Annotated in this window: 53 protein-coding genes (1 of these 53 running past the window's edge); 14 read left to right on the forward strand and 39 right to left on the reverse strand. The window is 64.6% G+C overall.

From position 1 onward, the window contains the following. Together B2527_RS03510 and B2527_RS03515 are read right to left on the reverse strand one after the other, a co-directional pair. Positions 1-543 (reverse strand): PdaC/SigV domain-containing protein (locus tag B2527_RS03510; protein WP_293706159.1); only part of this gene is annotated, 543 nt, incomplete at its 3' end. 58 nt (positions 544-601) lie between these two features. After that, complete coding sequence (locus B2527_RS03515; protein WP_293706160.1) at positions 602-895, reverse strand: GNAT family N-acetyltransferase; 294 nt, start codon at positions 893-895, stop codon at positions 602-604. Between the two features lie 194 nt (positions 896-1,089). On the opposite strand from B2527_RS03515, the gene B2527_RS03520 reads away from it, so the two are divergent. Next, positions 1,090-1,248: a hypothetical protein gene (locus B2527_RS03520; protein WP_293706161.1), complete on the forward strand. Its 159-nt coding sequence runs from the start codon at positions 1,090-1,092 to the stop codon at positions 1,246-1,248. Between the two features lie 90 nt (positions 1,249-1,338). Here the strand turns inward: B2527_RS03520 and B2527_RS03525 are convergent, their stop codons facing one another. Together B2527_RS03525 and B2527_RS03530 are read right to left on the reverse strand one after the other, a co-directional pair. Further along, positions 1,339-1,950 carry a rhomboid family intramembrane serine protease gene (locus B2527_RS03525; protein WP_293706162.1) on the reverse strand — a complete coding sequence of 204 codons (612 nt, stop codon included), beginning with the start codon at positions 1,948-1,950 and terminating at the stop codon, positions 1,339-1,341. An 11-nt stretch (positions 1,951-1,961) separates the two neighbouring features. Next, entirely contained in the window at positions 1,962-3,536 is a 1,575-nt protein-coding gene (locus B2527_RS03530; protein WP_293706163.1) for an oligopeptide:H+ symporter, read from the reverse strand. 245 nt (positions 3,537-3,781) lie between these two features. Here B2527_RS03530 and B2527_RS03535 point away from each other — a divergent pair, with 245 nt between their 5' ends. After that, positions 3,782-4,537 carry an endonuclease/exonuclease/phosphatase family protein gene (locus B2527_RS03535; protein WP_293706164.1) on the forward strand — a complete coding sequence of 252 codons (756 nt, stop codon included), beginning with the start codon at positions 3,782-3,784 and terminating at the stop codon, positions 4,535-4,537. Between the two features lie 557 nt (positions 4,538-5,094). Here the strand turns inward: B2527_RS03535 and B2527_RS03540 are convergent. Then, positions 5,095-5,706 (reverse strand): superoxide dismutase, encoded by a 612-nt coding sequence (locus B2527_RS03540; protein WP_293706165.1) that lies wholly within the window; start codon positions 5,704-5,706, stop codon positions 5,095-5,097. A 261-nt stretch (positions 5,707-5,967) separates the two neighbouring features. Between B2527_RS03540 and B2527_RS03545 the strand changes: the two genes are divergently transcribed. Both B2527_RS03545 and B2527_RS03550 read left to right on the forward strand, forming a co-directional pair. Then, positions 5,968-6,438: a ribonuclease domain-containing protein gene (locus B2527_RS03545; RefSeq protein WP_293706166.1), complete on the forward strand. Its 471-nt coding sequence runs from the start codon at positions 5,968-5,970 to the stop codon at positions 6,436-6,438. Then, the gene (locus B2527_RS03550) at positions 6,431-6,877 is read left to right on the forward strand and encodes a barstar family protein (RefSeq protein ID WP_293706167.1); all 447 of its coding nucleotides are present in this window, start codon (positions 6,431-6,433) and stop codon (positions 6,875-6,877) included. The genes B2527_RS03545 and B2527_RS03550 overlap by 8 nt, the downstream gene beginning before the upstream one ends. A gap of 1 nt (position 6,878) precedes the next feature. Here the strand turns inward: B2527_RS03550 and B2527_RS03555 are convergent, their stop codons facing one another. The 4 genes from B2527_RS03555 to B2527_RS03570 form a co-directional block, all read right to left on the reverse strand. Next, a complete protein-coding gene (locus tag B2527_RS03555) occupies positions 6,879-7,406 on the reverse strand; it encodes an SRPBCC family protein (protein ID WP_293706168.1) in 528 nt (175 codons plus the stop codon). 95 nt (positions 7,407-7,501) lie between these two features. After that, positions 7,502-7,954: a VOC family protein gene (locus tag B2527_RS03560; RefSeq protein WP_312915182.1), complete on the reverse strand. Its 453-nt coding sequence runs from the start codon at positions 7,952-7,954 to the stop codon at positions 7,502-7,504. Between the two features lie 86 nt (positions 7,955-8,040). Next, complete coding sequence (locus tag B2527_RS03565) at positions 8,041-9,927, reverse strand: ATP-binding cassette domain-containing protein (RefSeq protein WP_293706170.1); 1,887 nt, start codon at positions 9,925-9,927, stop codon at positions 8,041-8,043. A gap of 34 nt (positions 9,928-9,961) precedes the next feature. Next, a complete protein-coding gene (locus tag B2527_RS03570; protein ID WP_293706171.1) occupies positions 9,962-10,867 on the reverse strand; it encodes a LysR family transcriptional regulator in 906 nt (301 codons plus the stop codon). 97 nt (positions 10,868-10,964) lie between these two features. Between B2527_RS03570 and B2527_RS03575 the strand changes: the two genes are divergently transcribed. Continuing rightward, complete coding sequence (locus tag B2527_RS03575; protein WP_293706172.1) at positions 10,965-12,020, forward strand: YeiH family protein; 1,056 nt, start codon at positions 10,965-10,967, stop codon at positions 12,018-12,020. A gap of 152 nt (positions 12,021-12,172) precedes the next feature. After that, positions 12,173-13,549, forward strand: a complete 1,377-nt coding sequence (dbpA, locus tag B2527_RS03580; RefSeq protein WP_293706173.1) for an ATP-dependent RNA helicase DbpA — start codon at positions 12,173-12,175, stop codon at positions 13,547-13,549. A 187-nt stretch (positions 13,550-13,736) separates the two neighbouring features. On the opposite strand, the gene B2527_RS03585 is transcribed toward dbpA, so the two are convergent. The 6 genes from B2527_RS03585 to B2527_RS03610 form a co-directional block, all read right to left on the reverse strand. Beyond that, positions 13,737-14,054 carry a hypothetical protein gene (locus B2527_RS03585; RefSeq protein WP_293706174.1) on the reverse strand — a complete coding sequence of 106 codons (318 nt, stop codon included), beginning with the start codon at positions 14,052-14,054 and terminating at the stop codon, positions 13,737-13,739. A gap of 2 nt (positions 14,055-14,056) precedes the next feature. Beyond that, entirely contained in the window at positions 14,057-14,839 is a 783-nt protein-coding gene (locus B2527_RS03590; protein WP_293706175.1) for a thioesterase family protein, read from the reverse strand. Positions 14,840-14,862: 23 nt separating this feature from the next. After that, a complete protein-coding gene (locus B2527_RS03595) occupies positions 14,863-15,402 on the reverse strand; it encodes an adenine phosphoribosyltransferase (protein ID WP_293706176.1) in 540 nt (179 codons plus the stop codon). A 16-nt stretch (positions 15,403-15,418) separates the two neighbouring features. Then, complete coding sequence (locus tag B2527_RS03600; RefSeq protein WP_293706177.1) at positions 15,419-16,972, reverse strand: protein adenylyltransferase SelO; 1,554 nt, start codon at positions 16,970-16,972, stop codon at positions 15,419-15,421. A gap of 37 nt (positions 16,973-17,009) precedes the next feature. Continuing rightward, positions 17,010-17,702: a glutathione S-transferase family protein gene (locus tag B2527_RS03605; protein WP_293706178.1), complete on the reverse strand. Its 693-nt coding sequence runs from the start codon at positions 17,700-17,702 to the stop codon at positions 17,010-17,012. 154 nt (positions 17,703-17,856) lie between these two features. Then, complete coding sequence (locus B2527_RS03610) at positions 17,857-18,066, reverse strand: cold-shock protein (protein WP_054659637.1); 210 nt, start codon at positions 18,064-18,066, stop codon at positions 17,857-17,859. Between the two features lie 316 nt (positions 18,067-18,382). Here B2527_RS03610 and B2527_RS03615 point away from each other — a divergent pair, with 316 nt between their 5' ends. Further along, positions 18,383-18,856: a YaiI/YqxD family protein gene (locus B2527_RS03615; protein ID WP_293706179.1), complete on the forward strand. Its 474-nt coding sequence runs from the start codon at positions 18,383-18,385 to the stop codon at positions 18,854-18,856. Here the strand turns inward: B2527_RS03615 and B2527_RS03620 are convergent, their stop codons facing one another. Then, on the reverse strand, positions 18,857-19,750 hold the full coding sequence (locus tag B2527_RS03620; protein ID WP_293706180.1) for a pseudouridine synthase: 894 nt from the start codon (positions 19,748-19,750) through the stop codon (positions 18,857-18,859). It lies immediately after the preceding gene. Positions 19,751-19,792: 42 nt separating this feature from the next. Here B2527_RS03620 and B2527_RS03625 point away from each other — a divergent pair, with 42 nt between their 5' ends. The 3 genes from B2527_RS03625 (at position 19,793) to B2527_RS03635 (ending at position 23,711) form a co-directional block, all read left to right on the forward strand. Next, a complete protein-coding gene (locus tag B2527_RS03625) occupies positions 19,793-20,341 on the forward strand; it encodes a YaeQ family protein (protein ID WP_293706181.1) in 549 nt (182 codons plus the stop codon). A gap of 3 nt (positions 20,342-20,344) precedes the next feature. Continuing rightward, positions 20,345-21,535, forward strand: a complete 1,191-nt coding sequence (locus B2527_RS03630; RefSeq protein WP_293706182.1) for an NAD(P)/FAD-dependent oxidoreductase — start codon at positions 20,345-20,347, stop codon at positions 21,533-21,535. Between the two features lie 103 nt (positions 21,536-21,638). Then, positions 21,639-23,711, forward strand: coding sequence for a GGDEF/EAL domain-containing response regulator (locus tag B2527_RS03635; protein ID WP_293706183.1), 2,073 nt, complete (start codon positions 21,639-21,641; stop codon positions 23,709-23,711). Positions 23,712-23,990: 279 nt separating this feature from the next. On the opposite strand, the gene fabV is transcribed toward B2527_RS03635, so the two are convergent. The 7 genes from fabV to B2527_RS03670 form a co-directional block, all read right to left on the reverse strand. Next, on the reverse strand, positions 23,991-25,250 hold the full coding sequence (gene fabV, locus B2527_RS03640; protein WP_293706184.1) for an enoyl-ACP reductase FabV: 1,260 nt from the start codon (positions 25,248-25,250) through the stop codon (positions 23,991-23,993). Positions 25,251-25,427: 177 nt separating this feature from the next. Next, positions 25,428-26,396, reverse strand: coding sequence for a protein translocase subunit SecF (gene secF, locus B2527_RS03645; protein ID WP_293706185.1), 969 nt, complete (start codon positions 26,394-26,396; stop codon positions 25,428-25,430). A gap of 61 nt (positions 26,397-26,457) precedes the next feature. After that, positions 26,458-28,299 (reverse strand): protein translocase subunit SecD, encoded by a 1,842-nt coding sequence (gene secD / locus B2527_RS03650; protein ID WP_293706186.1) that lies wholly within the window; start codon positions 28,297-28,299, stop codon positions 26,458-26,460. A 57-nt stretch (positions 28,300-28,356) separates the two neighbouring features. After that, the gene (yajC, locus tag B2527_RS03655) at positions 28,357-28,686 is read right to left on the reverse strand and encodes a preprotein translocase subunit YajC (RefSeq protein ID WP_293706187.1); all 330 of its coding nucleotides are present in this window, start codon (positions 28,684-28,686) and stop codon (positions 28,357-28,359) included. A gap of 128 nt (positions 28,687-28,814) precedes the next feature. Continuing rightward, the gene (gene tgt / locus B2527_RS03660) at positions 28,815-29,954 is read right to left on the reverse strand and encodes a tRNA guanosine(34) transglycosylase Tgt (protein WP_293706188.1); all 1,140 of its coding nucleotides are present in this window, start codon (positions 29,952-29,954) and stop codon (positions 28,815-28,817) included. A gap of 139 nt (positions 29,955-30,093) precedes the next feature. Further along, positions 30,094-31,155 (reverse strand): tRNA preQ1(34) S-adenosylmethionine ribosyltransferase-isomerase QueA, encoded by a 1,062-nt coding sequence (gene queA / locus B2527_RS03665; RefSeq protein WP_293706189.1) that lies wholly within the window; start codon positions 31,153-31,155, stop codon positions 30,094-30,096. Between the two features lie 399 nt (positions 31,156-31,554). Next, entirely contained in the window at positions 31,555-31,986 is a 432-nt protein-coding gene (locus tag B2527_RS03670) for an Lrp/AsnC family transcriptional regulator (RefSeq protein ID WP_282271858.1), read from the reverse strand. Positions 31,987-32,104: 118 nt separating this feature from the next. On the opposite strand from B2527_RS03670, the gene B2527_RS03675 reads away from it, so the two are divergent. Further along, a complete protein-coding gene (locus tag B2527_RS03675; protein WP_293706190.1) occupies positions 32,105-33,601 on the forward strand; it encodes an aminotransferase class III-fold pyridoxal phosphate-dependent enzyme in 1,497 nt (498 codons plus the stop codon). Between the two features lie 115 nt (positions 33,602-33,716). On the opposite strand, the gene B2527_RS03680 is transcribed toward B2527_RS03675, so the two are convergent. The 4 genes from B2527_RS03680 to B2527_RS03695 form a co-directional block, all read right to left on the reverse strand. After that, positions 33,717-35,141 (reverse strand): efflux transporter outer membrane subunit, encoded by a 1,425-nt coding sequence (locus B2527_RS03680; protein ID WP_414716986.1) that lies wholly within the window; start codon positions 35,139-35,141, stop codon positions 33,717-33,719. Continuing rightward, positions 35,135-35,866: an SDR family oxidoreductase gene (locus B2527_RS03685; protein WP_293706206.1), complete on the reverse strand. Its 732-nt coding sequence runs from the start codon at positions 35,864-35,866 to the stop codon at positions 35,135-35,137. The genes B2527_RS03680 and B2527_RS03685 overlap by 7 nt, the downstream gene beginning before the upstream one ends. 136 nt (positions 35,867-36,002) lie before the next feature. Beyond that, the gene (locus B2527_RS03690; protein ID WP_293706192.1) at positions 36,003-39,173 is read right to left on the reverse strand and encodes an efflux RND transporter permease subunit; all 3,171 of its coding nucleotides are present in this window, start codon (positions 39,171-39,173) and stop codon (positions 36,003-36,005) included. Between the two features lie 106 nt (positions 39,174-39,279). Continuing rightward, the gene (locus tag B2527_RS03695) at positions 39,280-40,485 is read right to left on the reverse strand and encodes an efflux RND transporter periplasmic adaptor subunit (protein WP_414716987.1); all 1,206 of its coding nucleotides are present in this window, start codon (positions 40,483-40,485) and stop codon (positions 39,280-39,282) included. Positions 40,486-40,987: 502 nt separating this feature from the next. Here B2527_RS03695 and B2527_RS03700 point away from each other — a divergent pair. Continuing rightward, the gene (locus tag B2527_RS03700; RefSeq protein ID WP_293706193.1) at positions 40,988-42,010 is read left to right on the forward strand and encodes a LysR family transcriptional regulator; all 1,023 of its coding nucleotides are present in this window, start codon (positions 40,988-40,990) and stop codon (positions 42,008-42,010) included. 48 nt (positions 42,011-42,058) lie between these two features. On the opposite strand, the gene B2527_RS03705 is transcribed toward B2527_RS03700, so the two are convergent. From B2527_RS03705 to B2527_RS03725, 5 genes are all read right to left on the reverse strand, one after another. Further along, on the reverse strand, positions 42,059-42,547 hold the full coding sequence (locus B2527_RS03705) for a hypothetical protein (protein WP_414716988.1): 489 nt from the start codon (positions 42,545-42,547) through the stop codon (positions 42,059-42,061). Between the two features lie 201 nt (positions 42,548-42,748). Then, entirely contained in the window at positions 42,749-43,360 is a 612-nt protein-coding gene (locus B2527_RS03710; RefSeq protein WP_293706195.1) for an inorganic diphosphatase, read from the reverse strand. Between the two features lie 4 nt (positions 43,361-43,364). Next, positions 43,365-44,711 (reverse strand): FN3 domain-containing metallophosphoesterase family protein, encoded by a 1,347-nt coding sequence (locus B2527_RS03715; protein ID WP_293706208.1) that lies wholly within the window; start codon positions 44,709-44,711, stop codon positions 43,365-43,367. Positions 44,712-44,734: 23 nt separating this feature from the next. Next, entirely contained in the window at positions 44,735-45,844 is a 1,110-nt protein-coding gene (locus tag B2527_RS03720) for a phytase (protein WP_293706196.1), read from the reverse strand. Then, positions 45,841-48,357 carry a TonB-dependent receptor gene (locus B2527_RS03725; protein WP_293706209.1) on the reverse strand — a complete coding sequence of 839 codons (2,517 nt, stop codon included), beginning with the start codon at positions 48,355-48,357 and terminating at the stop codon, positions 45,841-45,843. The genes B2527_RS03720 and B2527_RS03725 overlap by 4 nt, the downstream gene beginning before the upstream one ends. 182 nt (positions 48,358-48,539) lie before the next feature. On the opposite strand from B2527_RS03725, the gene upp reads away from it, so the two are divergent. After that, entirely contained in the window at positions 48,540-49,172 is a 633-nt protein-coding gene (gene upp / locus B2527_RS03730) for a uracil phosphoribosyltransferase (RefSeq protein WP_293706197.1), read from the forward strand. A gap of 52 nt (positions 49,173-49,224) precedes the next feature. On the opposite strand, the gene B2527_RS03735 is transcribed toward upp, so the two are convergent. The 7 genes from B2527_RS03735 to rsmD all read right to left on the reverse strand — a co-directional run bounded on the left by B2527_RS03735 (position 49,225) and on the right by rsmD (position 55,669). After that, positions 49,225-50,058: an alpha/beta hydrolase family protein gene (locus B2527_RS03735; RefSeq protein ID WP_293706198.1), complete on the reverse strand. Its 834-nt coding sequence runs from the start codon at positions 50,056-50,058 to the stop codon at positions 49,225-49,227. 97 nt (positions 50,059-50,155) lie between these two features. After that, entirely contained in the window at positions 50,156-51,046 is an 891-nt protein-coding gene (locus tag B2527_RS03740; protein WP_293706199.1) for an MBL fold metallo-hydrolase, read from the reverse strand. A 371-nt stretch (positions 51,047-51,417) separates the two neighbouring features. Then, positions 51,418-53,160, reverse strand: a complete 1,743-nt coding sequence (gene ggt / locus B2527_RS03745; RefSeq protein WP_293706200.1) for a gamma-glutamyltransferase — start codon at positions 53,158-53,160, stop codon at positions 51,418-51,420. Positions 53,161-53,162: 2 nt separating this feature from the next. After that, positions 53,163-53,441, reverse strand: a complete 279-nt coding sequence (locus tag B2527_RS03750; protein WP_293706201.1) for a YfhL family 4Fe-4S dicluster ferredoxin — start codon at positions 53,439-53,441, stop codon at positions 53,163-53,165. 574 nt (positions 53,442-54,015) lie between these two features. Continuing rightward, on the reverse strand, positions 54,016-54,507 hold the full coding sequence (locus B2527_RS03755; protein ID WP_293706202.1) for a hypothetical protein: 492 nt from the start codon (positions 54,505-54,507) through the stop codon (positions 54,016-54,018). A gap of 41 nt (positions 54,508-54,548) precedes the next feature. Then, a complete protein-coding gene (coaD, locus tag B2527_RS03760) occupies positions 54,549-55,052 on the reverse strand; it encodes a pantetheine-phosphate adenylyltransferase (protein ID WP_293706203.1) in 504 nt (167 codons plus the stop codon). Further along, a complete protein-coding gene (gene rsmD / locus B2527_RS03765; RefSeq protein ID WP_293706204.1) occupies positions 55,049-55,669 on the reverse strand; it encodes a 16S rRNA (guanine(966)-N(2))-methyltransferase RsmD in 621 nt (206 codons plus the stop codon). Before rsmD ends, coaD begins: the two co-directional genes overlap by 4 nt. 192 nt (positions 55,670-55,861) lie before the next feature. On the opposite strand from rsmD, the gene htpG reads away from it, so the two are divergent. Further along, positions 55,862-57,671: the 5' portion of a molecular chaperone HtpG gene (gene htpG / locus B2527_RS03770; RefSeq protein WP_293706205.1), read on the forward strand. 95 nt of this gene lie beyond the right edge of the window; 1,810 of the gene's 1,905 nt are visible here — the first part of the coding sequence; it begins with the start codon at positions 55,862-55,864; its stop codon lies off the right edge, out of view.

Genomic DNA, 57,671 nt, shown 5'->3' on the forward strand with positions numbered 1-57,671 from the left:
CAGCAGCTTGTCCTCGGCATAGTCGCTCAGCGCCTGCCAACCCTTGGCCGAGCTCATCAGATCCTCGGCCTTGAGCAGGCGCTGCTGCTCCGGCAACCAGACAAAGCGGGCGACCAGCGGCTGACCGTGGGCGCCACCGGTATAGCTGCTGCCATCGGCCGATACCGCAACCACGGCCGGGGTGTCGGCCAGCATGTCGTAGGCCAGGGACAGTTCGTAGGGGGCCGTCGGCTTGTCGTTGCCGAGCTCGCTCACGGCCTTCAGCAGTTCGGCTTTGGCGTGCTCCGAATAGCTGGCCAGCTCACTGGCTAGGCCCGGGTATTTGGACGCAGCCGGCGGATAGCTGATGCCAATGATGTAGCTGGGGGTGTTTTCGATGACGTCCTTCAATTCCACGGCAGTTGGGGCAGCCGTCGTCGTGGCCGGCGCTTCCACCCCGGCTTGCGGCGGCGTCACCGGCGCAGCCTGCTGCTCCTGCTTGCATCCTGCCAACGCCGCCAGCAATACCGCCGTGGCCAACGATCCCTGTGCAAACCTGTTCATGCCCTGTCATTCCTCGAAAGATCCGGCCGCCCGACTGGGCATGGCCATGTCAGTGGGATTATCCCAGCAGGTCCGTGTATTCGCCATGACGTTGCAGGAAGGCCGCGGCATAGCTGCAGGCCGGTAGTACCTTCCAGCCTGCAGCGCGCGCGTGGTCCAGCGCGAAGCGGGTGATCTGCCCGGCCACACCGCGTCCGCCGATGGCCTGTGGCACGCCGGTATGGGTGATGACCATCACGCCGTCCTGCAGTTCGTAGTCCAGCACCGCCAAGTGTCCGTCAACGCGCATCTCGAAACGATGGGCGGCGGCATTGTGGTGGATCGTGGGCGTATTGGTATCGGCGGCAGACATGAACGCTCCAGGGCGAAGGGACAAGCCAGGTTGATGAGGAAGATGTGATGACGCTGCCCGGCCACCCTTGCGCCGCAGTGCGTCACATTTCGACCTTACCCCCGCCGGTGGATCGGAATCAAACCCGGAACTGCGTCATATTTTCTGGCATGGCCCTTGCTTTGTCCCCTGTAAGCGACAAAGGAACGCGAGCCATGACCTACCTGGATCACCCCATCCCGACCGACGACCACGACGCCACCCTTCTGGAAGGCCTGTTCCAGCTGAGCGTGTCGGGCGAAACCAGCAACTGGCAGTTCGAGAAGATCGAAAGCGAAGTCTATTCGCGTCTGCTGGCGGCCTACGCCGCCTGAGTTGACGCCCCCGGTCCAACAGCGGCGGCTGACAGCCGCTGCGGCAAGCCGGAGTGGCCGTGGCGCACCCGGCGCCACGGCGGGGCCGCCTCAGCGGCCGAAGCTGGGATTCATCAGGGCCTGCAGGAAGTGCTGCAGCAAACCCGGCTCCATCAGCAACATGAACATCACCCCGTAGGCGGCACCGGCCAGGTGCGCGCTGTGGTTGACGTTGTCACCGCCCTTCTTGTCCATCCAGATGCTGTAGCCAACATAGAAGACGGCATAGAGGATGGCCGGGGCCGGGATGAAGAACACGAAGATCAACGACCACGGCGACACCAGGATGAAGGCGAACAGCACCGCCGACACCGCACCGGACGCCCCCAGGCTCAGGTAGTTCGGGTTCTTCTGGTTCTTCAGGTAGGTGGGCAGGATCGACACCACCAGCGCCGACAGATAGAACAACAGGTACACCCACCAGTGACCGGTGATGCTGGTCATCAGCTTCTCCACCAGCCGGCCGAAGAAGAACAGGGTGATCATGTTGAACAGCAGGTGCGGGAAATCGGCGTGGATGAAGCCGTAGGTCACCAGCCGGTCGTACTGCTTGTGGCGGTCAACCGCTGGCGGCCACAGCACCAGCCGGTCCGCCAGCTTGCGGTCCTTGAAGGCCAGCCACGACACCAGCGCGGTGACGCCGATAAGAACAAACGTAATCATTCCCTGCATGCTCAGGCTGCCCGGTAGTTGTCGACGACTTTATATCGCCGCGCATACATACCGAAAGCCAGCGCCGCCAACAAGGCGAACCCGGCAAAGAAGAACATCTGGAAGGCGGTGACGCTCAGGCCGGTGGTGGCAATGCTGCCGGTCACCGCGTCGTTGCGCACCGCGAAGTTGGCCAGCAGCACCCACAGGTTGCCAATGGTCGTGGTCAGGTTCCAGAAGCTCATCACCACGCCCTTCATCGACTGCGGTGCCTGGCTGTAGGCAAACTCAAGGCCCGTCGCCGACACCAGCACCTCACCCAGGGTGAGCAGCGCATACGGCAGTACCTGCCAGACGATGGACATCGGCTCGCCACCGTCCATCACCACCTGGATGCCGCCAATCACAATCCAGGCCAGGCCGCTGAACGCAATGCCGGCGGTCATGCGCCGCAGCGCGGTGGGTTCCCACCCCATCCTGGCCAGCAGCGGATACAGCACCAGGTTGTTGAACGGGATAAGGATCATCACCAGCGCCGGGTTGAGCGCCTGCATTTGCGAGGCGACGAACCAGGCCGGCTTGGTCATTTCCTCACCCTGGATCACCCAGGTGGAGGCCTTCTGGTCGAACAGCGAATGGAAAGGGGTGACCAGGGCAAAGATCACCAGCACCCGCAGCACGCTGCGCACGCCATTGACGGCCGCATCCGGGTGCACGCCACGGGCGCGCTCCAGCTGCAGCCAGGCACCGCCGCCGACACCGGCAATCACCACCACCAGCGCGATACAGGCGGCGATCACGAAGCCAAGCACCGGCGTCATCGCCAGCGACACTACTGCTGCCAGCAGGCCCAGCCCGGCCAGCACCAGACCCGGACGGCCCTGCCCGTCCCTGCGCGCGAACAACGCGGTACGGATCACCTTGCCGAACGAGTCCGGGTCTTCGGCCATCTGCGGCTTCACCAGCACGTACTTCTTGCGGCCCAGCCAGAACACGAAGGTGGCAATGAACATCAGCAGGCCGGGGATACCGAACGCCACAGACGGGCCGTAGTTCTTCAGGAACAGCGGCATGGTCAGCGAGGCGAACAGCGAGCCGAAATTGATGATCCAGTAGAAGGCATCGAACACCTTCTTGGCCAGGTGCTTGTTGCTCTGGTCGAACTGGTCGCCAACAAAGGACGCGACCAGTGGCTTGATGCCACCGGCACCAAAGGCGATCAGGCCAAGGCCGGCAAAGAAACCCATGCGGTTGTCTTCAAACACCGCCAGGAAAGCATGCCCAAGGCAGTAAACCAGGCTGAACCACAGAATGGTGTTGTACTTGCCGAAGAAGCGATCCGCGATCCAGCCACCCAGCAGCGGGAAGAAGTACACACCGATCATGAAGGTGTGCATCAGGTCCTTGGCCGCCAATGCCCGCTCACCCGAATCCAGGATGTGCTGCAGCAGGGTCGAGGTGATCAGGAACTGCACCAGGATGTTGCGCATCCCGTAGAAGCTGAACCGCTCACAGCCCTCGTTGCCGATGATGTAGGGGATCTGGCGGGGCATCCGCCCCTTGGGCGCGGGCGGGGCTGCTACGTGGCTGGTCGTCATCTGCGGGCGATCCGAAAATACAAAGGTTGCAAGCGTAACCCATCATGTCGGCTTCACGGCAGCACATTGGCCAGAAAAACCTTACACATCAACAAGAGATAACCTGAGCCAAGCACGTCCACGAATCTTAGACAGTTCTCGGAATAGGATTAACCGAATTCTTATGGGCCGTGGCGATGTTGCGTTTGGGCTGTTTTGGGCTGCTGGTTCTTTCCTTCGCTGCGATGGCGGAGCCGCCGGCACCGGTGCTGAAGATCGCGAACCTGCGCCTGCCTGCCGCCGGTGAGGCCTGGGCGGGCAGCCGCGACCGCATCGCCGAACTGGTGCAGCAACTGCGCCCGGACGTGATCGTGGTACAGGACGTTAGCCAGGCCAGCGATGCCGGCAATTCCGCCTGCTGGCTGGGCACCCGCCTGCGCTACAGCTGCGACTTCATCAGCGCCGAGCGTCCCAGCCAGCCGCTGCGCCGTGGCAATGCGGTGCTTACCCGTCTCACCACATTGGAAGACGGCATCACCCTGCTGCATGGTGACCAGACCCCCTCGGCCGCTGGCATGCAACGCCTGCAACTGCAACGCGCGCGCCTGAACGTTTACGCCGCCAGCATGCGTCCGGGCGAAAACACCAGCGTGGTACGAGGCCACCAGGCCGCCGATCTGCGTGCCTGGATGGATGCCACCAGCCAGACCCTGCCCTCGCTGGTGGTGGGTGATTTCGCCGCCTCCACCGAGGAGCTGGTACGCCAGCTGCCTGGTTTCCAGCCGGCCCGGCGCAACCCCAGCATGCGCCGCGCGGACGGACGCCCCCAAAACCCTGACGAGCACGGCCTGGACGTGCTTTACCAGGTCCGCAGCTTTGCCGACATCACCCAGCAGAGTATTGAGCTGGCGGGCACGGAAAGTGATGCCCCGCCGCTGCGGCTGGGCATGATGGCAACCCTGCGGGTGACCCGGATCGTGCCGGAACCGGCGCAACCAGACACCGAGCCGGGACTGCTCTAGAACCCGAGCCTTCCCTGCACCTGCAGTGCAAGGGCGAAGCAATGCCCTTCCTTTGGCGCAGTCAAGGGGAGGGTTGGAAGGGGTGTCCTTGATCTTCACTGTGACCCGAGCAGAAGCCAGCATCAAGAACCCAAGCCCCCCTCCCCAACCCTCCCCTGCACCTGCGGTGCAAGGGAGGGAGCAATGCCCTTCCTTTGAAGCAGCCAAGGGGAGGGTTGGAAGGGGTGCCGTTGATCTTCGCTGTAGCCCGAGCAGAAGCCAGCATCAAGAACCGAAGCACACCTCCCCAGTCCTCCCCTGCACCTGCGATATGCAAGGGAGGGAGCAAAGCCCTCCCTTTGGCGCAGCCAAGGGGAGGGTTGGGAGGGGTGCCGTTGATCTTCGCGGTAGCCCGGGCAGAAGCCAGCATCAGGAACCGAAGCACCACTCCCCAGCCCTCCCCTGCACCTGCGATGCAAGGGAGAGAGCGCCATCGCGTTGCCAGACACAAAAAAGGCCGGACAATGCCCGGCCTTCCTTTGTCCGAGGCGGCCGCCAATGACGGCCGCTCACGGGAATCAGGCAATTGCTTCCTGATAACGGCGCTCGACTTCGTTCCAGTCGACCACGTTGAAGAACGCGCCGATGTACTCCGGGCGACGGTTCTGGTACTTCAGGTAATAGGCGTGCTCCCACACGTCCAGCGCCAGGATCGGAGTGTTGCCGTCCATCAGCGGGCTGTCCTGGTTGGCCGACGATTCAACGACAACCTTCTTGTCCGGGGTGACGCTCAGCCATGCCCAGCCGCTGCCGAAACGGGTCAGCGCAGCCTTGGTGAAGGCTTCCTTGAACTTCTCGAAGCCGCCCAGCTGCGACTCGATGGCCTTGCCCACGTCACCGACCGGCTGGCCGCCGCCGTTGGGCGACATCACCGTCCAGAACAGCGAGTGGTTGGCATGGCCGCCACCGTTGTTGCGCACCGGACCCTGCAGGTTCTCCGGCAGCGACTTGGTCTTCTTGACCAGCTCTTCCACAGGCAGGTCGGCGTACTCGGTGCCTTCCAGCGCCGCATTGACGTTGTTGATGTAGGTCTGGTGGTGCTTGCTGTGATGGATTTCCATCGTGGCCGCGTCGATATGCGGCTCGAGGGCGTCGTAAGCGTAGGGCAGCTTGGGCAGGGTGTAGGCCATGAAGGATCTCCTTTAGATACCTGATATTGCATCCGGCCGAAAAACCGGACGCTGCGGTATGAATGGTAGGGACGAACCATCAACTTACCAAGGGTGATGTAAAGGAAACTTTGTCCCGCCATCGGTCCAGCGACGGAATCACCTGCAATTGTGCCGCTGTTGTTATTGCACCGTGAAACAACGGCACTGAACCGGCCATTCAACAAACACAAGCCACTGGGCTGATAATCGGGGTCCGTTTCCATGCCCCTGCCGCTGCCAATGCGTAAGCCCTTACTTCTTGTTGTTGCCATCGTCCTGCTGGTTGCGGGCCTGTGGGGAATGCGTGTTGTGCAGCAACCGCCCCCGCCACAATTCGCGCCCTCGCTCACCCAGGGTACGGATGTGGCTGCTGCCCCGGCCGCGCTGCCCGATGCCGGCCGCAAACAAGCAGATCCGTTGCCGGCCTTCCTGCCAGAGGAGGCGCGTCAGACCATCGCCTTGATCCAGCGCGGTGGCCCCTACCCGCACAAGCAGGACGGCAGCGTGTTCGGCAACCGCGAACGCCAGCTCCCGCAGCGCCCACGCGGTTACTACCACGAGTACACCGTCGACACCCCGGGACTGAACCATCGCGGCGTCAAGCGGATCGTTACCGGTGGCGCCCCCCCGGAAGCCTGGTACTACACCGACGACCATTACGACAGCTTCCGCAGCTTTGAAGTACCTGCGGCTGGAGAACGCCATGAGTGACAGCGGTTTCGACATGGGCCTTGAAGATGCCAGCCAGGCAGGCGTCTACGGCGTCGGCGACGGCGACCTGGGTGGCTTGGCAGCGGCTGCGCGTGATGCAGGCCTCAAGGTGCTGCGTATCGATCTTGAAGCTTGCGCCGACAAACGCACCTTGCTGATGCGTATCGGTACGCAACTGGATTTCCCGCCAGGCTGGAGCCGCAACTGGGACGCGTTGTCCGACGCCCTGCGCGATATGTCATGGCTGCCGGCCAACGGCTATGCCCTGCTTTTCAGCCAGGCCGGTGATCTGCGTGGCGCCAGCCCTGCGGACTTCGACACCCTGCTGGATGTCTTGTCCGAAGCCTCAACCCGCTGGGCCGAGGACAAGGTCCCGTTCTGGGCCTTCTTCGAGTTGCCGCATGGTGGTGAGGAAGACGCCGGAGACGAAGAAGAGTGATTCAGCGTGCGGCCTGCAGCCATTGCGCCAGGCCGCCCAGCTGTTGGGCCTGCACCTTGTCCACGATAGGCGCCAATTTGCCGAGGTCGTCCGGCGCATGACCACCGGCGCGGTAGCGCCAACTTACGCGGGTAGCCGGGCCTACCGCCTGCAGCGTCCATTCGGCCACCCCATGCAGGCCCATGCCCTGCATCGGTCCCAAGCCACCAACCATGCGCAGGGTCTTCTCCGGGTCAACGTAGACGACCTGCAGATGTTGGGCCTGCTTTGCCCCGCCGATCTCGCAGAAACAGCCACCGGCACGGGCATCGATGGAGAGCGTGGCCTCCTTGCCCCACCAGCTGTGGTCTTTAGGCCACCATTGGTCGATATCAGCCGTCATCGCCTGCCATACGCGTGCCGGTGAAGCTGCGATCACGACACTGTTTTCAACCGTAAAGCCAGCTGCGCTGGAATCCTTGACCTCTGCCTGGGCAGGCAGCGCGAATGCCGCGACAAGCAACACGAGGGAGGTAAGCGTGCGGCGCATGGTGGTTCCTTCTGGGTACGGCGACATGCTGGGTGTCCTGGGAGCCGGCAAGTCCGTGGCTCGATGCGCAGGGCCCCTCTCCCTGGAGCAGGAAGTTACGCCTGCAACTTCACTACAGGCGAGGAAGCAGGCACCGAAGCCGGCCCCTTCAACTCGATGGTATTGCCATCCGGATCGCGGAAATACAACGACAGTCCATCGCCTTCCGCACCGAAGTTGACTTCGGCCGCCGCCAACGGCGTTGCACCACGCGCGGACAGATACGCAAGCAAGTCTGCTTCATCGAAGGGTTCGATGCGCAGACACAGATGATCGAGGTTGCGCGCCTCCGGCCCGGGACCGGCGCCACCGCGTGCACCCAAGGCCCCATCAAGACTGATCAGGTCGATCATCGATGCGCCCGCGCGCAGATGCACCAGGCCCAGATGCTCGCGCCGCCGCACCACCTCGCAGCCCAGCACGGTCGAATAGAACGCGATGCTGCGCTCCAGGTCACGTACCCGGAACACCACATGATCGATACGCTCAAGTTTGAAGGGTCTTTGCATCATCGCCTCGCAGCATCCATGGATACCATCCTGCCGCCCCGTTGCGGGACGGCAGGTGAAGCAACGCCCTGACCCTTACAGATGGCTCAGGCGTCCAGTTCCTGCCAGCGTGCGTAGGCGGCATCCAGCTCGGCCTGCACCTTGGTCAACTGCTGGGTATGGGCGGTTACCTCTGCGCTCGACCGGGTATAGAACGAGGGATCGTTCATAGCCGAAGTCAGGCCTTCCACGTCCAGCTCCAGCTTCTCGATCTTCGCCGGCAGCTGCTCCAGCTCGCGCGCATCCTTGAAGCTCAGCTTGCGCTTGTTCGCCGCGGCAGCAACCGGCGCCGGGGCGGCTGCAGGGGCCGCCGTTGCAGACGCCTTGGCTACCGCCATCGCCGTCTGCGTTGGCGCCGGGCGCTGGCGCAGCGAGTCGCTGTAACCGCCGATGTAGTCGCCCACCTTGCCCTCGCCTTCCAGCACCAACGTGGAGGTCACCACGTTGTCCAGGAAGTCACGGTCGTGGCTGACCAGCAGCAGCGTGCCGGTGTAGTCGGCCAGCAGCTCTTCGAGCAGCTCCAGGGTTTCCACGTCCAGATCGTTGGTCGGTTCGTCCATCACCAGCAGGTTGGACGGCTGCGCGAACAGCTTGGCCAGCAGCAGGCGGTTGCGTTCACCGCCAGACAGACGGGTGATCGGCGCACGTGCGCGTTCCGGGGTGAACAGGAAGTCCTGCAGATAGGCATGCACGTGCTTGCGCTTGCCATTGAGGTCAATGAAGTCCGCGCCTTCGGCCACGTTCTCGATCGCACTCCAATCCTCGCGCAGGGTGGCACGGTACTGGTCGAAATAGGCGATCTGCAGGTTGGTGCCCTGGCGCACTTCACCACTGTCCGGCTGCAGTTCGCCCAGCAGCAGTTTCAGCAAGGTGGTCTTGCCGCTGCCGTTGGGGCCGATCAGGCCGATGCGGTCACCGCGCAGGATGGTGGTCTCGAAATCCTTGACCATCACCCGCTCGCCGAACGAGAAGGAGATGTTCTTGATGTCGATGACCTTCTTGCCGGAGTTTTCGGCACCGGCCGCTTCCAGCTTGACGTTGCCACCGAGCTCGCGGCGCTGGCTGCGCTCGTTGCGCATCGCCTTGAGCCGGCGCACGCGGCCTTCGTCGCGGGTGCGGCGGGCCTTGATGCCCTGCCGGATCCAGACTTCTTCCTGCGCCAGCAGCTTGTCGAAGCGGGCGTTTTCCTGCGCCTGCGCGTTGAGGCGTTCTTCGCGACGGCGCTCGTAGTTGTCCCAGTCGCCCGGCCAGCTGGTCACCTGACCACGGTCGATTTCGACGATGCGGGTAGCCAGGGCGCGCAGGAAGCGGCGGTCATGGGTGACGAACACCACGCAGCCGTCCCAGCCTTTGAGGAAGGTTTCCAACCAATCGATGGCTTCGATGTCCAGATGGTTGGTCGGCTCGTCAAGCAGCAGCACGTCGGGGCCGGCGACCAGCGCACGCGCCAGCAGCACGCGGCGCTTCATGCCGCCGGACAGACGGCCGAACTCGGCGTCGCCATCCAGGTCGAGCTTGGTCAGGGTTTCCTCGACGCGCTGGTCCAGCCCCCAGCCGTCGGCGGCATCGATCTTGGCCTGCACATTGCCCATGGCCTCACCATCGAAGACCTCGGCATGGCTCAGGCGATGGAACTCGGCCAGCCAGTGGCCAAGCTCGCCCAGGCCGTCGGCGACCACGTCGAACACGCTGCCGGCAGCGCCATGCGGCACTTCCTGCTCCAGCCGGGTGACGCGCACGCCCTGCTGCACGCGCACCTCGCCGTCATCGGGCTTGAGCTCGCCAGCCATCAGCTTCATGAGAGTGGATTTGCCGGCGCCGTTGCGGCCGATCAGGGCGATACGCTCGCCAGTCTCGATCGACAGTTCGGCTTTTTCCAGCAACAACGGGCCGCCGACGCTGTAGTCGACGTTCTGCAAGGTAATCAAAGGCATGGGCCTATTGTACGGGTTAAGCCGCGTCCACCGCTCAATCGTCGTTGAATACGTCCGCCGCCAAGCCCAGCAGCTGGCGCAGGTTGGCCGGCACCCGCTTGCCAGGGTGGCGCACCACCCACAGCTGGCGCTGCAAGGGCGGCAGCGGCGTGTCCAGCACCTGCAGCTTGCCCAGGGTCACCAGATCCGCTACCGCATGCCTGGACAGGCAGGCCAGTCCAAGCCCGGCCACCGCGCCCTGCTTGATGGCCTCGGTACCGCCCAACTGCAGGACCTCGGCAAATCCCTGCAGATGCGGCAGCAGGGCCTGTTCCGCCGCTTCGCGGGTACCCGAACCAGGTTCACGCAGCAGCCAGCGGGCCTGACGCAGCTGCGCCAGATCAGCGCCGTTGCGTAACGCCGCAGCCAAGGGGTGGCGGCTACCAAATACCACCACCAGTTCGTCGCGCTGCCAGGGCGCCACTTCCAGCCCGGGTTCATGGCTGGGGCCCTCGATCAGCCCGATATCCACCTCCAGCCGCTGCACGGCGGTGGTCACCTCGCGGGTGTTGCCGATGGCCAGTTCTATATGGGCGTTGGGGTTGCGCTCCTGCAGGTCGGCGATACGGGACGGCATCAGATAGTTGCCAATGGTGGTACTGGCGCCCACCTGCCACTGCACGGCGGCCCCGGTCTGGCTGTCGGCGCGGAAACGGCGTTCGATGTCGTTCATGCCGGCGAGCAGCGCACGGGCCTGCGGCAGCAGCGCACGGCCATGGCCATTGAGCACCAGCCGACGGCCTACACGGTCAAACAGCGCCAGCCCGAGCAGGCTCTCCAGCTCCCCCAGCGCCGCACTGACCGCCGATTGCGACAGGCCCAACAGCTCACCGGCCGCGGTGGTGGTGCCCGCCTCGGCGATGCCCGAGAAGATCTGCAGCTGGCGCAGCGAAAGATGCATGATCTACCTGAATATCTGGTTGTATTGACCAATATTATCCGTTTTACAGGTAATAACCCGAGGCGCAGCATGGGCCATCTTCTGATAACCCATCGTTATGAACACCTCGACCCAAGGGCTGGCCGCGCCTGCCCCACATCGCCTCCCCGGCCTGCTGTTGACTGCCGCTATCGCCGCCTTGTCGATCTGGCTGGGCACCCTGCCCTGGATGCAGGCCCACGGCATCAGCGCGCTGACCCTGGCCATTGTCATCGGCATCGTACTGGGCAATACGCTCTACCGCGCGCTGGCACCGCGTGCAGCGGCGGGCATTGGCTTCTCCAAGGCCACGCTGCTGCGCGCCGGCATCATCCTGTACGGCCTGCGCCTCACCCTGCAGGACATCGGCCAGGTCGGCACCGCCGGCGTGGTCATCGATGCACTGGTGCTGTGCTCCACCTTCGGCCTGGCCTGGTGGTTGGGCACCAAGGTGCTGGGCATGGACCGCAACTCGGCCTTGCTGATCGGCGCCGGCAGCTCCATCTGCGGTGCCGCTGCGGTGATGGCCGCCGAGCCGGTGGTGAAAGGTCGTGCGGAACAGGTCGCTGTCGCCGTGGCTACAGTGGTGGTGTTTGGCACCGTGGCGATGTTCCTCTACCCCCTGCTGTACCAGTGGGGCGTATCCGCCGGCTGGATGCCACTGGATGAGACAGCATTCGGCGTGTTCACCGGCTCCACCGTGCATGAAGTGGCGCAGGTGGTAGCGGCCGGCCGCGCGATCAGCGAGCCCGCTGCCGATGCGGCGGTCATCACCAAGATGGTGCGGGTGATGATGCTGGCACCGTTCCTGGTCGGGCTGTCGGCGCTGCTGGCACGCGGCCAGGGCCAGGCCCGGGGCGAGCGGTCCAGGATCACCATTCCGTGGTTCGCGTTTGGCTTCATCGCCATGGTCGGCTTCAACTCTTTGCAGCTGCTGCCGGCCAGCCTGGTCAGCCTGCTGGTGGACCTGGACACCGCGCTGCTGGCCATGGCCATGGCCGCACTGGGCCTGACCACCCACGCTTCGGCACTGCGCCAGGCCGGTGCCAAGCCCATGCTGCTTGCGCTGCTGTTGTTTGCCTGGCTGATGGCCGGCGGCATGCTGATCAATCTTGGCATCCGGGCCTTGATGTAAGGCCGCGACCGTTCAACCGGCTGGCGGGTGCTGGCTGCGCCGCCATCCGCTCTTCAACGCCCCGTCGCTTGTACGGGGCAGATCCTTCCCCGGCAAACGAGCGAACGCGGCGCTTGGCAGGCACGACGCGCCGGCTTCTGCGAAAATGCGCCATGACTGACTTCTCTTCCCTGCCGCTGTCGCCGGCACTCGCTCCTGGCATCGACGCGCTGGGCTATACCTCGATGACGCCGGTGCAGGCACTGAGCCTGCCGCCGATCCTGGAAGGCCGTGACGTGATCGCCCAGGCTCCCACCGGCAGCGGCAAGACCGCCGCCTTCGGGCTGGGCCTGCTCAACCGGCTCGACCCCAGCCTGGGCCGCACCCAGGCACTGGTGCTCTGCCCTACCCGCGAACTGGCCGACCAGGTCGGCAAGCAGCTGCGCAAGCTGGCCACCGGCATCCCCAACCTGAAACTGCTGATCCTTACCGGCGGCATGCCGCTGGGCCCGCAGTTGGCCTCGCTGGAGGCGCATGACCCGCAGGTGGTGGTTGGCACCCCCGGCCGCGTGCAGGAACTGGCGCGCAAACGCGCGCTGAATCTGGGCCAGGTCCGCAGCTTTGTCCTGGACGAAGCCGACCGTATGCTCGACATGGGCTTTGAAGAGCCGATCCGCGAGATCGCCGGGCGCACCCACAAGGACCGCCAGAGCCTGTTGTTCTCCGCCACCTTCCCCGACGCCATCCGCGAGCTGGCGCGTGCCCTGCTCAAGGAGCCGGTGGAAGTAACCATCGACGGCCAGACCGAGGCACCGGCGATCCAGCAGCTGTTCTTTGAAACCGAGCCAGCCAACCGCCAGAAGGCGCTGGGCGGACTGCTGCTGAAGTACACCCCGGAATCGGCAGTGGTGTTCTGCAACACCCGCAAGGACGTGGACGAAGTGGCCAACTCGCTGCGCCAGTTCGGTTTCTCCGCGCTGGCGCTGCACGGCGACATGGAGCAGCGCGATCGCGATGAGGTGCTGATGCAGTTCTCCAACCGCAGCTGCAATGTGCTGGTTGCCAGCGACGTGGCCGCGCGCGGACTGGATGTGGAAGACCTGGCTGCCGTGGTCAATTACGAGCTGCCCACAGACATCGACACCTACCAGCACCGCGTCGGCCGCACCGGCCGTGCTGGTCGCAATGGTTTGGCCCTGAGCCTGGTCGCCGGCCGTGAGCGCAGCCGCGCCGAGGCGCTGGAAACCCAGCGGGGCAATCCGCTGAACTGGCAGAAGACGCCGTTGGCAACCGCACGTCCAGCAGAATTGCCGCAGGCGGCGATGACCACCCTGCGCATCGATGGCGGCAAGACCGACAAGCTGCGCGCAGGCGACATCCTGGGCGCACTGACCGGCGATGCGGGCCTGTCGGCCAAGGCGATTGGCAAGATCGACATCTTCCCCACCCGCTCCTACGTGGCTATTGCCCGTGAGCAGGTCGGCAAGGCGTTGGCGCGGCTGGAAGCGGGCAAGATCAAGGGCAAGCGCTTCCGCGTGCGCAAGATGTGAGCACGCTTTGCTGAGCGGATGCTCCGCTGGGGCTTTACCGGTAAAGCCGCTGCCGAGCATGGCTCGGCACTACGGATGGAAGACGGTGCTATTGGCACCGTCTTTTGTTTTAACCGTAGGCGTAGCACGGGTAAGCGCAGCGCACCCCGGGATTTACCGATAAGCCCCTGCCGAGCATTGCCCGGCACTACCGCCGTGGGCGGCAGAGTACGAATACCAGCAGGCTGCTGACCACCAGCAGCGTCAAGGCAGGCCCCGCGCTGACACCGCGATGGATCAGCAACAGGTAGGCGCCAATACACGCCGCCATAAGCGCGGGCAGCCAAACGGCAGATGCCTGCTTTGCTCGCCACGCGCGTATCCCCACCGACATGCTGATCAGCCCACCATAGACAAACGCCCAGCGATCCAGATCCGGCGCGAACTCATAGACGTTGCAGACCACGAACCAGGCGGCCCAACCCGCCATCGCCAGCACCAATGCCAGCAGGCCGAAGCGGCGCATGCTCAGGCAAACACCGCGACGCTCTGGCGGCCACGCATCACCGCCCGCCCCTGCGCATCCCAGACCTGCATGTCCTGCGAGGAATAGCCGTCGGCCGCATGCTGGCTGAGCGAACGCAACAGAAACCATTCGCCCTGTGGCTGTGGCTCAAGCAACTCGAAACTCCAGTTGATCGAACTGATAGGCGCAGGTGCGGTGAAGCTGGTGAACGCCGCCGGCGGCAGCGCATCGGCCATGGCCACCAGGGCCACCGCCGGATCCACGCCGCTGGCGTCGTTGTGCCTGATCCAGGTCAGCAGTTCGGCATGCGTCGCACCTGAAATCGGCCGCGCGCCGCCGGCCGGGCGCATCTGGAAATTGGCGGTGAACGCGGGCGCAAACGGCATCGCCGCCATGTTGAAGTCCGCGTACCCGTCAGGACCATCGGCTTGCGGGCGATCATCGACGTCATGCACCACCGTACTGCTACGTGCACGCCCGAACACCAGCGCCAATCGCGCTGCCAAGCCAGCTTCGGCGCCAACATCCACGGCCATGTTCAGCACCGACTTGCCTTCGCGCAGCACCTGCGGGGCGAAGTCCAAGCGCCCGCTGGCAGGACCAATGAAACTCACCTGCGCCGCACGCAACGGCGGCACATCACCTGACCGTGACGTGATCGCTGCGGCTATGCCCAGCGCACTGAGGATGCCACCGTAAGCCGTACGCCCCTGACGCCAGGTGTCGGGCAGATCCAATCCGGCAGACGGATCAAACGAAGACAGCAGTTCACTCAGGCTCGGCATGGGCGCTCCAGAGACAGCGGAAATCAGTAAACCAGCGTGGCGTGCAACGGCAGCCCCTGTGGCCAGCGTGGACGCCCACCCAGGCCATCGAGCTCCACCAGCACCGCGCCACCCAGCACCTCGGCCTGCAGCTGGCCGGCCAACAGCAATGCCGCCGCCAGCGTGCCGCCGGTAGCCAGCACATCGTCAACCAGGATCACCCGTGTGCCCGGGGCAATGGCACCGGCGCAGACTTCAATACGGTCACTGCCGTATTCCAGCGCGTATTCCTGCTTCAGGGTCGCACCGGGCAACTTGCCGGGTTTGCGCACCGGCACAAAGCCGACACCCAACTCCAGCGCCAGCGCCGCGCCAAGGATGAAACCACGTGCTTCGACGCCGAGCACCGCTTCGACACCGGCATCGCGCCACGGGGCAGCCATGGCGGCGATCGCCGCGCGAAAACCCTCGGCGTCGGCCAACAGCGGCGTGATGTCCTTGAACAGGATGCCGGGCTTGGGGAAGTCGGACACGTCGCGGATCGCGCGGGTCCATTCGGGGTGGGCAGTCGTCATTGTCGTCATTCAGAAATTGGGCAGCTCAGGAGCTGCACGAAAGCATCGAGCAGCCCGCACGCTCACGTGCCCATTCCGGGCGCTTGGCGGCAAACGCCTCACGGCCGGGCTGCTCGTCGTAAGGATGCCGCATCACGTCCAGCAAGTCCGTGATTCCGGCCGGATCGCCTTGTTCGGCACGGTCGATGGCCTGCTGCGCCAACCAGTTGCGCAGCACATATTTTGGATTGGCCGCCTGCATGATGGCCTGGCGCTGTTGTGGCGTTTGTCCGCTTGCCTGGACCCGGGCTGCGTAGCGCTGCAGCCACTGGGTCAACGCCGGCACTACCCGCTCGCGACCTGCCGGCGAATAAAACGCGGCCTCCAGCGTCGCCACCTGCGGCTGGACCAGATCAAGGGAGGCCAGGGCGCGGAACGCCAAGGTCATGTCCATCTCGCCATCCTGCAGCAACTGCTGGAACCGCGTCATCAGCTCGGCATCGCCCTCGCGGAATTCCCCAAGACCCAGCTTGGCGACCAGGTGTGCGCGTTCCTCGGCGGCCTGGGTATCGGCGAACGCATCCAAGCCTGCCTGCAGCGGTGCCACGTCGGCAAACAGGGGCGACAGCGCCTGCGCCAGACGCACCAGATTCCAGTACGCCACCTGCACCTGCGCACCAAAGCGGTAGCGACGACCTTGTGCATCGGTGATGTTGGGCGTCCAGTCCGGATCGTAGTTCTCCACCCAGCCATAGGGACCGTAGTCCAGGCTCAACCCAAGAATGGACATGTTGTCGGTGTTCATCACACCGTGGACGAAGCCCACCCGCATCCAGTGCGCGACCATCACCGCCGTGCGGGTGCAAACCTGCGCGAACCATTCCGTGTACAGGGCCTCACCACTACCGGCGAGCTGCGGATAGTCACGGGCAATGCAGAAATCCACCAGCTGCCGCAGCAAGGCCTGGTCGCCGCGTGAGGCCGGCAGCTCGAAGCTGCCAAAACGGATGAAGGACGGCGCTACCCGGCACACCACCGCACCCGGTTCGGCCTGCGGGTGACCGTCATAGAACATGTCACGCACCACGGCATCACCGGTGGCGACCAGGCTCAATGCGCGCGTGGTCGGAATGCCCAGGTGATGCATTGCCTCCGAGCACACGAACTCGCGGATGGAGGAGCGCAGCACCGCGCGGCCGTCAGCACCACGCGAGTAAGGCGTCGGGCCTGCACCCTTGAGCTGCAGTTCCCAACGCTCGCCACCCACCCGCAACTCGCCCAGCGAGATGGCGCGGCCATCGCCGAGCTGCCCGGCCCAATGGCCAAACTGATGGCCGCCATAATTCGCCGCCCATGGCTGCATGCCTGCATACAGCGCGTTGCCGCCGAACACCTCGACAAAACCCTGCGTGTGCACATCCAGCCCCAGTTTTGCAGCGACTTCCGGGGAGTAGGCCAACAGCCGCGGCGCCGCCACCGGCGTCGGCATCACCGACGACCAGGCAGCACCCAGCACCTCGCGACGGCGCGGGCCAGTCTCGCCATCGCCCGGCAGCTCACGCACGAAGCGGTTGTCAAAGTTGAGATCTGTCGTGTTCATCGATAGGAGGTGGGGGCTGGGCAAGGCCACCGCAAGTTCATTGCTTGCCGCCGACCATGGTCAGCGCCCCGCCGCGCGCTTCGGCGCGCTGGTACGCCGGGCGCTCGCCAATACGCCGCAGGAAATCCTGCAGTCTGGGATAGTCCGCCATGTTGGCGGCACGCGCAGCGGCGGCCTGGACCGGGAAGCTCATCTGGATATCGGCTGCACTGAAGCGCTCACCGGCAAACCAGGGGTGCTCGCCCAGCTCACGTTCCATCCAGCCAAGATGCAGCCGCAACTGCGGGCCGATGAAGGTCTTCATCACCTTGTCGACGATGCCCTTGGCGATGGGCTTGGCAAAGAACGGCATGGGCGCGCTGCGCACCCGGCCAAACACCAGCGCCATCAACAGCGGTGGCATCGCCGAGCCCTCGGCGTAGTGCAGCCAATAGCGATACCGCACGCGCTCGGGCGCCTGCGCAGGCATCGGCTCGGGCGAAAGCAATCGCTGCCCGTCATAGCGATCGGCCAGGTAATCCAGGACCGCCCCGGATTCGGCCAGTACCAGATCCCCATCCTGCAGCACCGGCGACTTGCCCAATGGGTGCACCTGCCGCAGCGCTGTCGGCGCCAGCCAGGTGTCGGGGTCGCGCTTGTAGCAGACCAGTTCGTAGTCCAGCCCTAGTTCTTCGAGCATCCACAGCACGCGGTGCGAGCGCGACTGCTCCAGGTGGTGCACCTTGATCATTGCCTACTCCGCTGAGGTTACCAGCCCGATGCTACCCAGCCGCAGTGAAACCAGGCGTATCCAAGCGCAGACCGCAGCTGACACAACACAAACAAAAACGCCGGAAGCTTTCGCTTCCGGCGTTCCAAGCAACCTTACGGTAGCAAGGGGTCGATTAGACCGCCTGCACCTGGTCAGCCTGCATACCCTTCTGGCCCTGCACGGCGACGAAGGTCACCTTCTGGCCTTCCTGCAGCGACTTGAAGCCGTTGCCCTGGATGGCGCGGAAATGCACGAACAGGTCCGGGCCGCTTTCCGGGGTGATGAAGCCGAAGCCCTTGGCATCGTTGAACCACTTGACAGTGCCGGTCTGACGATCAGACATGTACTAACTCCTGAAACATAAGTTGAAATAATCGCAGCCACCGGAGATCGGGGCCGAGACTGAGTTGCAGGCGTTGGTAAAGCGGATCGATGAGCCGATCAAGAGATCAACTGCATCAGGCCACGATTCACGGTGACCCTTGCAAGCACAGTGGGGCCAACGATACGCGGCTTTGCGCCAAAAAGCGATAAATACCGTATTCAGAAAGTCAGATGAATTCAGGCCCGTCAATAAACCGTCAGTTTTCATACACTTGGCGAATTCTGAACATTCCACGCCGGTATGCCGGCATAGACACGACCTATAGACTGCGCGGATGCAATCACCTGCCAACACCACCGCCACCCGCATCTGGGTGGACGCCGATGCCTGCCCTGTCGTGATCAAGGAGATCCTGTTCCGCGCCGCCGAGCGGGCCCGGGTGGAGACCGTCTTGGTCGCCAACCAATGGCTGCGCACCCCGCCCTCGCGCCATGTCCGCGCCATGCAGGTAGCAGGCGGGCCGGACGTGGCCGATGACGCCATCGCCGAACGGGTGGCCGCGGGCGACCTGGTGGTGACGCAGGACATACCGCTGGCCGCGCGCGTGCTGGAAAAACATGCTGTGGCGCTCAACCCACGTGGCGAGCTGTATACCGCCAACACCATTGCCGAGCGGCTGTCGGTGCGCAATTTCATGGAAGAACTGCGTGGCGCCGGCATCCAGACCGGCGGCCCGGCCACCCTGCATGCCCGCGATCGCCAGGCCTTTGCCGCACAGCTGGACCGCTGGCTGGCGCAGCGCCGCTGATTACAGCTGCAGTTGCCGCTGGCTGTGGAACAGCCGGGGCTGACCGCTGAGCGGATCGACGAAGGCCAGCCGCCGCGCCAGCAGCTGCAGCGGCTGGCTGTAGTCCCCGGGCGCCCGGTTGCGCAACTGCGGGTAGTAGTCATCGCCAATGATCGGTGCCCCCAGGGCCGCCATGTGCACTCGCAACTGGTGCTTGCGGCCACTTACCGGCTCCAGCCGGTAGCGCCACACCGCGCCGATCTGTTCCAGCGCCTCGATCCGGCTCACCGCGTTCGCCTCGCCCTCGCCTTCGGCCATGCGGAAGAACGGCTCGCCGCGCACAAGCCGGCTGCTGCGTGCATGCGGAAACCGCAGCGCGGCCAAGGCCGACGCCAACGCCTCGTAGTGTTTGTCGATGCGCCGTTCGGCGAACAGGCGCTGATAAGCCGCTCGACTGCCGGGATCGCAGGAAAACAGCACCAGCCCGGCCGTCTCCCGATCAATCCGGTGCAGCGGCGCCAGCGCCGGGTTGCCGGTGCGCGCCTGCAGCCGTGCCAGCAAGGTTTCGCGCACATGCCGCCCGGCCGGTGTTACCGGCAGGAAGTGCGGCTTGTCGGCCACCAGCAGATGGGCATCCTGGTACAGCACGGTTTCGCTGAAGGGAATGACCGGCTCGTCGACCACCTCGCGGTAGTACAGGATCTCCCGACCCGCTTGCCAGGGCTGCGACGGCTGCAGCACGGTACCGTCGGCAGCGAGCACGCGGCCACGGTCAAAACGGTCCTGCCACTGCAGGCGCGACACCCCCGGAAAGCGCGCGCACAGTCCATCCAGCAGGCAGGCCCACGGCCCGGGTGCCAACTGCAGGCGGCTGGGTGGCACGGCGGCTTTCACGGCGGAACAGGTCCTGTGCATGGCCAGGCATTATCATGGGCGGTCTTCATCACCGGTATCCCCATGGCTCTCACCGCCACCATCCGCAAGGCCGAGCTGCAGATCAGCGACATGGATCGCGGGTATTACGCGACCCACAACCTGACCCTGGCCCAGCATCCGTCCGAAACCGACGAGCGCCTGATGGTGCGCCTGCTGGCCTTCGCGCTCAATGCCGAAGACCGGCTGGAGTTCGGCAAGGGCCTGAGCAGCGAGGACGACCCGGACCTGCTGGAGCTGGACTATACCGGCGACATCCTGCAATGGATCGACCTGGGCCACCCGGACGAGTCGCGCGTGCGCAAGGCCTGCAACCGCAGCCGCCGCGTGCAGATCATCAACTACGGCGGCAATGCCTCCGATATCTGGTGGCAGAAACAGGGCAAGCACCTGGCCCGCTTCAACAACCTGTCGGTGCTCGACCTGCCGGCCGAGTTTGTCGAGCGCTGGGGCGAGCAGGTACAACGGGCGATGCGCTGGAGCGTGCTGATCCAGGACGGCGAGGTGCAGATCCTCAACGACCAGATCCAGCTGGACGTGATCCCGGCCTGGCGCAAGCCCGCGGCGGAGTAATACGTGACAGGCAAGACCCTCCGCTGCGATGTGCTGGTGGTCGGCGCCGGCGCCGCCGGCCTGATGTGTGCGATCACCGCCGCCCGGCGTGGCCGCATCGTGCAGGTGATCGACCACGCCAACAAACCGGGCAAGAAGATCCTGATGTCCGGTGGTGGCCGCTGCAATTTCACCAACACCGGCACCACCCACGCCAACTTCATCTCCGCCAATCCGCATTTCTGCAAATCGGCCCTGGCCCGCTACAGCCCTGGCGACTTCATCGACATGGTCGAGCGCCACGGCATTGCCTACCACGAGAAGGAACTGGGCCAGCTGTTCTGCGACATCTCCTCCAAGCAGATCGTGCGCATGCTGCTGGACGAATGCAGCGCGGCCGGGGTGCAGCTGCGTACCGACTGTGCCGTCACCGCGGTCGAGCGCGGCGCCGACGGTTTCCGCGTGCAGACCGCGCAGGGCAGCTTCCACAGTGCCTCACTGGTGGTTGCCACCGGCGGCCTGTCCATCCCCAGCATGGGCGCCAGCGGCTTCGGTTACGAACTGGCCAAGCGCTTTGGCCACGAACTGCTGCCAACCCGTGCAGGGCTGGTGCCGCTGACCCTCAGCGGCAAGCATCAGGAGCGTTTTGCCGAGCTCAGTGGCGTGGCCTTGCCGGTGGAAGCGCGCTGCAACGGGCGTAGCTTCCGCAATTCGATGCTGATCACTCACCGCGGCATCAGCGGCCCTGCCATCCTGCAGATCTCGTCTTACTGGCAGCCCGGCGATGACCTGCGGCTGGACCTGCTGCCCGGGCACGACGCACTGGCCTGGCTGCGCCAGATGAAACAGGAACGCGGCGCCTCGGAGCTGCGCACCGTGCTGTCCGAGGTGATGCCCCGCCGCCTGGCGCTGCGCCTGTGCGAGCAATGGCTGAAGGACAAGCCCATGCGCCAGCTCGACGAACCCGAACTCAAGGCAGCGGCCAGCCTGCTTTCCGATTTCCCGCTGGTTGCCAGCGGCACCGAGGGCTACCGCACCGCCGAGGTGACCCTGGGCGGGGTGGATACGCGCAAGGTGTCCTCCTCCACCATGGAGTCGCAACTGGTGCCGGGCCTGCATTTCGTCGGCGAGGTGCTGGATGTCACCGGCTGGCTGGGCGGCTACAACTTCCAATGGGCCTGGGCCTCGGGCCATGCAGCCGGGCTGGCGGCCTGAGCCCTGCGCCGCCTGCGACGGGATTCCGTCACAGGCAAGCGGTTGGCGCATAGACGCCAACGCAGTGCTTCGTGTATTAAACCCCCTGCCCTGGGAGCTTTGAATGCAGAACGCCAAAGACATCACATTGCGCCTGCTGATCGTGGATGACAGCGCCGAGAACGCCGAAGCCATCGTCAGCACCCTGCGTAACAGCGGCATCGCGGTGCGCCCGTTGCGGCCGCAGAGCCCCGACGAGCTGTCGCAGGCACTGGGTGGGCAACCGATCGACCTGGTGCTGGCTGCCAACTCCTATGTCATCCCGCAGGCCCTGCTGACCCAGCAGGTCGCCGCCAGCGGCAAGGACATCCCGATGATCCAGCTGGTCGACACGATCGACGTGCAGTTGCTGATCGATGCGGCGGCCAACGGCATCCGCGCGGTCGCCGTGCGCCAGCAGCCCGATCACCTGCTGTCGGTGCTGCGCAACGAGTGGACGGACCTGCAGGCACGCCGTGGCCTGCGCCGGATCGAAGCGCAGATGCGTGAGACCGAGCGCCGCTGCGACGCGCTGATTTCCTCCTCGCGCGATCCCATCGCCTATGTCCACGAAGGCATGCACATCCGTGCCAACGAGGCCTACCTTGAAATGTTCGGCTTTGATTCCTTCGATGATGTCGAAGGCATCTCGCTACTGGACATGGTGGCGCCGCAGCACGTGGAGGATTTCAAGAACCTGCTCAAGTCGCTGAGCAAGGGCGAGGCACCGCCACCGCAATACGAAGTACACGCACGCAACCAGGACGGCGACACCTTCCCGGCGACGATGGAGTTCACCGCCGCCACCTATGAGGGCGAGTCCTGCTTCCAGGTGGTGTTCCGCCGCCGCGAGGAGTTCGATCCGGAGCTGGCCCGCGAAGTGGAGGAACTGCGCCAGCGCGACCAGGTCACCGGCCTGCTGAACCGTCCCACCTTCATGGTGCACCTTGAAAACGCCGTGGCCCAGGTCAGCCGCAGCGATGGCCAGTACGGCTTCCTGCTGATCGAGCCGGACCACTACGCGCGCCTGCTGCCGGATATCGGCCTGGACTCTGCCGATGCGTTGATTGGTGCCATGGGCCAGCAGCTGGCCCAGGCCATCGGCGACGATGCCCAGTTGGCACGCTTTGGCGAGCACAGCTTCGCCCTGCTCTGCCCCGGCGAATACGCCCACACCGCAGCCATTGCCGAACGCGTGCGCGCAGCCTTTGCCGGACATGTGTTCACCGTCGGCGAACGCTCGGCCACGGTTACCGTCAGCATCGGCGGCGTGCAGGTGGGCGAGAAGATCGCCAGCGTGGGCCAGGTGCTCAACCGCGCCAACGACTGCGCGCGCGCTGCCATCGAACTGGGCGGCAACACGGTCAAGGTGTTCGACCCGGGCGCCGCTGACCGCGTCGAGGAAGAGCGCATCCAGCGCTGGGTGCAGCGCATCCAGCAGGCGGTGGCTGGCGACGGTTTCGAGCTGCGTTTCCGTCCGGTGCTGAACCTGATGGGCGAGCCCATGCAGCTGTACGACACCTCGCTGCTGATGGAGAACAATGGCGAACTGGTCGGCCCGGCCAACTTCCTGCCGATTGCCCAGGACCACGAGCTGATGGCACCGGTCAACCGCTGGGTGGTGGGCAGCGCGATACGCGCGCTGGGCGAGCGCAGCCGCGCGGGCCAGCGCGTCCACCTGATGGTCCGTATCACCCCAGAATCATTCAACGACCCGCAGTTGCTGCAGCTCATCCAGGACGGCCTGCGCGCCGAGGGCGTGGAGGGCGAGCAGCTGTGGTTGCAGGTGTCCGAAGCCAAAGTGTTCACCCACCTGCGCAATGCCCAGCAGTTCCTGGCCAATGTCGCCGCGATGGGCTGCAAGGTCGGGCTGGAACAGTTTGGCTCGGGCCTGGATTCGTTCCAGTTGCTGGCCCACTTCCAACCTGCCTTCCTCAAGCTGGACAGCGCCTTCACCGCCGATCCGGCACAGGCCAAGGAGCAGTTGGAGAAGACCCAGGAGATCACCTCCAAGGCGCAGTCGGCGAACATCCGCACCATCGCCGAGTTCGTCGCCGATGCAGGCACCATGAGCCTGCTGTTCAGCGCTGGTGTCGATTACGTGGAAGGTGATTTCGTTGGCCCGCCTGCAGCCGAAATGAACTTCGAGTTTGGTTGAGGAATGCCGGCCCTGGCGCATTGCGCCAGAAACCGACCTTCACCCCAGCCCCGCCTGCAGGCAGGAGATGCCAGGATCGCGGTTTCGGCACTGTCCGGATTGCCCGCATCCCTCCTGCCTGCAAAACGAGAAGCGTGGTTTGCGGCTCGCCGCGACGGAGCGGACCTGTGCCAGCGCAAGGACCGGCGGCGATTGTGGTGAATTCAGGCTTCCCGCTTGAGACAAACAACAGAAGGCCGCGCAAAGCGCGGCCTTCTCGCAACTACGGAAGCAACAAACTCAGACCTCGACGATGCCCGGGATGGCGACGTCAGGATTCACATCGGCTTCGTAGTCCACACCGTCGATGCCGAAACCGAACAGGCGCAGGAAGTCGGCCTTGTAGCCGGCCAGGTCACTGATCTCGTACAGGTTCTCGTTGGTCACCTGCGGCCACAGTTCCAGCACCTTGCCCTGCACTTCCGGCGCCATTTCCTTGTAGTCGGCACGCAGGCGGCCTTCCTCATCGACCAGCGCCACGCTGCGCCCCTTGCCATCCACCAGCTGCTGGCGGATATGCTCCGCTGCATTGCTGCCGCCCTGCGGGCCGTTGTAGAGGATGTCGTACAGCGTATCGAGCTGCTCGATGCAGCCTTCATGCGTGCCCTGCTCTTTCATCACCTTGAACAGCAGTGACAGGTACAGCGGCATGGTCGGGATTGCCGAGCTGGCCTGGGTCACCACCGCCTTGAGCACCGACACGCGGGCGTCGCCGCCAATGCCGGCCAGCTTGCCGCGGATATCCTTGACCTTGGTGTCCAGATCCTTCTTGGCCGCGCCGATGGAGCCGTTCCAGTAGATCGCCTGGGTGATCTCCTCGCCCACATAGGTGAACGCCGTGGTGGTGGCGCCGGGTGCCAGCACACCGGCTTCGAGCAGCGCATCGATCCACATCTGCCAGTCTTCGCCACCCATCACCTGCACGGTGCCGGCGATTTCCTCGGCCGTCGCCGGCTGCAGGGTGGTTTCGGTCAGCACTTCCTTGTCGGTATCCAGGCCACGCAGGGTGATCGGCGCGCCGATCGGCTTGAGCGTGGAGCTGATGATCTCGCCGGTCTTGGGGTGCTTGCGGCGCGGCGCCGCCAGGCTGTAGACCACCTGGTCCACCTGGCCAAGGTCGGCCTTGATGATCTCGATGACCTTCTGCTTCACCTCGTCGGAGAACGCATCACCATTGACGCTGCGTGCATACAGACCCGCCTGGTGTGCGTACTTCTCGAACGCAGCCGAGTTGTACCAGCCGGCGGTACCCGGCTTGCTCTCGCTGCCAGGGCGCTCGAAAAACACCCCCAGGGTGGCGGCATCGCTGCCGAACGCAGCCTTGATGCGTGCAGCCAGGCCGTAGCCCGTGGACGCACCGAGCACCAGCACCTTCTTCGGACCGTTGGCCAGCTTGGGCTGGGCCTTGATGTAATCGATCTGTTCCTTGACCGCCGCATCGCAACCAGTCGGATGGGTGGTGACGCAGATGAAGCCGCGCACACGCGGTTTGATGACCATGAAAACCTCGGTTGATGAGCCGTAGACAGCGCGGGCACGGTTTGCCGCGCTCAACCGATGGGATCGTAGTGCGCGCCAGCGGTGAAAACAACCGACGCCACCGCATGGAAGCCCCCTGCACAGGCAAAAGAAAAGCCGCGCAAAGCGCGGCTTTCCAGTGGACTGATGCACCGGCCGTCAGGGACGACGGGCCAGTTCCTCCTCATCCTTCGCCTTGGGCAGCAGGTCCTGCTTGCTGACCTTGAACGGACCGATGCTCAACATCGGCACCGCGACAATGATCGAGGAGATGACCACGATGACCGCACCCACCATGTGGGTCTCGGCCAGGCCTTCCATCGACTCGCCGCCATACATGTACAACGCCAGTGCGGACAGGAAGAACAGCACCGCAGTGATCACCGTACGCGACAGCGTCTGGTTGATCGAACGGTTCAGCACTTCCAGCGGCTCCACGCGCAGGCTGCGGAAGTTCTCACGCACGCGGTCGAACACCACGATGATGTCATTGATGGCGAAGCCCATCACCGACAACATACCGGCCAACACGGTCAGGTCGAACTCACGCCCCAGCAGCGACATGTAGGCGATGGTCAGGATCAGGTCGAAGAACGCGGTGATGCTGGCCACGATCGCGAACTTCCACTCGAAGCGGGCCGCGATGTAGATCAGGAAGCCGATCACCATGAACAGGGTCGCGTAGACACCGTTCATGGCCAGTTCCTTGCCGACCTGCGGGCCGACGAACTCACCCGGCTGCACGGTAGCGACATTGTCATCGGCGGTGACCGCCACCCGGACCTTCTCGGCCACCTTCTGCGCGGCATCGGCGGCGTTGTTGTGCTGACCATCCGGCGGCAGGCGGACCATCAGGTCATTGCCGCCACCCACGCTCTGCACCTGGGCGTTCTCGAAACCGGCCTTGGCCAGGCGTTCGCGCACCGTATCGGCATCGATGCTGTTCTCGAAGTGGGTGCGCACCACGGTACCGCCGGTGAACTCCAGCGCGTAGTTGAAGCCCTTGAAACCGATGATGGCGATCGACACCAGCAGCAGCACCACCATGAGTGCGAGCACCGGCTTGCGGTGACGCATGAAGTCGATGTTGGTGTCGTTCGGGACGATGTGAAGTGGAAACAGTTTCATGCAAGGAGTTCCTTGGAAAACCCGCGCAGCAGCTGCGCGGGTTCCTGCTAAGGGTTTTGCGTCAGATGGCCACGGAGGTCAGCTTCTTGCGCTTGGCGTAGATCAGCGTTGCCAGCGCACGCGACACGGTGATCGCGGTGAACATCGAGGCGAAAATACCGATGATCATGGTCAGCGCGAAGCCCTTCAGCGGACCGGTACCGAACGCATACAGCGCCACGCCGACGATCAGGCCGGTGAGGTTGGCGTCCAGGATGGTGCCCGAAGCACGCTCATAACCTTCGGCGATGGCCTTCTTGGGCGGCATGCCCAGGCGCAACTCCTCGCGGATACGTTCGTTGATCAGCACGTTGGCGTCCACCGACAGACCCACCGACAAGGCCAGGCCGGCGAAGCCCGGCAAGGTCATGGTGGCGCCGAACATCGACATCACCGCCACCACGATCAGCAGGTTGAACAGCAGCGCCACCGAGGTGATCGCGCCGAACATGCGGTAGTAGACAGTGAAGAACACCAGGGTGAAGACGAAGGAGAACACCACTGCCTTGACGCCGCGCTCCACGTTCTCCGCACCCAGGCTCGGGCCGATGACGTATTCCTCGACGAAGTCCATCGGCGCGGCCAGCGAACCGGCACGCAGCAGCTTGGCCAGGTTGTCGGCTTCGGTTTTCTCCAGGCCGGTGGTCTGGAAGTTCTTGCCGAACACACCGTTGATGTTGGCCACCGAAATCACTTCTTCCTTGACCCGGAAGCTGCGCTGCTCCTGGCCATTGACCATGGTCACCTGCGGAATGCGCTCGGTATAGACCACGGCCATCGGCTTGTTGACGTTGGCGCTGGTGAAATCAAACATGCGCTGGCCGCCGACACTGTTCAGCGTCACGCTGACGGCCGGCAGGCCGTTCTGGTCGGTGGCTACCGAGGCGGCAACCATCTGGTCACCGGTGACGATGGTGCGCTTGTTGAGCAGCACCGGACGACCGGCGCGGTCGCGGTACAGCTTGGCTTCCGGCGGAATGCGGCCGGTGTCGACGGCATCCTGGGCGTTGCCATCGACGACGGCGCGGTATTCCAGCGTCGCGGTGGCGCCGATCATGCGCTTGGCTTCGGCGGTGTCCTGCACGCCCGGCAGCTCGACCACGATGCGGTCTTCGCCCTGGCGCTGGATGATCGGCTCGGCCACGCCCAGCTCGTTGACGCGGTTACGCAGCGTGGTGAGGTTCTGCTCGATGGCGCCGGAAGCGATCTGGCTCATTTCCGTTGCCGGCACGCTGGCGCTGATGCGCTCGCCGCTCACCGAATAGGTGAAGGTCGGCTGCGCCTTGGCCAGTGCTGCGCGCGCCTTGTCGGCATCGGCGGCATTGGTCAGGGTGGCGACGATGTCGCTCTCACCGCGACGCTCCACCGAACGGTAGGCAATGCGGTTGTCACGCAGCGTGGTGCGTACATCTTCGGTGAAGGCTTCAAAACGCTTGTCCACCGCGGCCTTCTGGTCGACCTGCAGGGCAAAGTGCACGCCGCCGACCAGGTCCAGGCCCAGCACCATCGGCTTGCCGCCAAGGTTGGACAGCCAATCAGGCACGGTAGAGGCCAGGTTCAGGGCGACGGTGTAGTTCTCGCCGGCCTTCTCGCGCAACACCTCGTTGGCGCGCGACTGCGCTTCCAGCGACGACAGGCGGACGATCAGGCTTTCGCCTTCCTTCTCCACCGCCTTGGGGGTGACGCCGGCAGCGGTCAGGTCAGCGCCAAGGCGCTGCTTCAGGGCGTCGTCGATCTGCCCACCGCGATTGGCGGTGATCTGTACCGACGGATCCTTCTGGTAGATGTTGGGCAGCGCGTACAGCGCGCTGACCGCCAGAACGATCAGAATCAGGAAGTACTTCCAGCGAGGAAATTCAAGCATTGCAGGATCCTGCGCGGCGCCCCGGGGACGCCGCGAAATGACGGAAGGGGTTCAGTCTCAGGCAGCGGACTTCAGCGTGCCCTTGGGCAGGACGTTGCCAACCGAGCCCTTCTGCACACGGATGCGGACGTTGTCGGCCACTTCCACGGTGATGAAGTTGTCGCCGATGTCGGTAACCACGCCGGCAATGCCGCCGGAGGTCAGCACTTCGTCACCCTTGGTGATCTTTTCCAGCATCGCCTTGTGTTCCTTCTGGCGCTTCATCTGCGGGCGGATCATCAGGAAGTACATCACCGCGATCAGCGCGATCGGCAGCAGGAAGGTGCCCATGCCGGGGGCCGGCGGGGCAGCCTGGGCAACGGGAAGAATGATGGCCATCAGATTCATTAACTTTTGTCCTTGGTGTTGGGCGGCCCCGAGCAGGCCGGTTGGCCTGCAGCAGTCACCGCGAAACGGGGTCAGCCGTGAAGTATGCCACGCGCCCGGGGGCTAGTCCCGGGCCGTGTGAAGCGCTGCTACTCCCCCGACAACGCCGGGACGCTCAGGCCCCGGGCTGCATAGAAGGACTCGCGGAAGGCCAGGAAGGTTCCCGCCTCGATGGCCGCGCGCATGTCGGCCATCAGTTTTTCGTAATAGAACAGGTTGTGCAGGGTGCCCAGCATCGGCGCCAGCATCTCGTTGCAGCGGTCCAGGTGACGCAGGTAGGAGCGGGTGTAGCCGCCGGTGCAGGCATGGCAGCCGCAGCCCGGCTCGATCGGGCTCATGTCCCGCTCGTACTTGGCGTTACGGATGCGGACCGTGCCGAAGGAGGTGAAATAGTGGCCGTTGCGGGCATTTCGGGTGGGCATGACGCAGTCGAACATGTCCACGCCGCGGGCCACGCCTTCGACCAGGTCTTCCGGCCGGCCCACCCCCATCAGGTAACGCGGACGGTCGGCCGGCAGGATCGGATGCATGTGGTCGAGCATGGCATTGCGCTCGTGCTCGGGCTCCCCCACCGCCAGACCGCCGATGGCATAGCCATCGAAACCGATCTGCTGCAGGCCCTCGGCCGAGCGGCTGCGCAGCTCGGTGTGCACCCCGCCCTGGACGATGCCGAACAGCGCCGCATCGTTGCCCATGGCGTCATGTGCATTGCGGCTGCGCTGGGCCCACCGAAGGCTCAGCTCCATCGACTTGCGCGCGACCGGCTCGGTGGCCGGGTACGGCGTGCATTCGTCGAAAATCATGACGATGTCCGAATCCAGCACCTTCTGGATCTTCATGCTCTCCTCCGGCCCCAGGAACACCCGGGCACCATCGGTCGGCGAGGCGAACGTTACGCCTTCTTCGGTGATCTTGCGGCGATGCGCCAGCGAAAATACCTGGAAACCACCCGAATCGGTCAGGATCGGGCCATTCCACTGACAGAAGCCATGCAGGCCGCCATGGTCGGCGATCACATCCAGACCCGGACGCAGGTACAGATGGAAGGTATTGCCGAGGATGATCTCGGCACCGAGCGCGCGCACCTGTTCGGGCAGCACCCCCTTGACCGAGCCGTAGGTGCCCACCGGCATGAACGCCGGGGTCTGCACGGTTCCGCGCGGGAAGGAGAGCTGACCGCGGCGGGCGCGACCATCGGTGGTCTGGAGCTTGAATTGCAGTCGGGACATGAATGAAGAGCTGTAATGGGGCCGAGTGGGGAGTTGCGGGCGCGTTGGCTGCGGACAGTCTACTTGTGCGAGCTGATCGGCGCTGTTTCAAGGCCGCCGCGCCCTGCCAGCCGGGCCGGCGCCCCCGGCCCTGGCAGGACTAGCTGGCCTGCCCTGCCGCGTCCGGCGCCGCATCCTGCAGCGGGAACAGCAGCATCGCATCGCCATAGCTGAAGAAACGGTACTTTTCTGCGATGGCGTGCGCATAGGCCTGAAAAACACGCTCCTTGCCAGCGAACGCACTGATCATCATCAGCAGGGTGCTTTCCGGCAGGTGGAAGTTGGTGACCATCGCATCGACGCTGCGGATGCGGTAACCCGGGGTGATGAATATCTGGGTTTCTCCGGCGTAGGGATGCAGTTCGCCTTCGCGCATCGCACTCTCCAGCGCTCGCACCACGGTGGTACCGACACCGATCACCCGGCCACCGGCAGCACGGGTGCGTCGCACCTGCTCGACCAGCTCGGCGCCCACATTGAGCCATTCGCGGTGCATCACATGCTGCGACAGATCATCCACGCGCACCGGCTGGAAGGTGCCGGCGCCGACATGCAGGGTGATGTGCCCGAACTGCACGCCACGCTCGCGAAGCTGCGCCAGCAGCGCTTCGTCGAAGTGCAGGCCGGCGGTCGGCGCAGCCACGGCACCGACCTGCTTGGCGAACACCGTCTGGTAGCGCTCGCGGTCATCCACACCGGGCTCACGGTGGATGTAGGGCGGTAGCGGCAAGCGCCCCTCGTGGACCAGCCAGGACTCCAGCGGCTCGGGAATATCGAAACGCAACACATAAAACTCGCCGTCACGGCCCAGCACCTCGGCTTCGCCACCGGCATCAAGCTGAATGCGGCTACCGGCCTTGGGCGACTTGCTGGCACCGATCTGCGCGCGCGCCTGCTGGCCGCCGAGTAGACGCTCGATCAGGATCTCGACGCGGCCGCCACTGGCTTTCTGCCCGAACAGGCGTGCCGGGATGACACGGGTGTCGTTGAACACCAAGAGGTCGCCGGGCTGCAGCAACCCGGCCAGATCGCGCACCTGGCAGTCAACGAAAACAGCCGGCGCCGGCGGAACGAGCAGCAAACGGCTGGCCGAACGCTCGGCCAAAGGGGCCTGGGCGATCAATTCCTCAGGCAGGTCATAGGTGAAATCGGACTTCTTCAAGGCCGGAACTTCGTACGGGGAGCCGGCTATTGTAGCTCTCGCGGGCGGAAGGACTGATTTTTAGGCCGTGGCCGTGGCTCCGACTCCGCTTTATGCCGTCATTCCCGCGAAGGCGGGAATCGCTCTGGCTCTGGCTTTGGCTCCGCTTCGCGCCGTCGTTCCCGCGAAGGCGAGAATCGCCCTGGCTTTGGCGTTGGCTCCACTTCGCGCCGTCATTCCCGCGAAGGCGGGAATCGCCCTGGCTTTGGCTCTCAGTTCGCACGGGTCACGTCAAATCAACAGTTAAAGGCAAAGGCAAAAACAAGAGCGATTCCCGCCTCCGCGGGAATGACGGCTGAAGATCAAGGGCAAAGCAAAACCAAACCCAAAACAGCGTCGATCCAGCGCGGCTGGCCTACCTCAACGCTCAAACTTGGTTGAAAGAATGATCGCGCTGTTGGTCCGCTCCACCCCATCAACAGCGCCAATCGCATCGGTCACCACATCCATCTCACTGACCCCGCCCACCACTACCATCGCAATCAGATCATGGTTGCCGCTGACCGAATGCAGCGAGCGCACCTCTGTGATATCGCGAAGCGCCTTTACCACCGCCGGCATCTTCTTCGGCAGTACGGTGATCAGCACGTGCGCCCGCACTTGGCCCTGCTCGTAGTCCTCATGGGTACGCACCGTATAGCCGGCAATCACCCCCAACTGCTCAAGCCGGTCGATGCGGCTCTGCACCGTGGTCCGGGACAAGCCAAGCCGGCGGGCGATCTGCGCAGTGGAAGCCCGCGCGTCCTCGCGCAATACGGACAAGAGGCGTTCGTCGGCAGGGGAAATATTCACATTGCAAACAAGCTTCGTCGATTCGACGAAATTACCCGAAAATTCGTCGAGATCATAGCTGCCATATGTCCAGAATCTCCAGATAATGGGTATATACAAGAAACTTCTGGAGATGAGCATGACCGTACTCGGCCCCCTCGCCCCGCTTCGCGCGCACACCGGCCAACGCCTGACCCAAGGTCTGGACGACGCCAGCGTTGAACGCCTGGCCGTCGCTCACCCGGACCTGGCCGGCGCCATTGCCGCTGCCGCCAGTGAATACGCCCGCATCAAGGACGAAGCCGCCGACCTGCTGGATCTGGACGAGCACGACCAGATCGCCGCCATGCAGGCCGGTTTCGTCAACTTCTATGCCGACGACGCCGTCGTCCCGTACATCGCCCTTGCCGCCTGCGGCCCGTGGGTGGTCTCGCTCAAGGGCGCCGTGCTGTATGACGCCGGCGGCTACGGCATGCTCGGCTTCGGCCACACCCCCGCCGATGTCATGGCCGCTGCAGCGAAACCGCAGGTGATGGCCAACATCATGACCCCGAGCCTGGCCCAGCGCCGCTTTGTCCAGGCCATGAAGAAAGAGATCGGCCACAGCCGCGACGGCTGTCCGTTCACCCACTTCATGTGTTTGAACTCCGGCTCCGAGGCCGTTGGCCTGGCCGCTCGTATTGCCGACATCAACGCCAAGCTGCAGACCGACCCGGGCGCACCGCATGCCGGTGCCACCATCAAGCGGGTGGTCATCAAGGGCAGCTTCCACGGCCGCACCGATCGTCCTGCCCTGTATTCGGACTCCAGTCGCAAGGCCTATGACCAGCACCTGGCCAGCTACCGCGGCGAGAACAGCGTCATCACCGTTGCGCCTTACGACGAAGCGGCAATGCGCAAGGTGTTTGCCGATGCCAAGGCCAACAACTGGTTCATCGAGGCGGTATTCCTGGAGCCGGTGATGGGCGAAGGCGACCCGGGCCGCGCCGTACCGGCCAGCTTCTACAAGCTGGTCCGCGAACTCACCCGCGAGCACCGCAGCCTGCTGCTGATCGACTCCATCCAGGCCGCACTGCGTGCGCACGGCACCCTGTCCTTCGTCGACTACCCGGGCTACGAGACGCTGGATCCGCCGGACATGGAAACCTATTCAAAGGCCTTGAACGGCGCGCAGTTCCCGCTGTCGGTGCTGGCCGTCACCGAGCATGCCGCCAAGCTCTACCGCAAAGGCGTGTATGGCAACACCATGACCACCAACCCGCGCGCGCTGGATGTGGCTGTTGCCACCCTCGCCCGCCTGTCGCCGGAAGTTCGCCAGAACATCCGCCTGCGCGGTGAACAGGCCGTGCAGAAGCTGGAAGCACTCAAGACCAAGCTCGGCGGCCTGATCACCAAGGTGCAGGGCACCGGCCTGCTGTTCTCCTGCGAACTGGCCCCGCAGTTCAAGTGCTACGGCGCCGGCTCCACTGAGGAATGGCTGCGCATGCACGGCGTCAATGTGATCCACGGCGGCGAGAACTCGCTGCGCTTCACCCCGCACTTCGGCATGGATGAAGAAGAACTGGACGTGCTGGTGGACATGGTCGGCCGCGCACTGCAGGAAGGACCGCGCCGCGCGCAGGCGGATGCCGCCTGATTCGATGTAACAGGTAAGCAAAGAGGCGGCCATTGGCCGCCTCTTTCTGTTTGCGGGTCGAAAAGCTGCCCCTCTCCCCTTGCCGGAGAGGGGTTGGGGAGAGGGGCAAGCCTCGTCAACGCATGCCGGTTACCACAAGCGCAGGACCGGGCTGTCCTGCCCAACCTCCAAGCGCCTTGTACACCGCCACCACACTGACATTCACAGAAGCTTCCGCCGCTGCCAATGCATCGTCGGCAGCCAACTGATTGCGCTGTGCATCCAGCAAGGCCAGGAAGTCTTCCGAGCCCTCGCGGTAACGCAGCTGCGCGAGTGATTCGGCCTTGCGTGCCGCCTGCGCCTGCTCGGCCACGATGCCCAGCCGCGCCTGCTGCTTGGCGTAACGGGTGAGCGCGTTCTCGGTATCCTCCAACGCCAACAGCACCGCCTGCTCGTACTCGGCCGCTGCGCCGTCGGCCTGGGCCTTGCTCGCACGCAGACGTGCACGCACGCTGCCAAAATCAAACGCCGCCCAGCTGATCGATGGCGTCAGCGACCAGGCCTTGTTGTTGCCATTGACCAGGCCTGAGGCGTCGCCGCCGAGGAAGCCAACGAAACCACTCAGGCTGATGCGCGGAAATAGATCCGCGGTCGCCACCCCGACGCGCGCGGTGGCTGCCGCCAGACGTCGCTCCGCCATGCGTACATCCGCACGCTGTCGCAGCAGGTTGCTGGTATCGCCCAAGGGCAGTGCCTTGGCAAAAGCCGGCACCGCGCGTGGCTGCAGCACGGCATCCAGCGCGCCGGGGCGCTGCCCGAGCAGCACCGCAAGACGATGCCGAGACTGCACCTCAGACACTTCCAGCAATGGAATGTCCGCCTCTATCGCCTTCAGACGGGCACGACTGCTCTGCACGTCCAGCTCGCTGCCCGCACCCAGCTCCAATCGAGTCTCGGTCAGCCGCTGGGTTTCACGCAGATTGCGCAGCGTGTCGCGCGCAACCGCAATCCGCTTCTGCGAGCCACGCAGTTCGAAATAGTTGCGCGCCACTTCGGCTGCCACCATCACCTGCGCATCGGCCAGATTGTCGCGCTCGGCGCCGAGGTCCGCGCGTGCAGCTTCAGCCGCACGGCGTTGCCTGCCGAACAGATCCAGTTCCCAACCAGCATCGAAGCCAAGCTGATAGGTCTCACTGGAAACGCGTTCGCCACCCAGCAATGGGTCCGGCTGCTTGCGCCGGTCCTGGCTGCCGCCAGCAGTGATGTGCGGCAATTGATCCAGACGCTGCTCGGTGAACACCGCACGTGCAGCGCGTACGCGGGCCATGGCGATCTGCAGATCCAGGTTGTCTCCCAATGCATCGTGCACCAGCCGCCCCAGGACCGGATCATCGAACTGTGCCCACCAACTGGCCACCGGCGGCACATTGGTGAACGCGGCATCTGCCGCGCCCTGCAGGGTCACCGGCTCGACTGGTGCCGCCTTGTAATCCGGACCAACGCTCACGCAGCCGGCCAGCAAGGCGCTGGCCATTGCCGTTACCAGCACGCGCATCACCACGGCAGCACCTCGCCGAGGTAGCTGAAGCTGCCGGTCGGGCCGTCGGCGGCAATCAAGGCCATGCCCACGCTGGAGCGTGCGCCTTCAGCGACATCGATCTCACCTTCGCCACCGTTCATGTCGGTTTTGACGTAACCCGGGTGCACCGCATTGACCTTGATCGGACCTTCGCGCAGCTCATGTGCAAGCTGCACCGTCCAGGCGTTCAGCGCGCTCTTGGAAGCGTTGTAGGCGGGCACCAGGAAACCGTAGATCGAAGAACCTGGCTGCGCATGCAGGGTCAACGAGCCGAGGATGCTGGACACATTGACAATGCGTCCGGCCGGCGCGGTGCGCAGCAAGGGCAGGAACGCAACAGTCACTTCAACCACCGCAAACAGATTGGTATTGAAGGTGCTGCGCCAGGTTTCCAGCGACTGACCACTGGCGCCTGCCTGCAGGTCATCCACCAGCACGCCCGCGTTGTTGACCAGGATATCGAGCTTGCCGTGCTGCTGCGTCACACGCTCAACCGCTACCGCGATACTGTCGGTGTCGTTGACGTCGAGCTGGATGGGCTCCACCGGCAAGCCTGCTGCCTGCAGCTCCTGCGCTCTTGCAGCGGCCGTTTCGTAATTTCGCCCGGCCAGCAGCGTGTGCACGCCAGCGGCGGCCAATTGCCGCACGGTCTCAAGGCCGATGCCGCGGGTGGCACCGGTAACCAGGGCAACTCTGGTGTTCTGGATATTCATTTGCTTTTCCTTGGGGGAATGAATTGATACAAGCCCGATAACATTTCAAACCATCCCTGCCGGTGAGAGCGGCAGGGAACTGCGGGAGGCAGCACATCTGCAGCCTCCCGCAACGCAGCTACACCTGCCATCAATGGTGGATGGTCGGCTCACCATGCTGTACCAGCTTGCCGCCGCCATTACGTGACACGAACTTGCGCAAGGCCACGTAGAACACCGGGGTCAGGAACAGACCGAACAGGGTCACCCCCAACATGCCGGCAAACACGGTGATGCCAGTCACCGAGCGCACCTCGGCACCTGCACCATGCGAAAGCACCAGCGGCACGGTGCCGGCGATGAAGGCGATGGAGGTCATCACGATTGGCCGCAGACGCAGGCGGCAGGCTTCCAGCGCCGCTTCGACGATGCCCTTGCCGCCCATCTCCAGCTCACGGGCGAACTCGACGATCAGGATCGCGTTCTTGCAGGCCAGGCCCATCAGCACCACCAAGCCTACCTGTACGAAAACATTGTTATCACCACCGGTCAGCCATACCCCGAACAAGGCCGACAGCAGCGTCATCGGCACGATCAGGATCACCGCCAGCGGCAATGACCAGCTCTCGTACAGCGCCGCCAGTACCAGGAACGCCAGCAGTATCGCCACCGGGAACACGATGAAGGCCGCCTTGCCCTGCGTTGCCTGCTGGTAGCTCAGGTCGGTCCACTCGGTAACCATGCCGGCGGGCAGCACTTGCCCGGCGATTTCGGTGAGCTTGTTCATGGCCTCGGCCGAAGACAGCAGGCGCGGATCAGCCTCCCCGGCCAGGTCGGCGGCCGGGTAGCCGTTGAAGCGCAACACCGGGTCCGGGCCGTAGGTCTCCTTGATGGTCACCATCGAACCGATCGGCACCATCTCACCGCGGTCATTGCGGGTACGCAGTTTGCCGATGTCCTCCACGCTATCGCGGAACTGGCCATCGGCCTGCGCGATCACCTGCCAGGTGCGGCCGAACTGGTTGAAGTCGTTGACGTAAGCCGAGCCCAGGTAGGTCTGCAGCGTGTCGAACAACTCGGTCAGCTGCACACCCTGCGCCTTGGCCTTGACCCGGTCCACCTCGGCATCGAGCTGCGGCACATTGGCCTGGTAACTGGTGATCGGATAGGCCATGCCCGGTGTCTGCGCCACCGCGCCCTGCATGTTCTGTACTGCATTCTGCAAAGCGCCGTAACCCAGGTTGGCGCGGTCCTCGATGAACAGCTGGTAGCCGTTGCCGTTGCCCAGCCCAAGAATCGGCGGCGGCATCATCGCGAAGGCGAAGCCCTCCTGCAGCCCGGCGATCTTCTGGTTGATCTCGGCATTGATCTGCGCTGCTGTGCGCCCATGACGCTCGTTGAATGGCTTGAGCGGGATGAAGGCCACGCCGGTGTTGGGCGTATTGGTGAACTGCAGTGCATTCAAACCCGGGAACGAAATGGTGTGGGCAACACCCTCGGTTTCCTGCGCGATCTTCGCCACCTTGCGCAGCATTTCATCGGTGCGCGCGATCGATGCGCCTTCCGGCAGCTTCACGCCGGCGATCAGGTACAGCTTGTCCTGGGTGGGAATGAAGCCCGGCGGCACCAGCTTGAAGATCACCCCGGTGCCTACCAGCAACACCGCATAAACCACGAACACCGCGCCACGACGGCCGAGGATACGCGCCACGCCACGCTCATACTTCTCCGAGCTGGTCTTGAAGAAGCGGTTGAAGGGGCGGAACACCCAGCCGAACAGCTTGTCGATCAGCCGGGTGGGTGCGTCCTTGGCCGCGCCATGCGGCTTGAGCAGGCGTGCCGCCAGGGCCGGCGACAAGGTCAGCGAGTTGATCGCCGAGATCACCGTGGAGATCGCAATGGTCACCGCGAACTGCTTGTAGAACTGGCCGGTAACGCCGGACAGGAAGGCCATCGGCACGAACACAGCGCACAACACCAGCGCGATGGCGATGATGGGCCCCGATACCTCCCGCATTGCCTGGTGCGCCGCCGCGGTGGGCGACAGGCCTTCCTCGATGTTGCGCTCGACGTTCTCCACCACCACGATGGCGTCATCGACCACGATGCCGATCGCCAGCACCAGCCCGAACAGGCTCAGCGTGTTGATCGAGAAGCCCAGCAGGTACAGGGCGGCAAAGGTGCCCACCACCGATACCGGCACCGCGATCAGCGGAATGATCGACGCGCGCCAGGTCTGCAGGAACAGGATCACCACCAGCACCACCAGCGCGATGGCTTCCAGCAGGGTCGATACCACCGCCTTGATCGAGTCACGCACGAAGATGGTGGTGTCGTACACCGCCTCGTACTTCACGTCGGCCGGAAAGGCTTTCTGCATTTCATCCATCGTGCCGATGACCGCATCGCGGATTTCCAGCGCATTGGCGCCCGGCGCCTGGAAGATGCCGATGCCCACGGCGTTCTTGCCATCCAGCTGCGAACGCAGCGTGTAGTCACCGGCGCCCAGCTCGATGCGTGCCACGTCGGCCAAGCGCACCACTTCGCCATCATCGCCGCTCTTGAGCACGATGTCGCCAAACTCCTGCTCGCTGCGCAGGCGGCCCTGGGCATTGATCAGGGTCAGGAACTGGCTGTTGGGCATTGGCTCGGCACCGAGCTGGCCGGCCGACACCTGCACGTTCTGCTCGCGCATGGCGCGCACCACATCGCTGGCGGTCAAGCCACGCGAAGCCACGCGGTCCGGGTCCAACCAGGCACGCATGGCATAGTCGCCGCCGCCGAATATCTGCGCGTCGCCCACGCCGGGAATACGCGCCAGCGCATCCTTGACGTGAAGGCGCGCGTAATTGCGCAGGTACAAGGTGTCGTAGCTGCCCTTGGGCGAGGTCAGGTGCACCACCATCAGGAAGGTGGGCGACTGCTTCTGGGTGGTCACGCCCTGCCGGCGCACGTCCTCGGGCAGGCGCGCCTGCGCCTGCGCCACCCGGTTCTGCACCTTCACTGCCGCCTCATCCGGATCGGTACCCGGGCGGAAGGTCACGGTCATCTGCAGCACGCCGTCGGAGCCGGCCACCGACTTGAGATACATCATGCCCTCGACGCCGTTGATGGCCTCTTCCAATGGCGTGGCCACGGTCTCGGCAATCACCTTGGGATTGGCGCCCGGGTAGACGGTGCGCACAACCACCGAGGGCGGCACCACCTCCGGGTACTCACCAATGGGCAGGAACGGAATGGTGACCAGGCCGGCGGCGAAGATCACGATCGACAACACGGCCGCGAAGATCGGCCTGTCGATGAAAAAGCGGGAAAAATCCATGGCAAATCCTTGCAGGTACCGGCGCCGGGCTGCACTGGTCCTGTCCGCACCCGGACGGGCGCAGACAAGGTGGCCGGCAGCCCTGCCGGCAAAGGGATGAAGCGGCTTAGTTGATGCTGCTCACGGCCTGCGTGGCAGCGGCGGCAATGGGTTGCATGGCAACCGGCTTGGCCTGCACCGGCATGCCGGGCATGAACACCTTCTGCACGCCATCGACGATCACCTTGTCGCCCGCCGCCAGCCCCTGCTCGACAATGCGCAGGCCTTCGGCGTTGCGGCCCAGCTGCACGTCACGCCGTTGCGCCTTGTTGTCCTTGTCCAGCACATAGACGTATTTGCGGTCCTGGTCAGTCAGCACCGCCTTGTCGTCCACCAGCACGGCCTGAAACTGGCCGCTGCCCAGCAAGCGCACGCGCGCGAACAGGCCCGGGGTGAACTGACGGCTGGCGTTGTCCAGCAGCGCACGGACGCGGATGGTGCCGGTGCTGCGGGTGATCTGGTTATCCAGGAAATCGACCTTGCCTTCATGCGGAAAGCCTTCCTCGCCACTCAGGCCAACCTTCACCGGCAGGGCCTGGTCACGTTCGCTCGGGCGCTGCCCATCACGCGCCATCTGTGCGTAACGCAGGAAGGTGGATTCGTCGGCATCAAAGTACACATGCACGGTGTCCAGCGACACCAGCGTGGTCAGCACGCTGGCCGCGTCACCGGCGGTGACGAGGTTGCCTGCCGTCACCATCGCCCGCCCGGCACGGCCATCGATGGGCGCGCGCACCTTGGTGAACTCCAGATTGAGCCGTGCGGCGTCCAGCGCAGCCTGTGCCGCCTGCACCTGTGCGCCGGCCTGATCGGCGCTGGCGCGGCGCTGTTCGGCGGTTTCGGCTGCAATGGCCTGCTGCTCGGCCAAACGGCGTGCGCGTTCGGATTCGCTGCGTGCCAGCCCGGCCTGGGTGCGGGCACGGTTCAATTCGGCCTGGGCGCGGTTGAACTCGGCCTGGTAGCTGCGTGCGTCGATGGTGAACAATACATCGCCCTTTTTCACCTCCTGGCCTTCGACATAGTTGACCTTGTCGATATAGCCGGACACCCGCGGGCGCAGCTCGACACTCTGCACGGCCTCCACCCTGCCGCTGAACTCATCCCACTGCGCGACCTGCTTGATCAACACCGGCGCCACACTGACTTCGGGCGCCGGTGGCGCCGCGTTCTCGGCGTGGCCGCCGCTGCAGGCCACCATCAATGCCATGGCCAGGGCCGATACGGCGACGAGTGCGGCACGCCGCAACGGGCTGGTTTGGGAAGTACGTTTCATTTCTTGCTCCTGGGGGAGGTAATCGGAGGAAAGCAGGTCATCACTGCGAACCACGGGGTCGCGTTGTTGGCGGTCCCTGCGCAAACCGGGGCCGCGGCGCCCCGGAAATCGCCAGCGCTTTACTGCTGGCAGGGCCATTACTGTCCCGTCCGCGGAAATTTTTGGCCCACGAGCGGGATAAACCGCCCTGCAAGTTGCAATACGCGGCCCAGCCAGCCGCGCCGGGCCAAGCCCTGCCAGGGTCCGGACAAAACCCGATCTGCATCAGGAAACCGCAATGTATTCAAGCGATTGCAGGACGCACGGGGCGGCAGGGCATTGCGGTAGCTGGGTTCGCGCCGGGGCGCGGGCAAGGCCAGTGGAGAGCGCAGGCGCATGGCGGCTTATCCGTCAGGGGGACAGGCGAACAAGGTAGAGCTCAAATCCATACTTGATTAGTACGAATTCAAGGGAATAATCATCCCGTCGCCGGCACAATCCCGTTGCCGCAAGGGCTTACCCCATGGCCAACGATCTCAATGACACGCTGATCTTCGTCAAAGTCGTCGAGCAAGGCAGTTTCACTGCCGCCGCCCGCCTGCTCGGACAACCCAAAACCACCGTAAGCCGCAAGGTGCAGGAGCTGGAAACCCGCCTGGGCGCACGCCTGCTGCACCGGACCACCCGCCGCCTCGGCCTGACCGAAGCCGGCACCGTCTACTACGAGCACTGCCAACGCATCGCCCGTGAGCTGGACCAGGCCGAAAGTGCGGTCAGCCAGCTGCAGTCCGGCCCGCGCGGATGGTTGCGCTTTACCGTGCCCTACTCGATGGGCACCAGCTGGATCGCGCCCCTGTTGGGCCAGTTCCAGAGCGCCTACCCGGACATCCGGGTGGACATGCACCTGGGCAACGAGACCCTGGACCTGATTGCCGGTGAAGTGGATCTGGCACTGCGGGTCGGCCCCCTGCCCGACTCCAACCTGATCGCACGCAAGCTGGGCAGCCTGCGCACCCAGGTGTTCGCCAGCCCCGCCTACATCGCCCAGCATGGCGAACCGCAGCACCCGGATGAGCTGCAGTTTCACCGCACACTGGCAATACGCAAGGCCCATCACGGCCAGAACCAGCGCTTCACCTGGACCCTGGCCCAGCACGATGGCGAAATGCGCGAGTTCGCGGTCAACCCGCTGATTGTTGCCAATGACCCGTCGGCGCTGAACGCCGCGCTGGTGGCGGGCGAAGGCCTGATGCTGAGCAGCGACGTGATGGCCAAGCCCTTCGTCGAGGCCGGCCTGGTGCAGCAGGTATTGCCGGGCTGGACCGGCCCGGACTACGACTTCAACGCGGTGTTTGCCGGTGGCCGCCTGGTCTCACCCAAGGTGCGCGTGTTCATCGACTTCCTGGTCGCCAAACTGAACTTCGACGCCAATTACATGCTGCTGCAATGCCCCAACGCCAAGCGCCTGGCCGACATCGAGCAGGAATACCAGCAACGCTCCAAGGGCCACCCCAAGCTGCGCGTGGTGGAAGCACTCAGTGCCTGATCCGGCGCCGGTTGCGGTGCGCGGGCAGCGCAGCCGGCAACTGCTGGATCAGTAACCGCGCAGATACGGCCACAACGGCACGATCTGCACTTCCCTGCAGCCGTCGTAGCGGCTGCAGCTACCGAAATAACCCGGCCCCGAATAGCGCTGTCGCGCATCACGGTTGTAAGGGCTGTTGTAGAAATCCGGTCGATACAGGTGACCAGCCCCGTAGTAGCGGTAGGGTGTGAGGCCTTCGCTGTCGGCACCGCGCGAGACCTGCGCCAGCGCCGGGGTGCCCGCATCGTCCACGTAGCCGAACTCGTTGTCGTAACGGACCAGGCGGTAATAAACGGTCTCGCCGTCCTGCCTGCGGCTGTGCAGCGGTTCCAATTGACCACCACCGCTGTCTGCATAGGCCTTGCCGCCTTCGAACAGCACTTCGCTGGGATTGACGATCTCTTCCTCCAGCGGGGGCGCGGCAATGGCCGCTACCGCCATCGTTGCTGCCATGACTGCAACTGCAGCCTTACCCAGGGTCTTCCCCAACATGCGCATGACCATCCTCCGTGATTGGGCCGCCGCTGCCTGCAGCAACCCGCTTGCTCGCCCACCGTCCCCTTTCGGCGGGCAGTCATTACTGCTTATCGCGCCGGAAGAGTCGCCTGCCCCAGGGGCAAAGCCTCGACCGACGCCGTGGAAACAACGGACCGGAGTATAAGCGGCCCGCCGATCGACGTCGTGAAGCTGGTCCGCAGTTCAGCGCCCGCGGCCTTCACTGCGATAGCGCGCCAGGGCCTGGCGGATGACCTGGCGCGCTTCGCCGGCATCACCCCAGCCATTGAGCTGGATGTCGGCCGGCCCGGGCAACTGCTTGTAGGTGCGGAAGAAGGCTTCGATCCGTTGTCTTTCCAGCACCGGCAAGTCTTCCAGCCGGTTCATGCCGACATAGGTAGGGTCTATCCCCTCCACTGGCACACCGACGATTTTCTCGTCGGCTTCGCCCTTGTCGACCATGCGCAGCACGCCCAGCGGCCGGAACCGGATCACCGCCCCCGGCTGGATCGGGAAACGGGTCAACACCAATGCATCCAGTGGATCGCCATCGCCCGCCAAGGTCTGCGGCAACGAGCCATAGTTGGCCGGATACGCCACCGGCATGGACAGAAACCTGTCCACCCGCAGCTCGCCGTGTTCGCCCGTTTCGTACTTGATTGCGCCCCCGGCGGGGATCTCCACCACCAGCAGCACCTCGTCCGGCACGTTCTCCGCCTGTGGCAGGGCAAACGGATGCAGCAGTTCCCTGGCTCCGGCCAGTCCTGGCGCAAGCCCCAGCAACACACCACATAAAACGGCTTGCGTCGGTTTCATCAGCCTACTCCCAGCAGCGATCATCACGGCCCTTGGGCGACACCGGACGCGGGCAATCGCGCTGTGGAATGCGCCCTTCGCTGATTTCGCTGAACCGCTTGCCCGCCGCGCCATCGCGGCGGATCAGGAAGGCGTCGTACAGCCGGCCAGTGGCAGTGCGTGCCTCGTAGCGCAGCTGCTGGTCATCCACGCGCAGTACCTGGAACAACTGGGTGTCCTCGGCCGTTGGCCGCATCGTGGCGCGGGCCTGCGGTGAAAGCCGGTACTGCTTGGGACCCGCTACCGAGGAAATGTACTGCGGCAAGCTGGCACCTTCGTCCGCGCGGCGGCCGTAGGTGTGATCGTGGCCCTGCAGCACCAGGTCAACCTTGTGCCGCTGCAGGACCGGGCGCACCTGTTCGGCCAGCACCGAGGTGTCGCGCTCGGCGCGCAGTGGATACAGCGGCTGGTGTACCACCACGATGTTCCATGGCTGCGTGCTGCCGCCCAGTACGCCTTCCAGCCAATCGGCCTGCGCCGTGGCCGTGCCCAGATCCAATGCCGAGGTGCCATCCAGCACCACCACGCGCACGCCCTGGTAATCGAACCAATAGGTGGTGCTGGGCGTTGCCTTGGCACCATTGGCAGGCAAGGCAAAGCTCACCGGCCAATGCTTGCCCAGCACCCTGCGCTCCTGCGGGGTGTCCTCGAACTCCTCGAAGTACTCATGGTTGCCTGCGGCCGGCGCCACCGCCATGCCGGGCAGCAACCAACCACCGGCGGCAAACCATTCGCCCCATTCGTTGTCGTCCTCGCCATCGCCGCCGCTGACCAGGTCGCCGGCAAACAGCGCCAGTCGCGCGTCCGGGGCAGTCTGCCAGCCCTGGCGGATCACCCTACTCACATGACTGAGGTTCTTGTTCTGGGTATCGCCGAAATACAGCAGGGTCAACGGCTGGCCAGCTGCGGCAGCCGTACGGAAATGCTGCCAGGCGCCCCACGTGCCCTGCCCCTGCACGCGGTAGGCATACAGCGTGTCCGGTTGCAGGCCATCGATCAGTGCGCGGTGGTGCTGGCTGTCGCCATTCTCGGTCTGCAGGTTCTGGCTGCTGGCACGCACCTGCCGCACCTGGCCCATGTCCGGCGAATCACCGGCCACGGTCAGCTCCAGCAACGGTGCCTGCGGCAATGGCGCGGTCCGCCAGGCCACTGCAAACCCGGTGCTGGCGTCCTGCGCTGGAGACGCCACCACACGGTCCGGGAAAGCGGTGGCGGCATAGTGCCGGCTCCCCGCCGGCACCTGCGTATTGGGTTCGGCAGCTGGAACGGCCCCCACCGTTCCAGCTGCGCCCCACAGGGCTGCCAGCAGCAGCCCTTGCCTCAACCCCTGGACCTTCACTTGCCGCAATCCTGCGGCAACGACAAGGCGCTGGCGATATCGCGCCAGTCGAACGCCACCACGCCCTGGTCGTCATGCACTGCATACAACGCGCCTTGCGGGAACCGCGCCGAAGCCTGCTGGCTGTTCCAGATGCCGTCGGTGTTGGCCACGGTATTGCCGTGGAACGCACCCACTGGCGCCAGCGTCTTGCGGTCAAAAAGATGGAAGGTGCTGCGATCCTTGCCCTGCTCGGTGGTGATCCACCAGCCGCCGTCGCCGCAGGTACGCAGCATCACGCCTTCAGCCTGCGCCTTGAACTGGCCACGCCCAAAGGTCTCCCCACTGAAGTCGCCAGCCAGGTTGTAGACCTTGAACTCGCTGGCATAGGTTTCGTCTTCCTCGGCAATCAGCAGGCGGTCGTTGGCCGGATCTCCCCAGATCGACTCAACCACCCGCAGCGCGCCCTTGGGCGAGGTATCGCCGATGCTGCGGACCAGACGGGCCTGCAGTGCGCCGCCATCGAAGCGGACGTGGTAACGGCGCACGCGCTCGTTCAAACGCTCCAGCGCGGGCAGGATGTCGTTGCCGGCTGCGTCCTCACCATCGTCGTAGGAGTCGGTGACATACACGTCGTAGCCGTCCTGCTGCGGGTTCACCCACAAGCCATACGGCTTGCGCAGGTCCGCGCCTGCAAACACACCCAGCGGCTTGAAGTCCGGCAGCTGCAGGACCTGCACGCGATGGTTGTCGCGCTCGACAATGAACAGCAGGTCGCCCTGCACGGCAATGCCATTGGGGCGATCGAACTGACCTGGCGCGGTGCCAGTGCTGCCGACATCGCGCAGGTGCTTGCCGGTCTGGCCGTCATACACCACCAGCTTGTCGGTGGCCTTGGCGGTGGCGATCAGCCACACCTGGCCATCGGCGCCGCGCCAGCTGGCCGGCGAATCTATGTTGTCGGCCGGCGTCATCGGCGTCAGGAAGGCCTCGGCGACCAGCTTGGCCTGCAGGGGCGCGGCGCCCTCGGCAAGATCGGCGGCGCTGGGCGGTGTGGTGGAACGCGGTGCCGGCTGGCAGGCACTCAACGCCAGCACAATGGCGGTGGCCAGCAGTGCGGCCTTCACAGGGCCACCTTCACGCCAACAGCGTAGGTACGGCCGTATTCCTCGTTCTGCAGGGTGTGCGAACGCACGCCCTGGTACAACTCCAGCGGTTCATCCAGCAGGTTGGAGGCTTCCAGGTACAGACTCACGTTCTTGCTTACCTTGTAGTCAAAGCTGAAATCAAGCTGCGTATGCGGTGCGACGTAGATATCGAAAGCCCGGCTGTCGCCGATGGTATCCAGGTATTCGCTGCGGTAAACGCCTGCCAGACGGGTACTGAGCCCACCCCATTCGTAGCCGATATGCGCGCTGTAGATGTTCCTGGATGCACGCGGCAGGTTGAAATCCTCACCTTCACGCTTGGCCATGCCCGGATCGAAATCGGTATCCAGCCAGGTGCCGCTGGCACCGACCAGCAGACCCGACCAGGCACCCGGCAGGAAGCTGAGCTGCTGCTGCCAATTGAACTCGGCACCGAACACCTTGGCCTTGTCGCCATTGATCGATCGGGTGACTTCAAAGCCCGGATAGTCCGGATCGTCCTCGGTCACCGTCTCCACGATGTAGCCATCGATGGACTTGTGGAACAGGCCCAGCGAGATGATGCCGCTCTCGCCCAGGTAGCGTTCGAAGGACAGATCCAGGTTGGTCGACTCGTAGGGATCCAGGTTGGGATTGCCGATACGCACCTCGCCTTCATCGCGGTTCACCGCCGACCGCGGCGAAACATCGCCAAAGGACGGGCGCGCCACGGTTTTGTTCACCGAGCCACGCAGCACCCAATCATTATTGGTGTCGTAGCGCAGGTGCAGCCCCGGCAGCACGCTGGTGTAGCTGGTGTTGGCGGTGCGCGGGGTTACCGTGACGGTCTCGCCGTCGGCGGCGATATCCACGTCATTGCCGGTAGCAGCAAACTGGGTGTTCTCCACGCGCACGCCGCCGATCACGCGCAGGGCGCCAATATCCCAGGTGCCCATGGCATAGGCCGCCAGGATGTCCTCGTTGGCTACATAATCCTCTTCCAGCGAGGTCATCATATTGCCCGCGACATCGCCGGACTTGGCACTGTACTGGCCACCGTTGGCCTTCCACCACGCGCGCATCGCCGCCGAGCTCATGCCCTGCCCCAGGCTGCCGCCGCGATGATCCAGGGTCTTGCCGTTCCAGCTGGCCAGGTCAACATCCGGACCTTTCTTCAGTTCAACCTCATCGACATTGACGTCGCGCTCGCGCCAGCGGCCCAGCACACCAAACTTGTAGCTGCCCTTGTCGCCATCAAAGCGGATGTTGGCCTGCGCACTGCGTTCGCTGTCGTCAACCTGCTTGGGCGACAACACCACGCGATCGAACGCATAGTTGCCATTGTCCATCCAGCCGTTGTCGCTCAGGCTCAGGCCGGGGATGCCGCTGTTCTGGTCCAGGGTGGCCGAGAACGAATCGCCGTCATAGTCGAAGCGCGCTTCCATCTCGTCGTTCACCCGCTCGCGGGTCTTGGTATAGCCAACGCGGTAATCGAGCACCGCGTTGCTCAGGCGGTTCTCGCCGCCCAGGCTGACCGCAAACGTATTCTCTTCCTTGGTGCGGTAGCGCATGCGCTTGCTGATCGCATCGGCAGGCAGGTCGTCAAGCTGGTAGCGGTTATTGCCCAGCGCGGTGACCGTATCCGCATCGCCCAGGCCGAAGATCACGCGCTGGCGGGTCTCGGCATCGTCAAAGCGGCTGTACAGGGTGCGCAGGTAGTAGCGGTTGTCGTCGTCCGGCCGCCAATCGAAGTTGAGGTTGGCGCCGGTGCGCTCACGCTCGATGGTGTATTTGCGGTGCTGCAGGTCGACGGCCAACATTTCGCCGTCGTCGCCGAAGCTGTCGTACTCCACCTCGGTGTTGTCGGACTCGAACGTGCGCTTCTGGTAGTTCACGCCCAGCGCGACGCCAAAGGTGCCGCCGAATACTTCGCTGTAATTGAACGCGGCTTTCGGGCTCGTCTCGCCGGACAGCTCCTGATGGCTGCCTTCCAGCTTGCCCTTCAGCGATCTGCCATCGCGATCGAAGGCCGAGGCCGATTCCACTACCACCGCGCCACCGATGGCATCACCGGGCATGTCCGGCGTCGCCGCCTTGATCACGCGCAGGCGCTCGGTCGACTCTGAGGGAATGACGTCCAACGGCGCGGCGCGCGAGGCATCCTCCGGGGTACCGATGGCGATGCCGTCGATGCTGACGCTGTTCAAGGCTGCATCCAGGCCACGAATCACCACGAAGCGGCCCTCGCCCTGGTCGCGGGTGACGCTGACGCCCGGCAGACGCTGCAGCGACTCGGCCACGTTCATGTCCGGGTAGTCGCCCATCGAATCCGACGCCACCGCGTCCTGCACGCCATTGGCATCGCGCTTCATCTCCACCGCGCGGATCTGTGCTTCGCGCTGGGCGCGTACCTCGATGCGCTCAAGGTCGATTGCCGCTGCAGCACCACTGGCAGCCACCACGGTGCCGCCATCCGGCGATACCTGATCGGCCATCGCCGGCGCGGCTGCCATGCAGGCCACCGCGGTCGTTACCGCCACCACCAAGACGCTCTTGCGCACTACCGCCCCCGATCTCTGTAAAGGATGGGTGTGCACGTTATGTCCGTACAGTTACATGACAGTTACACTGACACAGCGGGAATATTGCAGTCTTCGCTAAAATGGCGGTCCTCTCCCTCCAGCGCGATCAGCCCATGAAAATCGTCGAAATCCGCCACCCGTTGGTCCAACACAAGATCGGCCTGCTCCGCGATGCATCTATGAGCACCAAGGATTTCCGTGAGGTTGTCAACGAACTGGGCATGCTGTTGGCCTACGAGGCCACAGCCAATCTGGAGACAGAAAGCCACACCATGCCGGGCTGGGCCGGCCCGGTGCAGGTGCAGCGCATTGCCGGTGCCAAGATCACCGTGGTGCCCATCCTGCGCGCCGGCCTGGGCATGCTGACCGGCGTGCTGTCGCTGATTCCGGCGGCACGCGTGAGCGTGGTTGGCCTGCAGCGCGATGAGGAGACCCTGCAGCCGGTGCCCTACTTCGAACGTCTGACCGGCCGCCTGGAAGAGCGTGATGCGCTGATCCTGGATCCGATGCTGGCCACCGGCGGTACCCTGATCGCCACCATCGACATGCTCAAGCGCGCCGGCGCACGCCGCATCAAGGGCATCTTTCTGGTCGCCGCACCGGAAGGCCTGAAGGCCTTGGAAGCCGTGCACCCGGACGTGGAGGTCTATACCGCCGCCATCGATGAGCGCCTGAACGAGAAGGGCTACATCCTTCCGGGTCTGGGCGATGCCGGTGACCGCATCTTCGGCACCCGGGTCGGCTGAGGACCCTGGGGCGGTCACGGCGCGATTGGCGAAGTGACCGTGGGGCGATACCTCAGTGTCGCACCCAGCGCTCCTTCAGGGCGGGGGCCGACAACACCCCCCGCGCCTGCTCGTCGTGGAGCAGGTGCACCCGCAGGAATGCCGTACCCAGCTCGCGGGCCCGCCGGAAGAGTGCTTCAGGTTCCCCGCCGACAAGGTTGTGGTCGGCCCCGGCGAGCACTACCCCGGTTTTGTCACCGGTAGCAGCAGTTTCAACCGGGTAGAGGTGGTCCACCGGGTCGTTCACGAAGCCTGGCACAAGGTCCTGATCGCCCGTCACCAGCAGCAACGGCACGGCCAACGATGCATACGATTGCGCATCGACCAGGCCCGGAACTTTGCCGGGCGAGGAGAACCCCAGCACCGCCACCACCGAAGGATCCCGCAGTGGACCAAGTGCCGAAAAGGCACCACCCAAGGCTGCGGAAACCAGCGTGCCCAAGCTATGGCCTGCAGCGGCAACCGGCATCCCGGGCCAGTGCGCCGTGGCGTACCCGCTGGCGGCGCGCATGTCCGCAAACCGCTCCACCAAGCCCTGTTGCAGCGAGAACTTCTCGCGCTGCGGATACTTCATCGAATCCACATGCATCGGCGCCAGCACCACAAAGCCGGCATCGGCCCAGGACTGCAGCAAGGCCTCGTAGCGTTCTGGCCAGGCACCATGCCCCGAGGAGAACAGCACCACGCCGCGAACCTTGGCAGGTGCCCATAGGGTCAGCGTCGTGGAACGATCAGCGCTTACCTGCAAGGGCACCACCTCGCTGGGTGCGGCCAGCGCACCCAGCGACGGCCCCAGCAACAATGCCATGACAAGCCCGGCACGACGCAGCAGACAGGAAAGTTTCAAGACATTACCCCGACCTGGAAAGATGGGAGCAATGTCCGCTTTGGCCGCAGCGGCAATCAGTGCCGGAAGTCAGTTTTTCAGGGTGCCCCTGGTCAGCTCAAGCCGCCAGCGTACGCGCCCTCAACTCGCTCACTTCGTGTGCGGTGCCATAACGACCTTTTTCATCGCGTACCACCTGGGCCATCGCGCACTGCGGGTCGTGGGTGAAGAACAGGTGCACGTTGCGCGCCAGCTTGTCTTCCAGGAAGGCGCGCTTCTCATCGATCAGCAGCTCGGCATTACGGTCGTAGCCCATGGTGATCGGCACATGCACCCACGACCGCCCGGGGATCAGATCGGCGCAGAACACCACGCCACCGCGCGGCTCGCCATTGACCTGCTCGGGGCCAACGATCTCGGCCAGCATCAAGCCCGGCGTATGGCCGTCGCTGAAGCTGAAACGCACGCTCTGCCCCAGCACCTGCGAGTACGGGCCGGACACGATCTCCAGCCGACCACTGGCTTCCAGCAGGGCCGGCAGCTCGGGGATGAAGCTGGCGCGGTCGCGCGGGTGCGGGTGCCGCGCGCGCTCCCAGTGCTCGGCCCCCACCACGAAAGTGGCATTGGGGAACAGCAGCTCCGGCTCGCGCCCTTCCGACCACGGCGCCAGCAGGCCGCCGGCATGGTCAAAATGCAGATGGCTGAGCACCACCACATCGATGTCCTCGTGCTCGAACCCCGCCTCGCGCAACGAGTCCATCAGCACGTGCTGCGGTTCCTGCACTCCAAAGCGCTCACGCAGCCTGGGTTCGAAAAACGCACCGATGCCGGTTTCGAACAACACCGTCTTGCCGGCCAGCGGGCTGGCCAACAAGGCCCGGCAGGCGAGTTCGATGCGATTGAGATCGTCCGACGGTGACCACTTTTCCCAAAGGGCCTTGGGCGCATTGCCAAACATTGCGCCGCCATCGAGCTTTTGCGAGTTACCGCGGATTGACCAAAGTTTCATATGAAAAATTCTACCCGGACCGCGTTAAATATTCGCAAGGTCGCAGCGCCTGAATATTGACGCCCAAAGCAGCAAATGCGGGATGCCGGGACATTGCGCGCCATCCTCTTCCGCAGACCTTGTGGAGACCGCATACCACCGCGAAAAAACAAACACTTCCCCCGCCGCGACATGCTCCGGCCTTGCCGTCATTCCCGCGCGGGTGCGCTCCTCAACCCAACACGGCGGGACCAACGCAACTGGTCCAACGCCACTTGTTGATTCGCGCGCGGGTACCTGCAACGCCAGGCCATGTGCAATGACGTCCACAAGCGCAAACACCCGATTTGAGAGTGCCCAAAGAAAAACCCCGCCGAAGCGGGGTTTTGCGATCACTCAGGCTGGCCAGGCTTGCCAACCTCGGCACTGCCCACCGGGTTGCGTGGGTCGCTGCCGCCACTCAGGGTGTTGCTGCTGCGGTCCCACTCCACCGTCTGCAGGTTGCCCCAGACGTGGCTGGAGCCGCGCCCTTCGGCGGCGGTATCACCCGGCAGGTCGACCTTGTGCCCCATCGCCTGCAGCTGCTTGGCCACTTCCGGCGAGAACGCGCCACTCTCGGCGGAGATCTCGTCCGGCAGCCACTGGTGGTGGTAACGCGGCAAGGCTGCAACCTGCTGCGCATCCAGGCCGGCGTCATAGCCCAGGATGCCCAGCAGCACCATGGTGATGATGCGGCTGCCACCCGGGGTACCGATCACGATGACCTTGTCGGCGTTCTCCATGAAGGTCGGCGTCATCGAGCTCAGCATGCGCTTGCCGGTTTTCGGCGCGTTGGCCTCATAGCCCATCACGCCAAAGGCGTTGGGCGTGCCCGGCTTGAGCGCGAAGTCGTCCATCTCGTTGTTCAGCAGCACGCCGGTGCCCGCCGGGATCAGGCCCGAGCCATACAGCAGGTTGACCGTCTGCGTGCCGCCGACGCGGTTGCCTTCGCCATCGATGATGGAGAAATGCGTGGTTTCATCGTCCTCCAGCGGCGTCGGGTTACCCGACAGCAGGTCGCTGGGGGTGGCCTTTTCCGGATGGATGGTCGCCCGCAGGCCCTGCGCGTAGTCGCGGCTGGTCAGCACTTTCTGCGGGATATCGACGAAGTCCGGGTCACCCAGGAAGAAGGTGCGGTCGCGATAGGCACGACGCATCGCTTCCACCACCAGGTGGGTGCGATGCGCCTCGTCCATCTTGTTGATGTCCCACCCTTCCAGGATCTGCAGCATCGATGCCAGCGCGATGCCGCCGGAAGACGGCGGCGCGGCCGTGGTGATCTTCCAGTCGCGGTAGTTGAAAACGATGGGCTCGCGGGTCTTGACCGTGTAGCCGGCCAGTTCCTCCGCCGTCCAGCGGCCACCGGCCTGCTTCACGCCGGCCAGCAGCTTGCGCCCGGTCTCGCCGCGGTAGAAGCCGTCAAACCCCTTGTCGGCCAGCAGCTGCAGGGTGTGGGCCAGCTCGGGCTGCTTGAAGATGTCGCCTTCGGCAATCGGCTTGCCGCCACGCAGGTAGACCTCACGCGTGCCGGGGTAGCGCTCCATCACTTCACGGCGGGACGCGTAGCCGCGCGCCATGCGGGCATATACCGGGAAGCCATCGCTGGCGACGCGGATGGCCGGTGCCAGCGAGTCGCCCAGCGGCAGCCGGCCATGCTCGCGGGCCAGCTTCACCAGTGCCGCCGGCAGACCGGGGATGCCGGCCGACCATGGGCCATTGACCGAGCGATCGCGATCCAGGTCGCCGTTCTTGTCCAGGAAGGCCGCCGGGGTGGCCGACTCGGGCGCGGTTTCACGCGCATCCAGCATCAGGTCCTTGCCGGTCCTGGCATCATGCAGCAGGAAGAAACCGCCGCCGCCCAGGCCGGAGCTGATCGGCTCCACCACTGCCAGGGTCGAGGACACCGCCACCGCGGCGTCGAAGGCATTGCCGCCCTTGCCAAGGATTTCCATGCCGGCCTGGGTGGCCAGCGAGTGACCGCTGGCAATGGCCGCCCCATCCGGATGGGTGGCGCGGGCCGGGGCGGTTTCAGCCGCCCACAGCGCTGGCGAGGACACCAGGGCAACAAGCAGCAGGGAACGGGCAAGGATCTTCATGCCTAGGGGTTCTCCGGTTCGTAAAGCTCGGGGTGATCGCGCTGCAGGCCGGCCAGTTTGGCCAGCAGCTGATCCTGGGTTTCGGGGATATCGGGGTCCGGGTCGATGCACTCGACCGGGCACACAACAACGCATTGCGGCTCATCGAAATGGCCGACGCATTCGGTGCAACGGGCCGGATCGATCACGTAGATCTCCTCGCCCATGGAAATGGCCTTGTTTGGGCAGGCGGGCTCGCAGACGTCACAGTTGACGCAGAGCTCATTGATTTTGAGGGACATACTTCCTGCCTTCCCGTGGGGACGGGATGTTCAACCAGCGCCTGCCCTTACCGTATCAGCGGGGGGCGCGGCTGCGGTGATACTGCAGGCAGCGGAGCGATCCGCGTGCCTGCGATTGCATCGCTGCTGGCGAAGCGATACGGGCCTGGCGGCTTGCGCCGCCGCTGCCCTGCCTGCAGCAATCCCCGCTTGCGCGGGGCTATCTACCGGCAACTTCACCGGGGGCGAATCCCGCCTGCGCGGGGATGACGCATTGGCAACTTCACCAAGAGCGATCCCCGCCTGCGCGGGGATGACGCACTGGCAACTTCACCAGGAGTGATCCCCGCCTGCGCGGGGATGACGCACTGGCAACTTCACCAGGAGCGATCCCCGCCTGCGCGGGGATGACGCACCGGCAACTTCACCAGGAGCGATCCCCGCTTGCGCGGGGCTATCTACCGGCAACTTCACCGGGGGCGAATCCCGCCTGCGCGGGGATGACGCACCGGCAACTTCACCAGGAGCGATCCCCGCCTGCGCGGGGATGACGCACCGGCAAAGGCGGGGCCGCTGGCGGCCCCGCGCCAGTGCGTCACTTGGCTTCGACGAAGATGTAGTCGGCGCCGGTCGGCTTGACGATGGTCTGTACGCGGGCGTTGTCAGCGGCATCGCCGATGAACACCACGCGCACGCCCTTCATCGAATCGGCCTGCACGCCCTTGAAGCCGGCTTCGATCATGTCGGCCATCTTGGCCGAAGCAGACGAACCGAAAGCCAGCATGTTGCCCGGCTGGATGCCACGGCCGATGGCGGTGGTGGCGCTCTCAACCTGGCGGTCGTACTTGGCGGCGAATTCCGGATCCGATTCCGGCGGCAGGTAGTACAGGAACGGGCTGGAGGTGATGTTGCCCATGTTCTGCACGGCAACGGCCTGCAGGTACTTCTTCCAACCCGCATCATCGTCCTTGGCGGGGGCAACCAGCGCCTGCTGGGCTTCGGCGACCGGGGCGGCCTCTTCCTTCTTGCAGGCCGTGAAAGCCAGCACCATCGAAGCGGCAAGCATCACGCGCATCGTGTTCTTCATGGTTGTTCTCCCTTTAGAGGTATTTGCTACTGATTTCTGGATTACTGCCCGCGGGCTTCGCGGGCCTTGCGCAACGCTTCCAGCACGGTTGCCGGCACGAAACCGGACACATCACCACCGAGCCGGGCGATTTCGCGCACCAACGAGGAGGAAATGAAGCTGTGCTGCTCGGAGGGGGTGAGGAACAGCGTCTCCACCTCCGGTATCAGATGCCGGTTCATGCTCGCCATCTGGAATTCGTATTCAAAATCGGACACCGCACGCAGGCCGCGCAGCAGCACGCCACCGTGCACCGAGCGCACGAAATGCGCCAGCAAGGTGTCAAACCCCACCACTTCGACGTTGTCATGGTGCTGCAGGGCTTCGACCGCCAAGGCCACGCGCAGGTCCAGCGGCAGCGTCGGACCCTTGGCCGGGCTCTGTGCGACGCCCACCACCACCTTTTCGAACAGCGGCGCAGCGCGGTTCACCAGGTCGATATGACCATTGGTGATCGGGTCGAAGGTGCCCGGGTAAACGGCGATGCGGCGGTTCGGTATGGTCATGCGGGTTCGGTCGCGTTCATGTCGTCGCGAAGTGTAGCAGCGGCCCGCCGATAGAGGGCATAGCTGACGTCGCGGGTGCTGCCATCGCGGTGCAGGACCCAGTCGGGCGGCAACAGTGGCGCCGCGCCGGCCGGCGCCTCCAGGTACAGCCAGGCACCGTCGGCCAGATGCCGCGGCAGTTCAGCAAGCACCCGCTCCCACAGGCCGGCGGCGAAAGGCGGGTCCAGGAACACCACGTCAGCCTGTGCCGGCGGCGCGGTCCGCAGCCATTGCAGCGCATCGGCGGCGGCAACCGACACCTGCCCGGCGGCATCCAGCTTGCCCAGGGTGGCGCGCAGCGCCGCGACCAGCCCGGGATCACGCTCCACCAGCTGCGCAGCCGCAGCACCCCGCGAAACCGCCTCCAGCCCCAACGCACCGCTGCCGGCAAACAGGTCCAGCACGCGCGCACCCGGCAGCTTCGGCATCAGCCAGTTGAACAGGGTCTCCCGCACCCGATCGCTGGTGGGGCGCAGCCCCTCCAACTGCGGCACCTGCAGGCGGGTATTGCGCCAGCGACCACCGATGATGCGGACCTGGCCCAGCGCCTCGCCGGTCCGGCCACCGCCACGGCTCACGCACCCAGCTCCGGCCAACACGCACGCAACAGACAAGAATGACGGGACATCAGCGCTCTTTCAGGCATCTCCAGGGGCCATAGATGATAGACCAGCCCCTGCCCCATCTTGAAAACGCCGTATCCACCCCTATCCCTGCAGGCAGCCGCCGCGCTACCGCGCGGCACGTCAGCCAGGGAGCACCACCGACCGATGAACGCACCGAACCAGAAAGAGACCCGCGGTTTCCAGACCGAGGTGAAGCAGCTGCTGCACCTGATGATCCACTCGCTGTACTCGAACAAGGAAATCTTCCTGCGCGAGCTGGTGTCCAATGCCGCCGACGCCGCCGACAAGCTGCGTTTCGAAGCGCTGACCCAGCCCGAGCTGCTTGAAGGCGGCGCGCCGCTGCGCATCCGCATCGAGGCCGACCCGGCCGCGCGCACCCTGACCATCGACGACAACGGCATCGGCCTGAGCCGCGATGAAGCCATCGCCCACCTCGGCACCATCGCCAAGTCCGGCACCGCCGAGTTCCTGAAGAACCTGTCCGGTGACCAGAAGAAGGACTCCAACCTGATCGGCCAGTTCGGCGTGGGCTTCTATTCGGCCTTCATCGTGGCCGACCAGGTCGACGTCTACAGCCGCCGCGCCGGCCTGCCGGCCAGCGAGGGCGTGCATTGGTCGTCCAAGGGCGAAGGCGAGTTCGAGGTCGAGACCATCGACAAGCCCGAGCGCGGCACCCGCATCGTGCTGCACCTGAAGGAAGGCGAAGACAGCTATACCGATGGCTGGCAGCTGCGCAGCCTGATCAAGAAGTACTCCGACCACATCGGCCTGCCGATCGAGCTGCAGAAAGAACACCACGGCGAGGACGCCGACAAGCCGGCCACGCCGGAATGGGAAACCGTCAACCGCGCCAACGCACTGTGGACCCGCGCCAAGTCCGAGATCACGGACGAGGAGTACAAGGAGTTCTACAAGCACATCGCCCACGACCCCACCGATCCACTGGCCTGGACCCACAACAAGGTCGAGGGCAAGCTGGAGTACACCTCGCTGCTGTTTACCCCCGGCCGCGCGCCGTTCGACCTGTACCACCGCGACGCGCCCAAGGGCCTGAAGCTCTATGTGCAGCGCGTTTTCATCATGGACCAGGCCGAGCAGTTCCTGCCGCTGTACCTGCGCTTCATCAAGGGCGTGGTCGATTCCAACGACCTGCCGTTGAATGTGTCGCGTGAAATCCTGCAGTCCGGCCCGGTGATCGACTCGATGAAGTCGGCGCTGACCAAGCGTTCGCTGGACATGCTGGAGAAGCTGGCCAAGGACAAGCCGGAGGACTACGCCGGCTTCTGGAAGAACTTCGGCCAGGTGCTGAAGGAAGGCCCGGCCGAGGATTACGGCAACCGCGAGAAGGTCGCCGGCCTGCTGCGCTTCGCCTCCACCCATGACGACAGCGGCGAGCAGAGTGTCGCCCTGGCCGATTACGTCGGTCGCATGATCGAAGGCCAGGACAAGCTCTATTACCTGACCGGCGAGAGCTACCAGCAGGTCAAGGACAGCCCGCACCTGGAGGTGTTCCGCAAGAAGGGCATCGAAGTGCTGCTGATGACCGATCGCATCGATGAGTGGCTGATGAGCTACCTCAACGAATTCGACGGCAAGTCCTTTGTCGATATCGCCCGTGGCGACCTGGACCTGGGCAAGCTGGAGACCGAAGAAGACAAGAAGGCACAGGAAGAAGTCGCCAAGACCAAGGAAGGCCTGGCCACGCGCCTGAAGACCGCGCTGGGCGAGGAAGTGGCCGAAGTGCGTGTTTCCCACCGCCTCACCGATTCGCCGGCGATCCTGGCCATCGGCGAGCAGGACCTGGGCCTGCAGATGCGGCAGATCCTGGAAGCCAGCGGCCAGAAGGTGCCGGACAGCAAGCCGGTATTCGAATTCAATCCCAGCCACCCGCTGATCGAGAAGCTGGATGCCGAGCCCGACATGGACCGGTTCAACGACCTGGCCCACGTCCTGT

The organism is Stenotrophomonas sp. UBA7606, assembly GCF_002477705.1.
GTDB lineage: Bacteria > Pseudomonadota > Gammaproteobacteria > Xanthomonadales > Xanthomonadaceae > Stenotrophomonas.

Coding starts and splice junctions, on each gene's coding strand:
- B2527_RS03515 (WP_293706160.1), bottom strand. CDS start 895: ATGTCTGCCGCCGATACCAATACGCCCACGATCCACCACAATGCCGCC.
- B2527_RS03520 (WP_293706161.1), top strand. CDS start 1,090: ATGACCTACCTGGATCACCCCATCCCGACCGACGACCACGACGCCACC.
- B2527_RS03525 (WP_293706162.1), bottom strand. CDS start 1,950: ATGATTACGTTTGTTCTTATCGGCGTCACCGCGCTGGTGTCGTGGCTG.
- B2527_RS03530 (WP_293706163.1), bottom strand. CDS start 3,536: ATGACGACCAGCCACGTAGCAGCCCCGCCCGCGCCCAAGGGGCGGATG.
- B2527_RS03540 (WP_293706165.1), bottom strand. CDS start 5,706: ATGGCCTACACCCTGCCCAAGCTGCCCTACGCTTACGACGCCCTCGAG.
- B2527_RS03545 (WP_293706166.1), top strand. CDS start 5,968: ATGCGTAAGCCCTTACTTCTTGTTGTTGCCATCGTCCTGCTGGTTGCG.
- B2527_RS03550 (WP_293706167.1), top strand. CDS start 6,431: ATGAGTGACAGCGGTTTCGACATGGGCCTTGAAGATGCCAGCCAGGCA.
- B2527_RS03555 (WP_293706168.1), bottom strand. CDS start 7,406: ATGCGCCGCACGCTTACCTCCCTCGTGTTGCTTGTCGCGGCATTCGCG.
- B2527_RS03560 (WP_312915182.1), bottom strand. CDS start 7,954: ATGCAAAGACCCTTCAAACTTGAGCGTATCGATCATGTGGTGTTCCGG.
- B2527_RS03565 (WP_293706170.1), bottom strand. CDS start 9,927: ATGCCTTTGATTACCTTGCAGAACGTCGACTACAGCGTCGGCGGCCCG.
- B2527_RS03570 (WP_293706171.1), bottom strand. CDS start 10,867: ATGCATCTTTCGCTGCGCCAGCTGCAGATCTTCTCGGGCATCGCCGAG.
- B2527_RS03575 (WP_293706172.1), top strand. CDS start 10,965: ATGAACACCTCGACCCAAGGGCTGGCCGCGCCTGCCCCACATCGCCTC.
- dbpA (WP_293706173.1), top strand. CDS start 12,173: ATGACTGACTTCTCTTCCCTGCCGCTGTCGCCGGCACTCGCTCCTGGC.
- B2527_RS03585 (WP_293706174.1), bottom strand. CDS start 14,054: ATGCGCCGCTTCGGCCTGCTGGCATTGGTGCTGGCGATGGCGGGTTGG.
- B2527_RS03590 (WP_293706175.1), bottom strand. CDS start 14,839: ATGCCGAGCCTGAGTGAACTGCTGTCTTCGTTTGATCCGTCTGCCGGA.
- B2527_RS03595 (WP_293706176.1), bottom strand. CDS start 15,402: ATGACGACAATGACGACTGCCCACCCCGAATGGACCCGCGCGATCCGC.
- B2527_RS03600 (WP_293706177.1), bottom strand. CDS start 16,972: ATGAACACGACAGATCTCAACTTTGACAACCGCTTCGTGCGTGAGCTG.
- B2527_RS03605 (WP_293706178.1), bottom strand. CDS start 17,702: ATGATCAAGGTGCACCACCTGGAGCAGTCGCGCTCGCACCGCGTGCTG.
- B2527_RS03610 (WP_054659637.1), bottom strand. CDS start 18,066: ATGTCTGATCGTCAGACCGGCACTGTCAAGTGGTTCAACGATGCCAAG.
- B2527_RS03615 (WP_293706179.1), top strand. CDS start 18,383: ATGCAATCACCTGCCAACACCACCGCCACCCGCATCTGGGTGGACGCC.
- B2527_RS03620 (WP_293706180.1), bottom strand. CDS start 19,750: ATGCACAGGACCTGTTCCGCCGTGAAAGCCGCCGTGCCACCCAGCCGC.
- B2527_RS03625 (WP_293706181.1), top strand. CDS start 19,793: ATGGCTCTCACCGCCACCATCCGCAAGGCCGAGCTGCAGATCAGCGAC.
- B2527_RS03635 (WP_293706183.1), top strand. CDS start 21,639: ATGCAGAACGCCAAAGACATCACATTGCGCCTGCTGATCGTGGATGAC.
- fabV (WP_293706184.1), bottom strand. CDS start 25,250: ATGGTCATCAAACCGCGTGTGCGCGGCTTCATCTGCGTCACCACCCAT.
- secF (WP_293706185.1), bottom strand. CDS start 26,396: ATGAAACTGTTTCCACTTCACATCGTCCCGAACGACACCAACATCGAC.
- secD (WP_293706186.1), bottom strand. CDS start 28,299: ATGCTTGAATTTCCTCGCTGGAAGTACTTCCTGATTCTGATCGTTCTG.
- yajC (WP_293706187.1), bottom strand. CDS start 28,686: ATGAATCTGATGGCCATCATTCTTCCCGTTGCCCAGGCTGCCCCGCCG.
- tgt (WP_293706188.1), bottom strand. CDS start 29,954: ATGTCCCGACTGCAATTCAAGCTCCAGACCACCGATGGTCGCGCCCGC.
- B2527_RS03675 (WP_293706190.1), top strand. CDS start 32,105: ATGACCGTACTCGGCCCCCTCGCCCCGCTTCGCGCGCACACCGGCCAA.
- B2527_RS03690 (WP_293706192.1), bottom strand. CDS start 39,173: ATGGATTTTTCCCGCTTTTTCATCGACAGGCCGATCTTCGCGGCCGTG.
- B2527_RS03695 (WP_414716987.1), bottom strand. CDS start 40,485: ATGAAACGTACTTCCCAAACCAGCCCGTTGCGGCGTGCCGCACTCGTC.
- B2527_RS03700 (WP_293706193.1), top strand. CDS start 40,988: ATGGCCAACGATCTCAATGACACGCTGATCTTCGTCAAAGTCGTCGAG.
- B2527_RS03705 (WP_414716988.1), bottom strand. CDS start 42,547: ATGCGCATGTTGGGGAAGACCCTGGGTAAGGCTGCAGTTGCAGTCATG.
- B2527_RS03710 (WP_293706195.1), bottom strand. CDS start 43,360: ATGAAACCGACGCAAGCCGTTTTATGTGGTGTGTTGCTGGGGCTTGCG.
- B2527_RS03725 (WP_293706209.1), bottom strand. CDS start 48,357: ATGGCAGCCGCGCCGGCGATGGCCGATCAGGTATCGCCGGATGGCGGC.
- upp (WP_293706197.1), top strand. CDS start 48,540: ATGAAAATCGTCGAAATCCGCCACCCGTTGGTCCAACACAAGATCGGC.
- B2527_RS03740 (WP_293706199.1), bottom strand. CDS start 51,046: ATGAAACTTTGGTCAATCCGCGGTAACTCGCAAAAGCTCGATGGCGGC.
- ggt (WP_293706200.1), bottom strand. CDS start 53,160: ATGAAGATCCTTGCCCGTTCCCTGCTGCTTGTTGCCCTGGTGTCCTCG.
- B2527_RS03750 (WP_293706201.1), bottom strand. CDS start 53,441: ATGTCCCTCAAAATCAATGAGCTCTGCGTCAACTGTGACGTCTGCGAG.
- B2527_RS03755 (WP_293706202.1), bottom strand. CDS start 54,507: ATGAAGAACACGATGCGCGTGATGCTTGCCGCTTCGATGGTGCTGGCT.
- coaD (WP_293706203.1), bottom strand. CDS start 55,052: ATGACCATACCGAACCGCCGCATCGCCGTTTACCCGGGCACCTTCGAC.